We start from the raw sequence: 56,203 nt of genomic DNA, 5'->3' as shown, positions 1-56,203 counted from the left end.
TATGTAAGAGGAAGCTCTATTATTACTTTATTTCTTTTCTTTAGAATCCGTAGACTTCTCAGTTCCACTTGTTTCTTTATCCTTTTTGTCCTCTTGTTGTGTAGTTGTATCTTCTTCTTTCTTCTTATCCTCACCTTTACTACAACCTACCATTAATAAAGAACTTGCAAGTGCCATAGCAGTCAATGATTTAACCCATTTGTTCATTTGCGTTTCCTCCTTGTGATAGAATATGTACAATCCCATATTACTCTCTATTTTTAAAGGAGAGATTGAAAAACAGTAAATATACGGTAAATTATTGTAAATTTTCTGATAACAAAACTTGATTTTAATTTATATATTCCATTTCCAATCGATACACAATAAAACTAGTTATTTTCTCTCAATGGACGTAAAAAACTAAGGCGCATACCATTCCGCCTTAGTTTCTCATGCAAACTTTTCATTTTCATATAGATGTGTAATCTTATATTCCTTCTTCATAACATATTGCCACACACTATAAGCGTAACGGTTCATTTTCAGGAAACAATTTTCCAAAAATGAGCGAAACTCCGGATTAGCAACTTCCACTGCAACTTGAGCAAACTTTAGTGCTAATCGTTTTAAATGCGAAATATATGCAGTAGCAATATAGATATCTCCTGTATCTTTATATTCCGTTTCCTCTTCTATTTCATGCAAATGAAATGGAAGAGGTTCACAAGTAATATGCTGTACATTCTCTCCTTCTTGAAAGTTCACTTGCTCATTATATGCTTGTAACATATATGGTAAATGCTGCTGCAATAACTCCTTTAATTCTTCGTCTCTCACCTCTACTGTATACTCCCCAACCTGATATATGAGCATATAACTATATCTCATTAATTCTTTCATACAGTCCATGAAAGTGCCTCCCTTCTCTATTGTCTATATGTTATAAATATGATGCTATAACGTTTGCTATTCTTGCTAAAAACCAATCCCATTTACTAATTTTCTCAAAGTCTTCTTCTGAAAATCTTTTTGATTTATGAAAGTCTACCTGTAATCGACTCCATACTTCATCAACAGCTGTTTTATCATATATGATACAGTTAGACTCACAATTTAAATAAAAACTTCTATTATCAAAATTCGCTGTCCCAATATCAACAATTTCTCCATCAATGATTGTTACTTTCCCGTGAAAAAAACCATTCTGATATTGATAGATCTCAGCTCCAACATGGTTCATCTCTTTCAAATACGGATAAGCAGCTTGTTTTAACAATATGGCATCACTTTTAAACGGTACGAGAATTTTCACATTGACACCCCGGTTTAATGCATCTTTTAACTCTTTCATCATTTCTTTACTTGGTACAAAATATGGCGTAGCAATAATTAAAGATTTTTTAGTCTGCTTTAATAGTGCTCCATATTTTTCCCATAAACCTTTTCCATCTGAAAATAAATATTGATATTTCACATTCCCTAATGTAGGTATACTTTCATGTATAGGCATTTTTTCTCCTGTATCTTCTTTCCAATCAGCAGCAAATTTTCTTTCCATATCCGTGGCACCATTCCCCTTGACTCGTACATGATAATCACGCCACGGACCAAATTTCGGATTTTGTCCAAGATACTCCTTTCCAATGTTAAAGCCGCCGATATATGATACTTTTCCGTCAATCGTAACAATACGTCTATGATTCCGTTGATGCAAAGAATAGAACACATTTTTCAGTTTCAGTTTTTTACTAAATGTAAACTTCACACCGTTTTCTTTTAATCGGCTAATTACCTTTTTCTTCAGCTTATATCCGCCTACCCGATCGACTGACAATTTCACTTCTACTCCGCTAGATGCTTTTTTCTCTAATAACTGTAAAAACTCTTGGCTTATTTCGTCTTTTCCTACAATATAAAAATGGATATATATATACTTTTCTGCATCGTTTATATCGTCAAATAATTTCCTATATAACTCTTCACCGTTCGTATATAGTTGAAATTCACCTAATCGAACTTTTCCTAATTCATATTCACTAGCCATTTCCTTCCCCATTTCTACATCGATATTCATCCAAATGAATACACCTATTAAACAAAGGATTATAGCGAAAAAGTACTTCATGGATAAATTCCTTTCTCCACTTACTGTTATTTCTATATCTTCCCTTTTTTATTACATTATCATTCAAGAAAATATGTCATTACATGATATATGTCCATATCAAACAATAGCTCATTTGCATATTGTATGTTGTATCTTAAAATAAAAGGAGGAAATAACAATGGGCTTCGCACATGGTAATGGATTTGCGCTATTAGTCGTATTATTTATCCTCTTAATCATCGTCGGTGCTGCTTGCTTCTGCTAAGTAGCTACTGTCATATGATATGTGGATGAAAAAATTATAAAAGCGGACACCTATTTTTTAGGTGTCCGCTTTTCATTTTAAAATCATTTCCGCCTGCTATAGTAACTTAAATGGCTAAATATTCATCTCAAAAAGTTAACAATGTAGCTACTTTCTTACTTTCTGCCTTACGTATATGACGCTGTTCTGCACGTAATACAGCAATACGATGTAATTCTTTCTCTTCTTCTGTTTCAGGGATAACACGCGGTACAGGAACTGGATTATTTTCCTTACTAAGTGCAACAAAAGTAACAAATGACGTTGCCGCTATACGCTTCTCACCTGAGATTAAATCTTCAGCCACTACCTTCACAAACACTTCCATCGAAGTTCTCCCCGTCCAAATTACGAAAGATTCATAACTAACACAATCTGAAGAACGAACAGGATGTAAGAAATCAACCCAGTCCATAGATGCTGTGACACATTCCTTTCTCGAATGTCTGGATGCTGAAATAGAAGCAACCATATCCATCTCCGCTAATATCTTCCCACCAAATAGCGTGTTATGATCATTTAAATCTGTTGGAAATACTCGGCTCGTTTTGAACACTCTTGACTCATTGGCAGTTTTTCCTTTTACTTCCGTCATTGTTATCACCCCTTTAATGATTTATCCCTAACATTTTAATAGTCACTATACTAAATGAACTACACATTTAATATTAACAACATTCAGAACTTTTAGTCCACAAAAAAGAACCGATTTTATCAATCGGCTCCTCTAAATACATATTGTTCTTTCGGCTGTTCAACTTTATTCCATTTTGTTACTTCTAATACAGGAATATTTGCATGAAACGGCTGATAAAACTCAGTAGTTATCTCTCCTTCTACTTGAATCCAGTCATCATTATTCCACTCTACACCTTCTGGTTTTTTCACTAACATACCATACACACCAGAATCTGCTACGCAATGTATAATACCGAAACGGAATAAGAAGTATTGTTCTTTTTTAGATGAATCATCTCTGAAAACAAACCCTTTATAGGATAATTTTTTCCCAGTAAACTCACCAGGATAATTATAAATTGTCTCCATCCCTTTTAGAAAATCTTCGTCTTTTAAATTAATACTATCTTTCGTAACAAATTCTTTTTTACCTTTTTCCATTACACCTCGGTATCCTTCTTTCCCGTAATAAATGCTCGTATCAGGTCTTAGAAATTGCCTTGTCATAAATGGATCTTTACTTTCTGCTTGTGCTACTGGAAAATGAAATCCCTTCGCCTTAACAATGTCGGAATCTAATGTTGCAATCGGGAAAAACAATCCTGTGACTATCGGAAAACAAAACAATGTGTACGAAAATGCTTTTTTCCACCACGTATTCTCATCTTTTGAATGATCATGTCCGCAATGGCTATGATCGCAACCACAATTGTGCTGTTCCTTCTCTTTTTGATGTTCTTTTTGGAAAACGATAATAATTTGAACAATCGTTAAGAATCCTAAAATAATAGCTGCTGTTGTTGATAAATAGGCATACTTCATATTGATATACTTCGTAATATTGCCTGAAATATGAAGCTGCGCAATTAATATTGTAAAACCTAATAATATATACGCTCGAAACATAACCTACCACCCTATCGCATAAATGAGTAGTGAGCTTGCATAAACAACAAGTGTAACTGTAACTGTAACGACAATTACAAATTTTGTTTTAAATGTCGCAAGCATCATAAACATATTTTTAATATCCACCATTGGTCCGTAAACAAGGAACGCGACAAGTGATGCTGTTGAAAATGTACTTTGGAATGACGAAGCAATAAATGCATCTGCTTCTGAACAAAGTGATAAAATGTAAGCAAGTCCCATCATAACAGCTGGTGAAGAGAACGGCCCTTGTCCTATAGCAAGAAGTGTTGAAGTTTGTACAAACGTTTGAACTGCAGCCGCAATTAACGCACCTAATACTAAATATTTTCCCATCGAGAAAAATTCCTCAACAGCATGCGTACACACATCCCACATTTTTTTACGTAATGGACGCTTATGATTCACTTCTGGGAAGTGATCATCTCTTAATTGATGTTCTTTAAACATAAATGATAATATAATTCCAACGATAATGGCTACAATAATCGCTACAATAGAACGATACCATACCATGTGCATACTACTTCCAAAGGCAACGTATGTTGCAAATAAAACAACTGGATTAATAATTGGCCCAGTTAACATAAATGCAATTCCAGCATATGGCGGAACCCCTTTTCCGATTAATCGCCTTACAATCGGAACGATTCCACATTCACAGCCCGGAAACATCATCCCTAAAAAAGTAGCCATTAAAACAGACAGAAATCGGTTTTTCGGCATCCATTTTGCTACCATATCTTCTGTAACAAACATTTGAATGAATCCTGAAATAAATACACCAATGAGCACGAAAGGAAGTGCCTCGATTAATATGGAGATAAAAATTGTATTCATTTGCAGGAATGCTTTCGGTAATTGAAACAATTCCATGATGTATTTCCTCCAACTTTTCATTAACAATATGTAATTTTAACCCCATTTCATTAATTGGACAAGGTTTATATGGAATACATACCCTTTATATACATTACATTGTACAAGTTATATTCTATTCAAAATTTGAGATTTCATAGCAAAAAAGCTGCTCTAGCGCAGTTGTATAACTATGCTAGAGCAGCTTTCCTATCGTTAAAAGTAACGTTTCTTCCAAAATACAAATGCTAAAGCGCAAGATAATGTTGCACATATTATGAGTACAATTACAAAACCTTGAGCCTCACCTTCAAATGGAACCTTTACGTTCATTCCAAAGAAACTAGAAACCATCGTCGGTAAAGATAAAATGATTGTAATTGACGTTAACAGTTTCATAACACTATTTAAATTATTTGATATAACGGAGCTAAAAGTATTCATCATTCCACTTAAAATGTGACTATATATTTCCGCCATTTCAATAGCCTGTTTATTTTCAATTAATACATCTTCTAATAAATCTTGATCGTCTTCATACATTTTTAAAAATGTACTGTTACGCATTAACTTTTGAATTACAATTTTATTAGCCTTTAATGACGTCGTAAAGTATACTAAACTTTTCTCAAGGCCTAGCAATGTGAAAATCTCTTTATTTTTCATCGACTTATTTAATTGATGCTCTAAATCAATTGTTTTTCGATTTATTTGCTTTAAGTATCTTAAATAATAAGTAGAAATCGTATATAAGAGCTGAAGTGCAAAGCGCGTCTTCTTAAACGTATAAAATTCTTTAATACGTTGATTAATAAAACGTTCAAAAATTGGATTCTCTTCTAAGCAAATTGTAACAAAACAATCCGGCATCACAATCATACCTATTGGAATCGTGTCATAAATCGAATTTCCTTCTTCGTCATGTCTAACTGTCGGAATATCCACGATAATTAAAGTATTATTGTCTTCCTTTTCAATACGAGAGCGTTCTTCATCATCCAAAGGATCTTTAATGAAATCTAAGTCTACATTTAAAGTTTGTACTAGATATTGAATTTCTTCTTCTGTTGGATGAAGTACATTAATCCAGCATCCCTTTTGCATTTCCTCAATCTCTTGTAGTTTTCCGTTTCGGTCTGTTAAATATATATTTAACATACTATCACCCCGATTCTTTTTACATGTAGGAATCTACCTCTCTTAAATCACAGTTTTTAAACCGACATTCTCAGCATATGAAACATACGTTTAAATTTCAATAGAAAAATTATTTTGAAAACGTTTTTATAGGAAAAATATTATAAAGTGAAACTTTAATCAGTAGGTAGCTTTATCCCCCGCTGATTATTAGCCCTCACAAATCGGGATTTTACGGGCAGCCCGCCCCCAACCAAACTTCTTTTCTTTCGCTGCATTTTGAGGTGAGGGTCTCACTGCCCGTTAAAGCGGGATAAACATAGAAAAAGACAGAGTGCTCTCTGCCTTAAAAGCTTATGTTGCCTTTATAACATATTTAGAAAGCATCCACAAGTTAAACCCGACTGAAATCGTATAGCCCGCGTATGTTGAAATGATAAAACTTACATAATCGAAATACGGAAGCAATACAATATTTAGAACTATCTTCATAATAATTCCAATCACTAGTCCTAGCACCGTCTTCTGCTGTTGATTGATTCCTTGTAGCATAGCAGCCGTTACTGTAAAAAGAGAAAATAGTATGCAAGCAGGAGCATAATACTGTAAAATGATTCTCCCCACCTCTGGATCATTTCCAGCACCGAATAAAAGAGTATATACAGGTTTGGCTAACACCATCATTCCAATTGCCGCCGGTACCGTAATCGCTACTACTAATACATTTGTTCTCGTAAAATGTTTGTACAATAGCTTCGTATTTCCTGCTGTGTAAGCTTTCGTCATCTCTGGTACGAGAGACATACTAAAAGCTGTGGCAACGGATACCGGGATGAGCACAACCATTTGAACAAGACCAATTATCGCATTAATTTTTTCCGCTTCTCCTTGCATATACCCTATTTGTATAAGTAGTTTATTAATTGTAAATGTATCAATCGTCTGATACAACGGAATTGCTAAGCCCACCACAACAAAAGGAATAGAATATGTAAAGAGCTCCTTATAAAGCGAGAAAAAAGATTTCGTTGTTTGTGATATACTTGCCATTTCTTTTTTCTTTAAGTGCCTTCTCCTTCTCATATAATACGCACTTAAAACAGTTAATCCACCTACCGCTCCCATAAAGGCACCAAATGTTGAAATACCAACTGCTAGCGAGACAGATGCTTTTAAAATATATAAAACGACAAAGCTTCCTATTAAAATGGTTAAAACCCGAAAAAATTGCTCTACAACTACACTTAATGCAGAAGGCCCCATCGATTGGAATCCTTGAAAGAAGCCCCTTAATAAACTCATTACTGGCACAAGTATTAACGCAAAACTTACAATTCGAATATTAGTAGTAACCGCTCCTACACTATTCCCCGTTTGATCATTCCCATCGATGACAAGCTTAGCTAAATGCGGAGCTAGCATATATAACGTAAAACACGAAATGACTCCCATTATAAACATAAACACGATTCCACTTTTCAACACTCTCTTAACCGTATGATAATCATTCAGTTGATCATATTTTGATACCATTTTTGAAACTGCAAGTGGTAATCCCATTGTCGCAATGCTGAGCATAATTGTATAAGGGCGATATGCATACGTATATAAAACGTACCCACTCGTACCGACCATTGCTGTAAATGGTATAACATATATAAATCCTAACATTTTTGATATCATCGTTGCCATCGTTAAAAATATCGTTCCACGTATAAACGGTGACCCTTTCATCACATTCCTCCGCTACGCTTTATTATTATACATTATGGACAACTCTTTTTTTTTAGAACCGAACCGAAACAAATAAAAAAAGCCAATGAAAAATCATTGACTTTAACGCGCTGCTTTTTTCTTTTTGAAATACTTTAAACCAAAGTATAGAGCAATAAAAAGAACAGCTCCTATAATTATGTAATGTGTGTAATCAGATGCATACTCTTTAATTTGTCGCCAATTCCCACCAAGTTTTTCACCTAAGTATATAAATAGAATTGACCACGGAATGATCGCTACAACCGTATAAAGTGTAAATAGTTTTAATGGCATCTTAGCTAGTCCTGCTGGAATAGAGATCGCATGACGTACTACTGGGATAAAGCGCGCAGAAAATATTACGCCTGCTCCATAACGCTTAAACCAACCTTCCGCTATGTCTAAATGATGTTTATTAATAAGTAGATACTTCCCATATTTCTCTACAACCGGACGCCCTCCGTAGTATCCAAGCCAGTATAAAAAGATTTGTGCTAAAGTACCACCAATCGTTCCGGCGATAACTGCACCAACAAAACTAATTTTACCATTCGCTACTAAAAAGCCAGCATACGAAAGTACAATTTCACTTGGGATTACTTCAATCATTAAAGCAAGAGCTACCCCAAAGTAACCTAAGCTTGCGAAAAATTGCAATAACTGATCTATTATGTTTGCTAACATGTTCTTTTTTATCTCCTTTTTTCTTCACATACCATCCCATTATTACATAAAGGCTGCAATCTGCCAATATCTTCATTTTAACAATATGTACAATTCAAGCAGGATTAATCTATTAATTTCTCTTTCTGCGGGTCTTTCATGTAGGCAAACATCTCTTTAATTTGGTCTTCTGTATTTCTAGCAAATGATAAATTAGGCAATTCATTTTCACCAAAAAACTCCACCTCTTCTGTTTCAATGCTAGTTTTCTTTTCTCCACCAATAATCTCGCATCCAATGAAAATCTTATATACATGCGTTGCCGATGGAGATGGTTGATGTTTTTCTTTATCAAATATAGCTAGTAACTTAAAATGATCTACCTCATAACCAGTCTCTTCAAAAACCTCTTTTGCTGCAACTTCGGTTGGCGTATAACCGACATCAGCCCATCCACCTGGCAATGCCCATTTCCCATCGCTTTTTTCTTTCACAAATAATAACTTTTCATTTTGAAAAATAACTGCTCTTATATCAACTTTAGGTGTTTGATAGCCTGTCTCACTTGCAAATAATTTCTCTACGACTTCCCAATCTGTTTTCGTGTAATGTGACATCATTGAAATAGAAATATCTCGTAATTGCTGGAAACGCTCAATATCATATACATCCTTAGAATACGTTAAACCCGCTTGAGCTATAGATTGTATTTGTTTTACCCAATCAATCCATTTAATTTTCATATATCCGCATCCCCATTCTCTATGAAATATATTACTTCATTTTTATTGATACATCTTTATTATACAAAAAAAAGAGATTGATAACGTTTCAATCTCTTTCAAAATTAATCCAATTCATGTAAGTGGTCTTGTATATATTTTCTTCTTTTATTTATATATTCATAAATCATATCAGCCTCTTGATCAAATGTTTCTAATTTTTCTTTCATGTATGGATCTTGTAGTAAATATGGACGAATCAATTCACACAACCCTTCTACTTTCGGCCTCATAACCGAAACTGTAAATTGATTTTCTAATATTTCTTCTAAAATACTTCGATACTGCTTTCTAAATACAGGTATGTCTAGCAATCTTGCACTTAACGTATTATACCCTTGAATGCGAATATATTCATGATTAAGTGGTCTCCCTTGTACATCTCGCCCCCAAGTCGCATCATAATCCCACGGTATAACTTCAAATAAGTTTGTTTCATCGTTATGATATAGTGCATAGTTATGAACAAAACCATCAAAGTTTTGCGTAAAAATAACTCCTGCTAACCATCGTAAATATTTATCTACATGTAGAAACTTCCCAATTTCTTTTTCATAGGCTTCCCTCGTCAAAGTATTCGCTTGAAATACAAATTCACTCAATTGTTCTTCACTATTTTTATTCGAATATTTAAATTCATAACCCGCAAAAAGCTCCGTCTTAACATCTTTATCTCGTTCACTCATTAATGAAAAATTCGCATCATCATCTATCGCATAATAAATAGAACCACTCGGTAATCCTCTATTTTTCAAAAAATTTTCATCAACGGATTCTAACTGTAAATACACACCTTGAATTTGACCATTAATTTTTATAAATACATGTTGTGATTTTGGCGAAAGTACACCAATATCATGAAAAAAATCTAAAGATAATTTATTTCGTATGAGAGACGGATCCATAAACTCCGAATTCAAATGAAACTCTTTCGCACCTTGAAATTTTTTAGGCTTATAAAACATAACATGATAAGACTTTTTCTCAAATTCGCGAATATGAGCTCCTCGGTATACGATATCAATATCATACTTCTTTTTTCCATAAGTTAATTTTGCTGGCACTGGACTATCTGACCAAATGTCCTTTTTCAATTCCACTAAGTACATTGGATGAACAAAAAAATCATATGAAGGCAGCATGTTTTCTCATCCCTTCTCAGTTCTCTTCATTCAATGTATGCGCCTTGTCTTGTCCATACATCCGCTATCATCTATTTATAGAAAATTACACTCTTGTCCTGTTCAGAAAGATGCCTATATACATATCATGTTAAGGAAAAAGAATACCTTTTCAACTTAATACATGATAAGGAGGATTTCTATGAAACGTGATATTAGAAAAGCTGTTGAAGAAATCAAAAGTGCTGGGATGGAGGATTTCTTACACCAAGATCCAAGTACTTTTGAATGCGATGATGATTGCTCTTCAAAAGTTGAATGTAGCGATGATTGTAATTGCCCAAGAACAAGATGTACTCGTGTGAAACATTGTACTTTCGTTACAAAATGTACTCATGTAAAAAAATGGACATTTGTTACGAAATGTACTCGCGTACGCGTTCAAAAATGGACGTTCGTTACGAAAGTAACACGTAGAAAAGAATGCGTTTTAGTTACAAAACGTACGCGTAGAAAACATTGTACTTTCGTTACAAAATGTGTACGCTTTGAAAAGAAATTTTACTGGACTAAACGATGTTACTGTAAAAAATGCGAGTTCTTCCCTAACGGACACGGTGGCTCTTGCGATGATTCATGTGATCATGGTAAAGACTGTCACGATAGCGGACACAAATGGAATGATTGCAAAGGCGGACATAAATTCCCATCTTGCAAAAATAAGAAATTCGATCACTTCTGGTATAAAAAACGTAACTGCTAGTTTTTATACCACCAAAAAAAGGCCGTTTTGCGGCCTTTTTTATATTTATTGAAAGTGACTTATATCTGCAAATTGTTTCACTTTACCAATACCCTCTTCAAATTCTATTATGCTCAAACTGGCACTATGCATAAATGGATCATCCCACACATTTTCTATTTCAATTCGCGCGAAATACCCTACAAGTAATTTTGCTGCTGCCGCATGAGAAACAATCAATATGTTTTGTCCTTTATGCTTCTCTAAAAGAAGATGCACCCCTTCAATTACTCTTTCATAAACGGCCTCAAAATTTTCGCCTGATGTTGACTGAAAAAGATGTGGCTCATTCCAAAATAGATGTACTTCTTCTGGAAATTGCTTTTCTATATCCGCGATTGTTTCTCCTTCCCATATACCCATGTTGATTTCATAGAAATGCTCATCCGCTATAATGGGTATATCACGTTCCCCCTTTATTAACTCTGCCGTATGAAGTGTTCTTTCGCTCGGACTACTATAGATCGCATGGATTGGTAAATCTTTCATTCGATTTCCTAATTGTTTCGCCTGAACTATACCATTTTCAGTTAAAGCAGAATTTTTTCGTCCCTGCATTCGCTTCGCTACATTCCACTCTGTTTCACCATGCCTTGTTACATATATAGTTGTTTTCATTTCTTACTCCCCCTCACCATGTTGGTCGTAATTCCCACGGTTCAACTCTCCCTACAATCCACTCCGCTCGTTTACTTTCAATCCCTTTTATAACTCCATCAGCTATCTCTTCATGAGTAAGCCATTTTCCATATGTATCTTCTAAAATAAAACCTAAAATAATTCTATGATAAATACATCGCGTACTCCCCATTTTTTGTGCAGGCATACGTGATGCTTTACTACCTAAAATATGAAATAAACTATATGTTTTAGACGACAAATCTAGTTCTTTACAAATATTTGATAGTGCATGCTTTGCACTTGTGTGTACCCATGCAACAACTAATGTGATCGGGCCATTTTTCTTAATTGTACTTTTAATAGCTAGCTTTACATCTTCATCATTATGATAATCTAACGAAAGGCATGTAATATTTTCTGGTGCAGAACTCATTTGCTTAACATTTTCTAATTTCACTTCATCTCGCCCGATAATAGAGACATAAAATCCTTTCTCACAAAGCCACATAGAAACTTTCTTTAGCATTCCTGTTCCACCAATTACAAGTGCATGCAAATACTATCCCTCCCTAATAAAATGTCATATGAGGTTTCTCATCTCTATAATAATTTAAACGGTCTTGCAGTGTCCCTGAGTGAAATTCAAATTTATGACCGTCAGGATCAACAAAGTATATAGATTCGCAATCTCTTACATCACGTTCTCTTCCTTGTAAAATATGAACATCATTTTCTTCTAATCGCTTTATTAGACATTTAAAGTCTTCTTGTTCAACAGAAAATGCAATGTGCGTATAAGATTGATGAATCTCATTTCTCGGAATATGCGTCTCTTCATTAAGCGCTATCCACACTCCACATATGTTAAAATAAGCCAATTTCCTTCCTTTAACTAATAATTCTCCTTCTAATACTTTTTCATAAAACATAATAGAGTTTTCTAAATTAGATACCGAAAAACAAATATGATTGATTCCCCTTAACAACTATAATTCCTCCTTATACAAATAAAAGATGAGCGAAAATTCACTCATCTTTTATTATACTATTTTTTTGTAATATATGCCCATTTATAACTGAAGTCCCCACCAAACGTATGGTTAGCAATGCCTTTTACAAACGGCTTCTCTAAATAAGCTGTACTTTGTTGGTACGTAGGAGAAATTGCTGCGTCTTGACCAATTAAGATTTTTTCAGCTTCCGCAAGTGCATTCCAGCGTGCTTTATCATCTTTTAATAGCTCTCCTTTTGATTTCGCTACTAAATCATCATACTTCGGATTAGAATAATCCATTTCATTAAATGAGCTTCCAGTAACAAACATATCAATATAAGTCATTGGATCCGGATAATCAGGGCTCCATGCAGATAATGAGAATTCATATTGGAATTTCTTTTCTAAATCTAGCTTCTGCTTGTATGGTTGCTGTTTCAAATTCACTTTAATACCAGGCAAGTTTTTCTCTAGTTCTTCCTTAATAAAGTCGCCCACTTTTTTACGGCTACCGTTATCATCGTTTAGTAATTCAACCGTAATTGTATCTTGACCAAGCTCTTTCTTCGCTTCTTCCCATAATTTTTTTGCTTTCTCTGCATTATCTTTACTATCACGGAAGTTTTTATTTACAGAGCGGAAATCTTTTCCATCCGGACCTGTCGTGAATTTTTCAGGTACTAAGAAATATGCTGGCAATGAACCGTCATTTAAAATGACATCAGCAATTCCTTTTTTATCGTATGCTAAATCAATCGCTTCACGTACCTTTTGGTTTTTAAATGTTGCATTTTTTTGGTTAAAACGTAAGAAATATATGCGTGGATCTAACTTCGTTTTAAATTCATCTGGCTTATTCTTTTTATATTTATCAACAAATTCAGAAGTTAAAATAACTCGATCTGCTTGATCACTATCATATAAATTTACTCCCGTGCTTGTTTCCTTCACAATACTTACATTAATTTCGTCTAACTTTACAGTATCTTTATCCCAATAATTAGGATTTTTCTTCAACTGATAATTTTGTTCATGTTTCCATTGACTCATTGTAAATGGTCCATTATATACTAATTTATCTGCTTCTAATCCGTATTTATCTCCTTGCTCTTTCACATATTTTTCATTTAATGGGAAGAATGTAGGGAACGACGTAAGCTCAAGAAAATAAGGTGCTGGTTGCTCTAATTCTACTACCAACGTTTTATCATCCTTCGCTTTAACACCCAATTGATCTGCTGGTAATTCACCTTTATTTACTTTCTGTGCATTTTTCACATCAAATAAAATGAATGCATATTCTGCCGCTATTGCTTTATCTAATGTACGTTGCCATGCATATAGAAAATCTTGTGCTCGAACTGGATCACCATTTGACCATTTCGCATCACGTAATTCAAATGTATATGTCTTTTTATCTTCACTAATCTTCACATCTTTTGCCATACCTGGTGTTGGTTTATTATCTTTATCTAGACGATATAAACCTTCCATTGCATTTACAAATACACGGAAAGATACAGAATCCGTTGATTTAGATGTATCCATTGAAGGAATTTCAGCTGTTTCTAGCAAATTTAAAACTTGTTTATCGGCCATTCCCTTATTCGATTCTTTCTTCGTTGTCGAAGCCTTCTCACCATTCCCACATCCTGCAACCAATACACTCGTCGTTAACGCAAGTGCAGCAATTGTTGTTGTCTTTCTCTTCATTCTTCCTTCCCCCAATCTATATGTATAAGTTAAATCCTATATAATATATTTCATTATACAAAAGATTCTGATTATTTTAAATATTTATTTTAACAAACATAGAAAAAAGCGATTAGAAATTTCTTTCCAGCCGCTTTCTTGAATAGCATTTACTTGTAATCCATCCTCTATATCAAATGGATTTTGAACTTTAAATATTTCTTCCATCAGCTTCAAAAACTCTTCTTCAGTTTTAGATTCACCATTAACCATAAGTGAGTATGGTTCCACTTCACCTAATTTATAATCGACAACAAATTGAATCTTCACCTTTTGTCTTGGCGTTCCGGTGTTATATCCTTGGAATTCTACTAATTCTAACCCTTCCGTTCCACGATAATATATCCAACCTGAATCTTGAAAATAATTTTCGAAAGATTCACCTATTGAAAAGAAAGGATATTCATAAAGCGAGCTGGTACGAACCTTTTGAATAACGTCTCGATCAGTCGGAAAAAAGAAATGACTAAAAAATATGCTAGCAACTGCTAAAATAGTAACAATTGTCGCTCCCATTTTGCTCGTTCCGCCGCTATCATTGATTAGATAGTTTTCAACTGATTTATCTTTTATTTCTCTTGCTTTTATTCGGTATATACGTCTTTCCGCAAATTGATAGTATAATCCATTTGCAAAAATCCCCATTCCAAACAGAATAAAAATGAGTAATAAAAACGTAAGAGGCACCATATTAATGATTGGCAACGCTACATTAAACCCCATATAATACGAAAATGCATCACACGCTACTAATAACAACATAAATAAAGCAGCTGGTACATAATACTTACGATATCCTAGCCAGCCTATATTGAAAATAGCAGCCCAACCATTCCAGCTCCACCTAGCAATCCGCTTATTCTCAAGCTCCCATTTCCTTTTGTAATACGGATATTGTCTCCCTACATATACTTCTAGTTCTTTATCTATTAACGAGCTACCTTCCTCTTGTTTATTATCCAAGTTTCGCTGACAACTTGCACAATTTAACTGTTCCTCCTCGCAAGGTTGCCCACAATTTATACATTTCAAAACAATCCCTCTTCCCATCCATACGTCATTTCAAAATACCTTCGTGTTTTAATAACCACTCTTTCCTCCATAAACCACCAGCATATCCAACAAGCTTTCCACTCTTTCCTATTACACGGTGACATGGAACAATTATTGAAATTGGATTCCGACTATTTGCCCCTCCTATTGCCCGTACAGCTTTTGTATTTCCAACTTTCTCTGCAATATCTAAATATGAAGCACTTACGCCGTACGGAATAGTATAAAGTGCATCCCATACATTTTTTTGAAATGCTGTTCCCTCGGCAGACAGCGAGACTGTGAACTCTTTTCTATTCCCCTTAAAATATTCATCGAGCTCATTTATACATTGATCTATCATTTCATTTGTATGTTCTTCTTGTCTCTCATCAACAAATATAACAGACATAATTCCTTTATCGTTCGCTGTAATTTCTAGCAAGCCTAATTCACTTTCATAATAAGCCCGGTACATAAGTCACCCTCCAATTCAATTCATATTATTTATTGTAACACGAATAGACAAAATTTTTCGTATAAGCATTTTATTAGAGAACCAAAAAAGAGAATGATACAATGTAAGAAAATTCAATCTAGGAGGCTATTGGATGAATTCCGAACTTTTTTCACCTTATACAATTAAGGACGTTACATTAAAAAACCGGATTGTTATGTCACCTATGTGCATGTATTCGTCGGAAAACGAGGATGGCCAAGTAACGAATTTCCATCTCATTCATTATGGAACAAGAGCTGCCGGTCAAGTTGGTTTAGTTATGATTGAAGCAACAGCCGTGTTACCTGAAGGTCGAATTTCAAATAAAGACTTAGGCATTTGGGATAACAGTTTAATTGAAGGCTTACATAAAACGACAACTTTTATACACGATAATGGTGCAAAAGCTGCCATTCAACTCGCTCACGCTGGAAGAAAAGCAGAATTAGAAACTGATGCGTTAGCTCCTTCAGCCATTCCATTTAATGAAACAATGAAAATTCCAATAGAAATGAGCAAACACCAAATTAAAGATACTGTATTAGCTTTTCAGCAAGCTGCAGTACGATCAAAACAAGCTGGATTTGATGTTATTGAAATACACGGTGCTCACGGTTATCTTATTAATGAATTTCTTTCTCCGCTTTCCAATAAGCGGACTGATGAATATGGTGGTTCACCTGAAAACCGCTATCGTTTCTTACGCAAAATCATTGACTCGATAAATGAAGTTTGGAACGGACCGTTATTTGTCCGTATTTCAGCAAATGATTATCATCCTGACGGGCTAACGGTTCAAGATTACGTTCAGTATACAAAGTGGATGAAAGAACAGGGAATAGATTTAATCGATTGTAGTTCTGGCGCAGTTGTACCAGCACATATTGATGTGTATCCCGGTTATCAAGTACAATATGCCAAACATATTAAAGAGCATGCTAACATTGCAACTGGTGCAGTTGGATTGATTACGACCGGAGTACAAGCAGAGCAAATTTTAAACAATAACGAAGCAGATTTAATTTTTATCGGACGTGAGTTACTTCGCAATCCGTACTTCCCGAGAATAGCGGCAAATGAACTTGGCTTTGAATTGCAAGAACCTCACCAATATAAGCGAGCACCAGGAAAAATTCATACGAATAAATAAAACCGAGAAGTCATTCTTCTCGGTTTTATTTATTCTATCGTTGTAATTTCATTTGAATTATAAGTATGGATACCCGATTCTTCTCGCAGCGCGGTTATATACATCCCTTTCGCTACATCTTTAGCTGAAATTGGTTTATATTTTTTGAAAGCCCCTTTAAAGATAAACGGAATAATACGAGATAATTTTTCAGCCATTCGTTCGCCGAAACGAAATTCTTGTCGATTTCCTACTAATAATGATGGTCTAAAAATGTGAATACCACCGATCACTAACTTTTGCAATTCTTCTTCCATTTTTCCTTTCACTTGTGAATAAAAGAAGAATGATTTAGGATTCGCTCCCATAGAAGACACGACAAGGAAATTTTGTACCCCTTGTTTTTCAGCTAAACACGCAGCTCGTAACGTATATTCATAATCTACTTTTTTAAAATTTGCTTTTGTTTTTGCTTTTTTTATTGTTGTTCCTAAGCAACTAAAAACATCATCCACAGCAAAGAACTCTTTATATTCCTCTAATACCGAAAAATCAACTTGTTTCTGCTGTAACTTCTCATGTTGCAATTGCATTGGCTCTCTTACAAAAATAGTAACCGAATCGTAGTAATCTGATTCAAGTAATAGATGCGTTATCTCTTGTCCAACTAAACCACTTGCACCAAGTATTAACGCTGTTCGCTTATTCATATATGCATATACCTCTTATTTTACTTTTCTCTCCTTCAGTAAAATACAACCTTTAGGAGTTTCCTGCTCTTATTTTACCACAAGTAAAACACTATGCGTACGCATAGTGCTTTACTCACTCTTTTTTCTCATCTCTCTCTTGTAATTTCGTTATTGTTGTAGCGTCCCCTAAATTACTTATTAATCTTCTTAAAAAAATTAATACGAAAGATAATGGCAATACTACCGCTAATATTAATAAAATAGCTTCCATTAAGTAACCCAAGCGCTCATCCCCCTCTTTACCTCCTTTTCAATATATGAAAACAGCATTGTCACATATGCATGCATTTGCAAAAATAATACACCTATATTTGACAACTTTATAACAAAAACAAATCGTAATGATTATTATTTATTGCAACTTTATTAAAGATGTATTATACTAAGTTCGCAAACTAAAACGTAATTATTCCGTTTTGTATTAAAATGATATTTTTCTTCTATAATTGGGGAAAATATATCCGTAAAAAAGAAAAGAGGAGAACTTCATGCCTAAAAGATTGACTATATTTTCATTCTTACTTATTTTCACCTTAATTTTCGCTGGCTGCTCAAATAAAAAAGAAAGTAATGCCAAGAAAGATGGAAAGCTAACAGTTTATACAACGATTTTCCCACTTGCTGATTTCGCAAAGAAAATTGGTGGCGACTATGTAAATGTTGAAGCAATTTACCCACCTGGTGCAGATTCACATACATTTGAACCAAGTCAAAAACAAACAGTACAAGTTGCAAAAGCCGATTTATTTGTTTATAACGGCGCTGAATTAGAACCATTTGCTGAAAAAATGGAAAAAACATTACAAAGAGAAAATGTTAAAATTGTAAATGCATCTAAAGGTATTGAGCTTCGTGCTTCTACTGAAGAAGAGCATCATGATCATGGAGATGGCCATAAAGAAGATGAACATCATCATGATAAAGACCCGCATGTTTGGTTAGATCCTACTCTAGCAATGAAACAGGCAGAAAAAATTAAAAATGCACTTGTAGAATTACAACCTGAACATAAACAAGAATTCGAAAAAAACTTTGCAGCACTTCAAACTAAATTTACTGATTTAGACGATGGATTTAAGGCAGCTGTAGCGAACGCAAAAACGAAAGAAATTTTAGTTTCTCATGCTGCCTATGGTTACTGGGAACAACGATACGGCCTAAAACAAATTCCTATCGCTGGAATTTCAGCTTCTGATGAACCATCTCAAAAGCAGCTTGCTGACATTACAAAAACAGTAAAAGAACATAATCTAAAATATATTTTATTCGAAACATTCTCTACTCCAAAAGTAGCATCCGTAATTCAAAAAGAAACTGGTACAAAAGTTTTACGCTTAAATCACTTAGCTACTATTTCTGAAGATGATGCAAAAAATAATAAAGATTACTTCACTTTAATGGAAGAAAACGTAAATACATTGAAAGAAGCAACAAACTAATCCATTATATTTTCTAGGCAGCTGAATTTGCTATTCAGCTGCCTTTTTATGTATTTATCCTTGACTTGACCAAAATAACAAGTAAAATTATCCATATTAGCTTTAAAGCTATATTAATTTAGAAGGTGAGTTGGAATTATGAATCTTCACATTTGTGAAGTAACAGCAAAAAATTGGCGTTCAGTAGTTGCTTTAGACGTCGCAAAAGATCAGCAACAATTTATTGAAAGTAACGCGTTTTCTTTAGCAGAATCATTATATGAAGGAAACGGAACGTCAGTAGGTTTATATGATGGAGAAACACTTGTAGGATACGCAATGTATGGATGGTATTCAGTAAAACATAAAAGTGTATGGCTCGATCGCTTTATGATTGACCAACAATATCAAGGAAAAGGATACGCAAAACGTTTCCTTCGCTTACTCATTCAATTCTTACAAGAAAAATTTGAATGCAAAATAATTTACTTAAGTTTACATCCAGACAACAAACTTGCAATGGGACTGTATGAATCATTTGGTTTCCGCTTAAATGGGGATATTGATGATGAAGGTCCAGTTGTAGGTGTTGTAATGGAGTTACTAATAGACGAAAATACAAGCCTGTGAAAACAGGCTTTTTATTATACATTTATCAATTTTTAGTTTCTCTCCCTTATTTAATTCTGTTTTGCAATCTAATAGAATGCTCATAAAAAATAAGCCTGCAATTTACGCAGACTTATTTCACACACTCCTCGAAATGTTCTTGGAACCACTCTTTATTAATATCTCTTCCGATAAAAACTACTTCACTTACTCGCTCTTCGCCCTCTTGCCACTCTCTATCGTACGAAGCAGCAAATAACGTATGTACACCTTGGAAAACGATACGTTTATCTACTCCATCTATCGATAAAATTCCTTTGTAACGATATAAATATTCCCCTAGCTCTTGAACGACAGCTGACATCCACTCATTAAGCTTTTGTAAATCCAGCGGACGTTCTTCACGTAATACAAATGATTTCACACCTTCTAAGTGGTTATGTTCTTTATGAGGGTAAATTTGCAACGTATCTTTCGTTTTAAACGTTTGGATTTGTAATAAAGATGGTATATCTACCTCACAGTTAGTCGCCTCAATTAACTTTGCAGTCGGGTTAATTCCTTGAATTTCATGCAAGAGATTTTCTTTCTCATTCTCTTCAATTAAATCTAATTTATTTACTAAAACGACATCAGCAAACGCAATTTGCTCTTTTGCTTCTAATCCTTTTTCAAAATGTTTATGTATATGATAACTATCTACTACCGTTACAACACCGTTAATTTGGTAAGCAGATTGAATGACTGGATCTAAAAAGAATGTTTGAATAATTGGGCCTGGATTTGCAAGGCCAGTCGTTTCAATTACTAAACCATCAAAATCCATTTTCCCTTCTGCTTTTACGTCCAGTAACTGTTTTAAAGCAACGAGTAAATCTTCACGTACAGTACAGCATAAACAGCCATTTGTCATTTCCATAATTTCTTCTTCCACATTCATAATCAACTGATTATCAATGCCAATTTGCCCTATTTCATTTACAATCACCGCTAATTTCTTACCGTGATTTTCTGATAAAATACGATTTAATAATGTCGTTTTCCCAGATCCAAGAAAACCAGTTAATATTGTTACTGGAATCATTTCGTACATCTCCTTATAGCTATATGTTTCTACATTATAGCATATAGAGAAAATCGTTTTTGTAGCAAAACATATTTATTGTCTCTACACCTAATTAACTATATAATAACATGTAGTAAGAAAGCCTTTTCAAAACATTATTATTCATCAAGGGGGTACTTATAATGGATCGAGTTCAAATGGCTGAAACGCTAGAATTTTCTCGTATTATTCAAGGATTTTGGCGTTTAGCAGAATGGAATATGACGAAACAAGAATTACTTTCTTTCATTGAAGATTGTATGGATATGGGAATTACTACTTTTGATCACGCTGATATTTACGGCGCATATACGTGTGAAGGGTTATTTGGCGAAGCTTTACAATTAAAGCCTTCCTTACGAGAAAACATGCAAATTATTACAAAGTGTGGAATCGCTCCCCCATCACCGAAATTTCCAGAGCGATATGTTGCTCACTACAATACTAGTGCAGAGCATATTATGCAAAGTGTAGAAGCATCACTTAAAAATTTACATACAGATTATATTGACGTATTACTTATTCATCGTCCCGATCCTTTTATGGATCCAAATGAAGTGGCAAAAGCATTTTCACAATTAAAACAAGAAGGGAAAGTTCGTCACTTCGGTGTATCTAACTTCTTACCTTCACAATTTAATATGTTAAGTTCGTACTTAGATTTCCCGCTTATTACGAACCAGATTGAAGTTTCTGCATTGCAGCTTGAGCATTTTGAAAAAGGGACAATTGATTTATGCCAAGAAAAACGAATCAATCCAATGATTTGGTCACCTCTTGCTGGTGGGGAGATTTTTACTGGTCAATCAGAACGCGCCGTACGTGTACGTGAAACTGTGCAAAAAGTTGCTACTGAGCTAGGTGTTTCTAGTATAGATACGGTTATGTATGCTTGGTTACTTGCTCATCCAGCTAATATGATGCCAATCGTTGGCTCTGGTAAATTAGATCGCGTAAAAACTGCCGCTCTTGCTACAAAAGTTAACTTAGACCGTCAACAATGGTTTACAATTTTCGAAAGCTCTAATGGACATCCTGTACCATAATGCATAAAAAGAAGAGCTGTTTTCTTACAGCTCTTCTTTTTCATATGTATTTCTAGTCATAGCAAATACACACATATCCCTTAATCCGTTTCCATCTACCGCAACACTCGCACTTTCTAACGTACCTTCTAACTTAAAACCTAATTTCTCAGGTATCGCTCTACTCTTCTTATTTAAAGAATCACAACGAATTTCTACACGATTTGCTTTTAATTCAGAAAAAGCGTAATCCGTTATACCTTTCGTAGCCTCTACCATATAGCCTTTTCCGCTAAACCTTGTATCAATCCAATATCCAATTTCAAATTGAGGTATATCCCAATTAATACGATGTAATCCAGCTGAAGCAATAAATTCACCTGTTTCTTTCGAAAATACTAGTAATCTTAAATCCTCACGCTGCAAAAATTGAATATGCGATTTTCTAATGCTCACTTCTACTTCTTCCTCTGTTTGCTCTTTCTGTGCAAACACCATCCAAGGTTTTAGTTCTTGTATTGAAGCCTGAATTGCATCATATACAACTTTACCATCTCCTGGTTTCGGCATTCGAATAAAAAGCCTGTCAGTATAAAATTCAGAAGGAAAATCGAATAATAACGGATTCACTGTAAACACTCCCTATATTTCTTTTATATATAATAATATCCATCTGAAGTTATATAGTAAAGAATTTTCTGAATTAAAAACCGTTTACTCATTCACTTCCACCGCTACACGAATTCCAGATTCAATCGCACCTTGAATCCATCCGTGATATAGCGTTGTATGATCTCCAGCGAAGAATATTCTCCCCTCTGGTTTGACAATCGCTGGTTGCAGCTCAGTTTCTTGACCTGCTTGAAAAAGTGCAAATCCTCCAAGCGCATACGGATCCAATGTCCAGCTTTTTGAAATTCCAGATATGAACTCATCATAGACTTGACCACCTAATATCGTTGCTAAATTGTGTAAGGCGTAATAAATACGATCGCCTTTTGATAAACCATCCCATAACAATGCATCGTAAGACCATGTATAGCTACCTAACATCATAGCAGGTCCTTTTTCTCCAATCCCATGACTTGGATAATAGGCATAACGAATTGGCAAATCTGTTATAATTCTGCCACCTAATTGCCCTTGTTCTTCCCAAAATCTGCTTTTAAATTGAATTCCTATTTTCGTCGCAGGCATGTAATGTAATTCACGAATTGCTTTCCATTTTTCATGAGATATAGAATCAAACGGATCTACTTCTACAAAACGCATTGTCGAAAACGGGATAGTAACAATAACTAAATCTCCTGTAATACTACTATATTCAAAAGTTTCCTCGTTCCGATAGAAAGCTGTCACACCATTATCGTGTTGATGTAACTTCATTAATTTTTGATTATATATAATATTTTCTTCTAATTGCGGTAAAAACGACTTTGGTAATCTATCATTCCCGCCCATAATTTCACAAAATCCGCTCTCCTCTTGCATAATGTATAAAAATCGTAAAGTCTCTACAAACGACCGCTCTAAAAAACCTTCTAAATCTAATAGAACACCGATCATCTCAATTGTTACTGGCGAAAAGTAAGTATTATACTGATAAGGATGATACTTTAAAAATTGTCCAGTAGAGTATCTTCCAAAATCCTTTACTACAACGTCCCAATTTTTTTCTGGGTTCTTTTTTATAAAATTTATAATGGGCTGTACCGCTAACAATAATAATTCCTCTGACGTTTTTCCAACTTCATTCATTTCCACAGGATATCTTAGAATACTTGGATCTTTTTCATATTGTTTTAACGTCGTTTTCCGTCCATTTACGTATATAACATCCGTCTCATTCCTATTAATAAAAGGTCTCACCTGTAGCCCAAATTTTCTTATATATGCCATCGTTAATGTATGCGTATACGGAATTCTCATTGCTCCAACATCTAAATATAATCCGGTATCTTCCATTCTAACCGTTTCTATACGGCCACCTACCCGGTTATTTGCTTCAAAAATTTTCACATCATGTCCTGCAGCCTTTAATAAAGATGCTGAAACTAACCCAGCCATACCAGCTCCCACTACAATAATCTGTTTTGGGCTTATCGTCTTCTTCAATCCTTTATCTATAACTTTTAACGCTTCATCCATTTCAGTGTTATACATTATATCTTTCTGCACAATTCCACCCCTTACTTCATCAAATGGACGTTAGTGGTTTAGTGCATTTTATTCATAAATCCCCATAAACATAACACCATTGCAATTTGAATATTCACTAAAAGTACATAAGAGACAGATCTCACTTTTCTTTATACTTCGTATAATATAGCAACTACAAAGAAGGAGTGGTTAAAAATGAAACATACTTATGACTACGATGCTACAAAAAAACATTTAGAATTAAAGAAACAAAACTTATGTAAAAAACTTAGCAATCTGACACTATCTGAAAAAGAACGTGAACAACTAAAACGTGAAATTGACAACTATGAATATATTTTAAATCTAGTCGAAATGAATCATTATGAACGCGGATTTTCTCGTTAAAAGCGGAAATAAGATTATCCGCTTTTCATTTTGAGCATTTCACTACGCATTTTTCATAAGTAAATATATAATAGGATGTACATTAAGATTGAGAGGTATATTCTATGATCAAGTTAAGTGTATTAGACCAATCACCTATTTCAGATGGTAGCACAGCAGCCCAAGCTTTTTCACATACAGTTACGCTTGCACAAGAAGTTGAAAAACTCGGATTCACACGTTTTTGGGTATCCGAACATCATAATTCCGTAAGCTTAGCTGGTTCAAGTCCAGAAATACTTATTTCTCATATTGCCGCAAAAACGGACCGTATTAGAGTCGGTTCAGGTGGTGTTATGTTACCGCATTATAGCCCATATAAAGTTGCTGAGAATTTCCGTGTTCTAGAAGCACTGTATCCAAATCGTATCGATCTCGGTGTTGGTAGAGCCCCTGGTGGTATGCCAATAGCAACTCGCGCACTTCAAGAAGGGAAAATGGTCTCACTTGATCAATATCCAGAACAAATTGCAGACGTTGCAATGTACTTACATGATCAAGTACCAGAAAACCATCACTATGCAAACTTAAGAGCCACTCCAGTTATCCCAACATCTCCTGAAATGTGGATGCTCGGTTCTAGCGGAGAGAGCGCTAAAATTGCTGCAAACAACGGAGCTTCTTTCGCATTTGCACAATTTATTAACGGCTTCGGAGGCCCTGAAGTTATGAGGGCTTACCAAGAACAATATCAGCCTTCATTTTTAGGAGATAAGCCTAATTCAATCGTTGCCATCTTTGTTATATGCGGAGAAACAAATGAAGAAGCGGAAAAAATTGCTTCTAGTTTAGATTTATCAATCTTATTATTAGAGCAAGGAAAACGAACTACTGGTACACCTTCTATTGAAACTGCTCAAAATTATTCATACAGCGCTTATGATTTATTCCGTATAAAAGAAAATCGTCAACGTATGATTGTCGGTGATCCGTCTTCTGTAAAAGAAAAAATAATAAACTTAAGCAAAGCATACAATACTGACGAATTTATGATTGTCACGATTACTCATCAATTCGAACATAAATTAAAGTCTTATCGCTTACTAGCAAATGCTTTTAATTTATAATTCTAAAAAGAGATGCATCACATATGATGCATCTCTTTTTCTTACTACTTATTGTTTTCATTTCCTATATATTCAATAGCTTCTTTTAATAGCTCTTCAAAGTTAATAGGATAATTATGATCTAAGTCAGGCACAACTTTATACTTATGTTCTATATTCTTCTCTCTTAATAGTTGTACGAATTGCTGCGTGGATTCGAAACAGTCTTCATCTTGATCCCCGCATACTATATATCCTTTTATATGTTTATCCTTCAGCACTCTTAGCAACTCATCCCATTCTTCAATCTCAGGAAGCCAGGGTGCCATAAAAACAAAACCATCTACATCTATATCTTTTTGTAAAATCGTATATAAAGCTACTCTTGCCCCTGCAGAAAAACCACCAATTATTACATTTTCTACTGTATGATTTTCTATAAACTTATTGTAATGCTCTTTTAATTCCCCTTTCCCTCTCTCTAGATCACCCCAAACAAATCCATCTGAAAACTGAATTTGTGAAGACTGTGGTAAAGCTAACGTGTAATCTTGTGTCAAAACTGATTTCCAATATGACTCTACTATTTGAATATTTTCTTGGTCACCATGTAATGTAAGTAGTAGATTTCCCTCTTTCTTGCTGTATATATATTTCACGTCTGGTCTTTCCGTTTTATGTGCTAATGCTTCTCTTTCTTTACATAATTGAACCATTGTATGAAATTCTTCAAATTTATGTAGTGATTTTAAATCATCGTCCGAAATTAAATACTCATTTCCATACCAGAATCCCTTTTCTATAATGGCCTCTCTCATTAAATGTAATGCTTCTTTTTCAAGTCCCGATGCACTTGCGAGCGCATACTTAAAATTATATATTTGCGCCTCATTCCCTATTACACCTGTAGCATTTTCCATTATATAATTGTACGCTTCAAAACTTCCTTTATTTGCATAACAACGTAACGTTTCATTTAATAATTGAATGTAAGTCATACTATTTTTCATGTACCAATTCCCCCGAAACCTTTTATAATATTTTTTTGCGAATCTTTATACCACTTTGTATAACCTACGCTAACAATATCTTATTCTCAGAATGATGCTTAATAGTTACTCTTCCCTGTCCAATGCATTTAGTATAAATAAGAATAGACTGAAAAATCAATATTTTAACAGACAAAAAAAGACAACAATATATGTATTGTTGTTTTCATTACGTCTACCCGCTCTTTTGTTTTTTTCTATCTGGTTTACTTGAAACTAAATAATGTTTTTCTGAAATATATAAGTCTCTTTTTAAGCTACGATTTAAGTAAGGTCCTAGTTTCATTCCGCATATGAGGCGATCTTCGCTACCTTCAACAATTGGGAACATTTCTTTTTCTGTTACGTATTGATCTACTGCTTTTTGTACGACATCAATTTCTTTCACTAGGTTTAAATTTTCTTCTGTATGTTCAAATACCTCAAGCGTTTCCTTCGTTATAAGAAAAACATTTGTTGGAAATGCAGGTAAATACGGTTTTAACAGATCATAATTTACTGTATAATCATCATTTACTAATACTGTATAAACGATATTAGCATTCGTTTCTAAAAACTGAGCCATCGCTTGTTCTAACTCATCTTTCGTAATTTCCCGCTCTTCTTTTCCAGTTCTGAAAAAGCGAAACATCGCATCGCCTCCTTTTTACTATATTATAGCATAAAAGAAAACTGAAAAATCATAAAAAAACCCATTGAAATAATTTTTCAATGGGTTTCTATATATTTTTTATCGTTATTTTAAGAATGCACTTAGCATCCATACATGTTGTTCTAATGTTGTATGAATTGCTAACAGCATGTCAGCTGATGTTTCATCGCCAGCTTCACCCGCAACTTCCATACCTTCTTTTAATTCTTGAATAAGTGCAGAATAATCATTCACTAATGTTTGCACCATTTCTTCTGCAGATTCTTTGCTTGTCCCTTCACTGACACTAGATGTTGCGAGATATTCTTTCATTGTCGCTAATGGTTTACCTTCTAAAGCTAAAATACGTTCTGCTAACTCATCAATATACGTTCCAGCCTCATTATAAAACTCTTCAAATTTCTCATGTAATGTAAAGAAGTGTGGCCCTGTCACATACCAGTGATAATTATGTAATTTAACATATAACACATTCCAGTTTGCTACCTGCTTGTTTAATACTTCAACAACATTTGTTTTCGTACTCATACAATCCACTCCTCTTATCATTTTGTAATGTTTATCTTTTAATAACCTAATTACATTTTACCATACATTCCCTTTCCTTTCGAACAATCGGCTTATATGTAACAAAGTTTTAACACCTTTAATACTTCCCTAATATCATTTAATTCATGTATTTTTTCAAACACTTCATACGTCTAATTGTCCAAGCTCATACATATGCATAATAGTACATCAAGCTCATCATAGTAGAAAGAGGGATAACATGGACAATCAACAATGGCAAGTAGCAAAGAAAGTAGCTGCTACTTATATCGGAACTGTCGTTGGAGCTGGATTTGCTACTGGACGAGAAATTGTTGAATTTTTCACAGTGAATGGATTATACGGGACAATTGGCATATGTGTAAGTGGATTTTTTTTTATTTGGCTCGGCACAAAGATGATGTTACTTTCATCACAAATCGGGGCATTTTCAGCGCAAGAATTTAACAAATATTTATTTGGGGATGTATTTGGGAATGTTGTAAACACATTATTATTACTCGTTTTATTCGGCGTAACGAGCGTTATGTTATCAGGGGCTGGTGCAGTATTTGAAGAGCAACTTCGCTTACCAAGACAACTCGGTATTCTCATTACAGTTATCGCTTGTCTCATTATAAGTAGCCGCGGATTACAAGGTGTTTTTGAAGTAAATACACTTGTCGTACCTATTATGATGATTTTTATTATCGGACTTGCTATTACAACCTTTTTTCACGGTACACCTTCCATTAATAACACTATTCCTGCAGAGAGTTGGAATATGAAATGGATTACTAGCCCTATTACATATGTCGCCTTAAATCTTTCTCTCGCCCAAAGTGTTCTCGTCCCATTAGCCAGTGAAGTAAAGGATCGAAAAGCCATTTTTTGGGGTGGGATTTTAGGTGGTGCTGGACTTTCTTTAATTTTATTATGCAGCCATTTAGCAATCTTATCAGTCGATCAATTTTATCAATATAACATCCCAATGGCTGAAGTCATAAGAAGATTTAATGCAACTTTTCACTTCTTCTTCGTTCTCATTATTTTCGGTGAAGTTTTCACAACTTTAGTTGGTAATGTGTTCGGGATGACAAAACAGATGCAATCTATTACCGGGTGGAAAAATCACAATATTATTTTCTTCATTTTACTAATTAGTTATTGCTTTAGTTACATCGGTTACAGTGACTTACTTCACATTCTATATCCTATCATCGGATGGGTAAGTATTGTTATACTTCCAATCATTGCGTTTAAACAACTTCAAAAAACATAAAAAAGCATCCATGTTATTGGATGCTTTTTTATGTTCATTCACAATCATCACATACTTCCCAGTACGGTCCCATTTCTAATGCTAAATACGGCTTTAACTGCAACCGAATCATTCGACTAGGCATGCGTTCTAAAACAAATTGAATACCTTCTTCATCTTCGTCTAATTCAACTTTTGAAATCACAATTCTTTGTATAGTCGTAATCGGAATTCCATCTTTATATAAAGTGATTTTCACCTCATCGTATTCATTAAAATACAATTCGACACTCATTTGATTTTTCAGTATTTCATCACCAATTTTATATGTATCATTTTGTTCTTGGATTATATATTTCCATCCGCCTCTATCTTCTTTCGGAGCTGTTTGAAATAATGTCTCCAAATCCTCGTATAGCATAAGATAACCCCTCTCTTACTAAAAAACGATGAGTATTTTATATACCCTTTATCTCTATCACTATCCATAGCTATTGTACCATATATCACCGTTCTTACCGTATTCATTTGCTTCATAGATACTTATAAAATAACTAATTCTATCTTCATTATTATGTATATTACCTCATTACTCCATACACTCTTACAAGTTTAAATAACGTCAGACTTTAATCCATGCAAATATTGTCTACTCTCCGCTTTTATTAGCTCACAGCATTCATACTTTTACATATAGTAAGACTACCACAAATAAAAAAGGAGAGTGACTTATACCACTCCCCTTAAAAGAACTTCCCTATAGCTGCTAAAACTAATACGATTATTAAAATTGCAAATAATAATGAGACAATGAAACTAAAAATAGGTAACGCTTTCTTTTCATTCTTCTTAAATAGTAACTTTAAACTAAGAAAAATATTTACCGGTACAAGTATAAAATAAAAATATTTAACAATTTGTACCGAGCTATTCGAAAGTGTTTTTAATATAAACACTTCAATTAGAAAAACAATAAAAAATGAAATACTTAGCCAAAATGAGACGTAACTAAGCCAAGAATGTCTTTTTGTCCCCCAATACACTCCCATAATACTCTCCTTTTATTTGTATTCTATACGTTAATAATTATACACAAAGCTAACAAATACCTCTATTTTTCGACAAACATTATGCAAAATGCCATTTTAAACGTCATAAAGGAAGTCTACATCCCTATTTGATTTTACACAATAAAACAGACTACCCTCTAGTGGCATAATGCTACTAGGGGATAGTCTGTTCTCTATTAAACTTTAAATCTGTCAATTAGTCCTTGTAACTCTTCAGCCATTTGAGATAACGTGCCCGCTGCGGATCCAATTTCCTCCATTGAAGCTAGCTGTTCTTCAGCTGAAGCCGCAACATTTTGTGTGCTTGTTGCATTATTTTGTGCTGTCATTGCAATTTGTCCTACCGAAATAGATACTTCATTTGCCCCTTTTGACATTCCATTAGCCGTTTCAACCATCGTCTTAATTTGATTAGCTATTTCATTTGTAGATTGTAAAATTTCAGCAAAGTTTTGCTTCGTTTCATTTGCGATAACAAGTCCAGATTGAACTTCCTCATTTACATGATTCATAGATTTGACTGTCTTACCCATATCATCTTGTATTTCACATATTAATTTACTAATTTCACTAGAAGATACGCTAGACTGCTCTGCCAATTTACGCACTTCATCTGCAACAATTGCGAAACCTCTTCCATGCTCACCGGCTCTTGCGGCTTCAATCGCCGCATTTAGAGCTAGAAGGTTTGTTTGATCTGCAATATTTTGAATTACTTCTAAAATATCACCAATTTGTTTTGATTTATTATTTAGTAATTGTATAACTGCATCTGATTGTGACACAGATTCTGCAATAGACTGCATCTGGTTTACTGTTCTTCCTACTAGTTTCCCACCATCTTCTGCTTTTTCACGAGTATGTGCAGAAGCCGTATTAATAGATGATGAACTATTTGCTACATGCTGAATACCTTCCGTTACATCAAACAGTAACATAGCGCCATTTTCTACGCTTGTTGTTTGCGTCGTTGCCCCACTTGATATTTCATCCATTGCGATTGTGATTTGCTCAGTCGCTTCACTTGCTTGCCTTACACTTGCAGTTAGCTCTTCTGATGCCGCTGCAACATGCCCAGCTGAATCGTTAATTCTTCCGATTAACGTCCGTAACGAATTCGTCATCTCATTAAAGCCTTTAGCAAGTTGGCCGATTTCATCATTAGAATGAATTTCAATTGTTTGCGTTAAATCCCCTTCACTTATTTCTTTAGAGGTAACAACTAATCTCTTTAAAGGCTTCGTAATTGAAAGTGTTACAAAATAAATAAGTGCTCCACCTATTACTAATGAGATAAGCATAACAATTAACATATTATAAAATACAGGTTGAGCAGCTTCAATTACTTCACTTGAGTACATAGTTCCACCAATTTTCCAACCTGTTTTTACATTTGTAGCAAATACCATATTCTTTTCACTACCGCCATAAGAATATGAAAAAGCACCGTGATTATCTTCATAAATTTTCTTTGCCCAAGAATCAGCCGCTTTTTCTCCTGATTTTTCTTGTGGATGAGCAATTATTTTTTGCTTTCCATCTAAAATGAAGGCATATCCTTTTTTACCAATATTAATTAACTTTGATGTTTTTAATAAATTATCTAAACTTAAATCTAGCGCAACAACCCCATTTTTATCTTCTGTTTGTTTTGCGATTGTTACGACAATATGTCCATTTCCTTTTGCCTTATATGGCTCAGTAACAACAATACCACCTTGTTTTGCAACTGCATCTTTATACCAAGAACGCTCTGTTGGATCATAGTCTGCTGCCATTTGTATATTTGGTTCTTGTACAAATTTTTTATCATTTCCGGCAACATATACTTGTTCAACATCTTTATTTAAATTTATATATTGTGATAACATTTTTCTTAATTCATCCTGATTATCTCCTTGATACATATTCCCCTGAATCACCCGTGCAAAATTATTCACATCATTAAATTTTGCATCAATCATTTGATTGATTAAATTATCCAGTATTTTTATATTGTCGTTGGCACTACTCTTAATTTGCGATTCAAAATTCTTTTTGACTGTTTGATAAGACATGCCTCCAATAATAGACACAGCCGCAATTAAAATTACAAAGAATGAAATTAATAGCTTTTTTGCTACTTTCATATCACGAAACAAATTTAATAGTTTACCCATTATGAACCTCCTAATTTTCAAATTTAAAAGTTAATTTGAGTTAATTATGAATATTTCCCATTCCCTAATTATTATTTTCATAACCTATTATGGTGAATACTTTGTAAAGTTTAAACAATTAATTTCCCTTTGTCTATATATACGAATAATATTATTATAAAATTTACAAATAGAAAAAACCAAAGGGGCCCTTTGGTTTTTACATTTTTTTATGTTGTTTAGAAATTTTCTTCCATTTATCACGCTCTGCTCTGGCAAGGATTGCATCTTGTTTCCTCATAAAATACGCCAGTTCTCTTTGTAATTTTTTATAGCTTTTCAAACGATCTATCGTAATAAGTCCGTTTTCAATTGCACTATACACCGCGCATCCTGGTTCATTCTCATGCTTACAATCCCGGAAACGACATGTTGTCGCAAGTTCTTCAATATCAGAGAATGCTGTTTGAATCGCTTCGCTGCCTTCCCAAAGTTGCAATTCCCTCATGCCAGGCGTATCAATCACGAGAGCTCCACTAGGCAATTGGAATAATTCTCGATGCGTTGTCGTATGCCTCCCCCTACTATCCTCTTCACGTATATCTCCCGTTTTTGCTACATCAATTCCTATTAAAGCATTTAACAAAGTTGACTTTCCTACCCCTGATGATCCAACTAAAGCAATTGTTTTCCCTGAAGAAACGAATTGTTTCAACAAATCAATACCTGTATGCTCTAAACTATCAACAACGAAAATAGGAACACCAATTGCTATAGCTTCCGTTTCTACAATTTTCTCTTCCACATCATTACATATACTACTCTTTGTTAAAACAATAACTGGCATAGCGCCGCTTTCATACGCTAATAATAAATAACGTTCCATCCTTCTAACATTAAAATCATGATTAAGTGCATTCACTAAAAATAAATAATCTACATTTGCTGCTATAATCTGTTCTTCTGTTCTTGTTCCAGCCTCTTGTCTTGAGAAAGAGCTTCTTCGCTGGAAAATACGATGAATAATCGCTTTCTTTTCATCTTCTATTTTCTTTATATACACCCAATCACCAACTGCTGGATAATCGCTTTTCGTAATCACTTCATGCCGAAACTTCCCAGACAGTTCTGCCATATATTCACCATCATTACAAATAATGCGATATATATGCTTATGCTCAAGTAAAATACGACCTACTTCATAATTTTTCTCTGTAACTTGTTCTTCAAAAAATGAATCCCAGCCGAAAGATTCTAAAATATTTTGATTCAAATAAATATCCTCCCTAGTTTGTACTAAGTGGAAGGATTGCGAATTACCTTATATAATATCGCCCTTTCCATCCACCTTTGTATTTGGTTGATTATTCATATAAGTTATTTTCGCCATAATACATCACCCCGTTCTTATTTTAATTATTCTCATTATATGGAATTCTCCTATAAAAAGCTACATCACTTTACGTAATTTTCAAATAACTTGTTTTTGAGCATTCTAATTTGTCCTCGATGACTAATTTCATCTTCTAGCACATGAAACCATAGATAGTGCTGGTTATATGCTACACCGTTAGGCCACTTTCTTTCTGACATGAGCCACTCATCACCTTGTTCACTTAAATACTTCAGAGATTCTTCTCGAACACTTTGTAGAAGTTGTACATAATACTGTATTTCATGACCACGGATTGCTCTACCCGCTTCCCCTAAATACAGTGCATCTTCCCATATTTCTAATTCTTCTTTTGTAAAGTCACGATCTTGAAATGAAATAAGCTGATGAACTTTTTCAATAGCTGCTATATGCTTTAATAAGGCGCCAATTGAATTTCCGCTGCTTTGCATAATTAAATCTAATTTCTCAACTGATAAATTTTTTACTTCGCCTAATGTTACAGCTCTCGTATGCTCAAGCAGGCTTACTAATTCCCCTATTTTTTTTGTATAACCATCTACGCTTCTTATTCGATAATCTATATTCATATCACGCACCCCTTTCTGCATTCATATTATTGTAAAAATGATTCATATAATAGACTAAAATATATCTAAATTTTCTGTTACAATTAATTTGAATACAAAATATACCCAAACAAACTTTCTCAATATGCTTATATGAAATATTAAAAGGAATCAATATAAAATAATCGAATCTTATTCACTAAAAGGAGTGGATTCGATGGAAATGTATCAATGGCTAACCGCTGTTCTCGTTGGTGGCATTACCGGCTTCGTTTCCCATCTAATCAATAACCAAGGTAAGTTATTGCTTCCACGCCGTTTGAAAACATTTTTTCATTTTGGATTTTTAACTGATATTTTTACTGGTAGCCTAGCCGCACTTCTTGGGCTCGTTTTATTCGATGTCACCGCAATAAAAGAAATTATAAAAGTATCCATTGTAACTGCTATTTCCGGCCAAACTTTCTTACTACATCAAGCTCTTGGTGGCGAACAGGCTAAAAATACGCAAATTGGGAAAGCTGATGAGAAGATTCAAGAAATTGACAAATTATTGCGACGTTAGTGTATACTTTCTTTTAAAATTATTGTTATAATGAGAAATAAATATTTTCTATTGCGTCGTTTGTCAGGAGAAAGGGTGTTTCGTATGACAAAAAAGAAAATAGAAGATTTCTTAACAAACTCCGAAAAAGAGGAACTGCTAGAAAACTATAAATGTTTACGAGAAGCCCGCACAAAAAGCGAAGCTAACTATTTTGGCGAAGCAGTAAACCATCTATTAAATAAAGCAAAACAACGAATTATTAAAGATGCAGGTATACATGATGAAAATGCTGCAACTGTTCAATCAAAGAGAAAAGCACTGTTTTAGCTACATTAGCTAAAACAGTGCTTTTTATTTAGAATTTTTTTCTTTCCATGCTATATTCTCTCTGCCTTTATCTTTCCATTTTTACAGTTTCAAAAGTCATCTAGACCTAAAGATCAACCTAATAATATTAGCCCACGCAAACCATTTTAATAATAGATAAAATAATTGAACTAGTAATGCTACAAACTAAACAAGTTTATTAAATCGCTTCTTTTAAATCTGAATGCGGATTTGGTCCGTATTGATTGTCATTTTCTTCACTTTCAATGATAAAAAATACAAGTAAAACAACGCTACCAAACGGTACAAAATTTAATAGTTGCCACCATCCCGTTTTCCCAATATCATGTAATCGTCGTGCACCAACCGAAAAGCTTGGTATAATCATTACTAACATAAATAGCAACGCAATAATAGCAACTAACACCTCTGAAAATGATGATAAAAATAACAGTAGCCAAAAAATTACGATATTGGATAAACTAAAAATCCAGTACTCTTTTCGCGTAGCTCTACCACTAAAATTCCCATAATTCTTTAGAGCTTTCAAATACCATTGCATTTAAACCTCTCCCTTTTATCCCTAATAAAATTAAAATATGTAATTATTAACAGATAAGTAGAAATATAACACAACATTTATGTAAAATCCATATCCCCATCTAAATTGCCCTCTATTTAAATAGTTTTTTCCTTCGGCATTTTTCACATTACTTTCACATCTATTTCACAAATATAAGTAGTCCGATATGTTAAACTAAGTATATCCTTTTCCAAGGAACTATATGCCGATATATAAATCCCTATCTTTATAGGGATTTTTATTTTTTGATTCCTCATAACTTTGTTACAATACATTTCTTCTACTATTTCTATACTTTTAGTAACCACTTTAATTAAAAGCACATTCATGTATTCACACTCTTATTAATTCTGATTTGCGAAATATTTATACAAGCTTTATGATGCAATTCCTGTTTCACTATTTTCAGTAAGTTTTTCACTTTTTCTAAACAAAAATAAAGCTCCTATATATAGTAACGCAGTAAAACTACCTATAAGTATAAAATTGTGAGATACTGCAAATAACATTCCTGCTATTGCCGCACCAATCATTTGCCCAATATACATAGAAGCATTTGCAAGTGCGGCTCCTGTTCCTCTTGCTACACTAGACATGTTTTGTAAGTGCCTCATCATTAATACAAACAAAATTCCTGTCACAAAAAACAAAGCAAAGAACAATAACTCCACCAATACAATGTTCTTTACATGAGGAAGTAATACATATAGCACTGCTGTAAATATAATTCCACCATAGAAAGAAAGGTTATAACCAATTTTAATTACGATTCTAGGACCAAAAATATTACCAGTTAAATTTCCTAATCCTAATACGAGCATAGCTGTACCTACTTCATGAACTTGTAAGCCAAATTGAATGGAAAGCCATACACCAAAAAATGAAAATGCAGCAAAATTTCCGGTTTGAAAAACAAAGTATGCAAAATAAGAAAGTGAAACCTTTGAATCTGTAAGTAATTGTTTATAACGCTGTAAAATCGCTTTTTTATTTCCACCTATATGAACCGACTGGATTTCTGGTAATACAACATAAATAAGAATGACAAGTAGTGCTGATAATATACCAATGGAATAGAATGGCATTGTATAATATATCGTTGCTAAATAAGCTCCCAGTGGCAGCCCTAAAATTTGAGAGATTGATAACCCTGCTGTTGCAATCCCAATTGCTTTCACAATTTGCTTTTTCTCTATAAGGAGCGGAATGGATGCCCACACTTGTGGAGATACAAAAGCTGCACTTACACCTGCTAAAAATCTAAATGTTAGCATCCATAAAAAACTCGGTGCAATTCCACACAAAAACGTACTTATTGCAAAAAAACTCATACCTAGTACCATCACTTTTTTTCTGTTTAATCCATCTGATATAGGACCAGCGATAAGTGCAAATCCAGCATACCCTAAAGCATAGGAACTCACCATCCATCCTGACAACTCAATTGAAACATGATACACCTGTTGTAATGTCGGCAACAGTGGTGAAATTAAGAAAATATCTGTACCGATCATAAACATTATTGTGAAAAATACAGCTAGTGCTCTGTTCATTTAGACCTTCTCCTTATATAAACAGAGGGTACTCTCCCTCTGTTTCACTAATCTTCTAAAATAGATTGGATTTCTTTCATGACTCTTTCATTCAATACAACGTCTACCGCTTTCACACTTTCTCTTACCTGCTCTGCCCGCTTTCCACCAGGTATAACAGTATCAATTCCTTCTTTATTTAATAACCATGCTAACGCTAAATGAGACACTTCAATATCATTTTCTTTAGCTAGCCCTTTTAACTTTTCCACTTTCTTAAAATTACTCTTATATGTATTTTCTTCAAATAGATTTACATTTTGGCGCCAATCGACTTCGTTCAATTTAAAATCTTCTGTATATTTTCCGCCTAATATTCCAAAAGCAAGAGGCCCATATGGAATAAATGAAATACCCGCTTCTATACAATACGGCAACAGTTCTTCCTCAACTGTACGTTCTAACATATTGTATGGAGATTGTACAACATCTATATGACCATGTTGATTCGCCTCTTTTAATTGTTCTATGTTTACGTTCGATATTCCAATTGAACGAATTTTCCCTTCTTCTTTTAAATGAGTAAGCTCTCCGATTGAATCTATGTAACTTGTTTCAGAATTTGTAAAGTGTAAATAATATAAATCAATATAATCAGTCTGTAATCTTCTTAAGCTATTTTCCACAGCATTCCTTAAATAACTTGGTTCATTGTTAATATAAGTTTCTCCATTTAACAACGGTTGAATTCCACCTTTTGTAGCAAGTATAAACTCATGACGTTTTCCCTTTAATACTTCTCCTACTAATTCCTCTGATCTACCGAAACCATATGAATCTGCTGTATCAAAAAATGTAATCCCTTGCTGAATAGCTTCTTCTACTAATCGCTTTCCTTCTTCTTCATTCACATCAGCATATAAATTATGTCCCCCTACTGCATTTGTACCTAAACCCAACTTTGAAATATTTAATCCTGCCTTTTGCAATTTTGTATACTTCATTTTTTCTCCCCCTATATTTCTATTATTCGAATATATTCGAACAATAGAAATATACCATTTTATATGTTATAGTGCAAATATCTTAACTTATACAAGTAGGTGAAATATGCGTACACTCTATCATCCAAATCGAGAAGAAATTCAATTTTCTTCTGTCTTATATGCACTTAGCGATCAAATTCGTTTACAAATTGTAAATATGTTACTAGAGAAAAATGAACAATCTTGTGGTGCTTTAAACATCCCTGTTGCAAAATCAACTTTATCTCACCATTTCAAAGTTTTACGTGAGTCAGGTGTTATGTACACGCGCCTTGAAGGAACACAACGTTTCATTTCAATTCGTGAAGAAGATTTAAATGCTAGATTCCCAGGTTTATTACAAGTTGTATTACATGCGACAGAGCCATATTAAAAAAACATCTCATATTCATATGAGATGTTTTTTTAATATGGCTATTCTTTTAATAAATCTATTAATCCATTCCCTTCAGATGTACGTTCGTACCCTAAAGGTACAGTTCTTTTAATGAGTTGTGCATATATTTCCGGCTCCGATAACTTTCGACCGTATTCTTTCTCACACTGTTTAATGAGCAAGGCGAGCGCTCCAGCAACATGCGGCGTCGCCATGGAAGTTCCACTTAACACAGCATATTTTCCTTCTGGATACGTAGATAATATTTCATCACCTGGCGCTACTAGATCAATTTCTTGATTTGAATTACTAAAACATGCAATCTTCCGCTCTAAATTAACAGCACCAACTTCAATTACCTCGGAGTACGCACCCGGAAAGTCTAGTTCCTCTGTTTCATCATCGCAATCTCCATTATTTCCAGCAGCACATACAACGAGAACATCTTGCTTTACCGCATTTTGAATTGCTTCATGTAATTCTGGAACATCTTGCGGACCACCAAGTGACATTGAAATAATTCTCACTTTCTCTTGATTCGGCCCTCTCCAATTTACAGCATAATGAATTGCCTCAATAATTTGCTCATAACTTCCAGAACCATCTCCCGCTAAAACTTTTAATACTAACATTTTAGCAAGTGGTGCAACTCCTAATACACCGACACCATTTTCAGTCGCGGCAATCGTTCCCGCAACATGAGTACCATGTCCGTTATTATCAAGATACACATTTGGATCAGCTTCATAATCTTTTGTGAAATTTCTTCCGCCGATAATACGATCCTTTAAATCTATATGATTAGTATCACACCCTGTATCTAATACGGCAACGACTACATCTTGCCCCTTCACACTCTTTTCCCATACTTGCGGAGCGTGAATCAGTTGTACACCTGGTGGAATTTCATTTACTTGTTCTACCACCTTATTTACGGTAAACGGAATCAATTGTATACCTTTTTGTTTATTCACTGTACTACTCATCGTAATCCCTCCTGAAAATGTATTATTTTCATTTCAGACCACTTTTGAATACGTGTAAATGTAACATTCGTTTTATTCTTTTTGTTTTCCTTCTTTTCAAATATTTCTCAACATCATTTACTACCTCTATAATACTTTTTTATTTTCCCTATGATTTGTAGGAAGTAACAACCCGGGTCGTTCAACTAATAACCAAAATAAGAGGACCAATTAATGGTCCTCTTACAGTCTTTTAAAAGAATGATATGTATTTGAAAAATAATATAAATTAAGACTAAACCTCACTCTTGTTTAAAAACTTTTCTATTTCTTTTACTAAATATTCCGCTCCCTCTATCCCAACTGTAATATTTCCATTTGCTAATGTAATATTCTGCCCTGAAACATCACCTGTGATTTGGCAAGCATTGTAAGGTTGATATTTTTGTAAAATGATTTTATCTGCTTCTACAAAAATTTCAAGCGGTGATTTAATTTGTATTCCCAATACATCGCGTAATTCTTTAGGGATAACAATTCGTCCTAATTCGTCTACTTTTCGAATAACTCCTGTTGCTTTCATATTTCTCCCCCCTTACTCTCTATTAATTTTTTCGCCTCGCTTTTTCCATTTTATCACTTTTTGACAATACTTGCCTCTTTTTAGAAAATTTTGTACTCGAGTTAAAAAACACATTTAATGCATACGTAATCTCTCTTTCAATTGTTTTACATAACGGGATCTTATAAGTAAGAAGTATACAACTTGAATACCTATGAAAACACTTAATACAACTGTATTTTCTTTAAACAATGAGTACTCAAACATTTGCCCTAACGCCGTTAAGGCTACTGCTCCATGTAATGTTGCAACACCAATTGGAACGAAGAATAAAAGCGCCAATCGAATTGTAACTACCTTCGATAATTCCCTACTTGTCAATCCAACTTTACGAATCATTTCGAACAAACGAACATCATCCTCCAAATCGGAGAATAAACGGAAGTAAAGGAAACTTCCTGCGCAAACGAAAAATACTATACCAATAAAGAAACCTACAAATAAAATCGGTCCTGCAATTTGTAAACTTTGGTTTTGCTCGTACTCTTCCGCACTAAACGTTGAATATTCTTGATACGGTTTAATTTGATGCGTAAGCTCTTTACCAATTTCAATCTCATCTTTCGTTCTTTCAGTTTTATACATATAATCTTTTGTCTCTATAAACCCATCTTGTAATGAATCATATTGATTATTAGAGATTACATAAACATTTCCTCTTAATATTTTCCCCAATGAAGATGAAGTAACTTTTTTCACTTTTAAATTTTCATTCATATTAGGTAAAGTAATTTCTTTTCTTTCTTTCATCGTTGGCCCTGGTATATTAGCTGACAAAAATACAACTTCTTTATTTGCTACAGTATTAAATGGTTCTTCTGTTAACTTTGCATATTTCTTATAGTCTGATTCTTTTATAAAAATGGCGCTTCTTAACGACTGTTCCTCCGTTTTCTTTGTCGAAATATTAGTTTTTGAAGCTGCTATACTATGTTTCTTTAATCCTTTGTCAATCATTTGTATATGCTGTGATTCGTTACTATTCCCTTGCTTAGAATGGTAATGAAACGAAATCGGTCTCTCCATTATCCCTTTCGTCATGGATGCGAAGCCAACTAATGTCCCTATTGCGGAAAATGCTACAGTAGAAATAATGGTTACAATAAAGAACATTCTTGCGTTATCTCTCATGCGATACGCTAAATCTGATAACGTAATAATATTAGTCTGTGTCCAATAGAAACGTTTACTTTTTTTACATAATCGAATAATAAAGACACTCAGCTGCTTGTACAACAAATACGTCCCAATAATAACTACCGTTGTAACAGGAATCATCATAATAAATACCATTGCGCCATGCGATAGAAGAGCTCCTACATAGCCAGCACTAAGCAATACTACTGCTAATATGGAAGAAATGATTGATGCTTTCGGTTCCGGTTTTGCCTCTGCTGACCCTCTAAACAACTTCATAATTTTATTTTTACGAATCATTCCTGCACTAAACAATGATATGATCATAAATAATATGAAAAACATAATACTTGTTACAACAATTGCTTTCATCGGTATGTAATAAGATAAGGAGATATCTAGTTTTAATATCATCGGGGCGACAAATAGTAATACCCCTGAAAATAACATACCTGAAAGAATACCAAAAATAATTGCCCCTATTCCAATCATAATATTTTCAAAAAAGATCAGACGCTTTAATTGATATTTCGTCATACCTAGCATCATTAAAATTCCTAGTTCATGCTTTCTCGTTTTTAAAAACATTCCCATCGAATATAAAATAAAGAAGAATGTAAATAAGTAAATAATAGACTGTGCAAAAGACATACTTACGAATACGTACTGACCTAATTCTCCTGCACTTAATGCCGGATGAAACGCAAAAAATGAATACACAAAAAAGGCCATAATTGCAAATGCACTACTCAAAAAATAGGCTGAGTATGTCCGTCTATTTCGGGTTACATTCCGATATGCTAGTTCTCTAATGTTCATATTACTTCTCCGCCCTTCTACTATCTATGTTTTTATATTAGTAAAGTGCGGAAATACCTTCCATCGATTCAAATGACAAAAACCTTACATTTTTGAAAGGTTTAAAAAAATTGCTTATACGTAGTACTTTATTTATAATGACTACATTCATATTCATACACACATCCTATTGTATATTCGTTAATTTTGCGAAATAATAAAGGATAGAAGTATGTACCATTATACATATAAACTTAATTACCGCTTTAATATGAATAGGAGGAAACATAATGACATTACAAGAACAGATTATGAAAGCATTACATGTTCAGCCTGTAATTGATCCAAAAATTGAAATTCGTAAACGAGTTGATTTCTTAAAGGATTATGTAAAAAAAACAGGTGCAAAAGGATTTGTACTTGGTATTAGCGGCGGACAAGACTCTACATTAGCAGGACGCTTAGCACAACTTGCAGTTGAAGAAATTCGTAACGAAGGTGGTAATGCAACGTTTATCGCCGTGCGTCTTCCTTATAAAGTACAAAAAGATGAAGATGATGCACAATTAGCATTACAATTCATTCAAGCAGATCAATCTGTTGCATTTGATATTGCTTCAACTGTTGATGCTTTTTCAAATCAATATGAAAACTTATTGGGTGAATCATTAACAGATTTCAATAAGGGTAACGTGAAAGCACGTATCCGTATGGTTACTCAATATGCAATTGGTGGACAAAAAGGGCTACTTGTTATCGGAACAGATCACGCTGCAGAAGCTGTAACAGGGTTCTTTACAAAATTCGGAGATGGTGGTGCAGATTTATTACCATTAACGGGATTAACGAAGCGCCAAGGACGTGCATTATTACAAGAGTTAGGTGCAGACGAGCGACTGTACTTAAAAATGCCAACAGCTGATTTATTAGATGAAAAACCAGGTCAAGCTGATGAAACAGAGTTAGGTATTACTTATGATCAATTAGATGATTATTTAGAAGGTAAAGCAGTTCCAGCTGACGTTGCAGAGAAAATTGAAAAACGTTACACAGTGAGTGAGCATAAAAGACAAGTACCAGCGTCAATGTTTGATGATTGGTGGAAATAAATTAAACATCAAAAAGAAGCTAATCTTCATTTAGCTTCTTTTTTATATGTTAACGATATACCCCTACTCTTTTCTCCAATAAATCTTGCAGGCAATCTTCATGTTGTTTACAAAATAACGGTGGCATGTCGTCTAACGGGAAAAACTTCAAATCCAACGTTTCATCACCATCTACTTTTTTGTCACCTCCAACTATTGAGAATGAAAAGAACATCACAATTGACTGGGCCTTGTCTCCATTTGGATATGATTGAAAATATTTTGTATACACTCCAATAAGCTCATTTATTTCTACATCATACCCGGTTTCTTCTTTTATTTCTCGGATTGCAGTTTCCGCAGCTGATTCCCCTATCTCCATTGCGCCACCTGGAAATCCCCAAGCGTTAAAGTCTCCTCTTTTTTGCAGTAATACTTCTCCTTCTTTATTAAATACACAACCACCGGCAAAGTTTAAGAAAACATAATCATGTCCTACTTTTTCACGTAATTCTTTTATATAATTGGCCATTCTCTTTCCCCTTTTCATACTTCTTCTATCGCTATTTCTTATCTTTTTCAAGCAATTCAATAATTCGATCTAGCTTCTGGTTCATATTAATCACGTGGTGTTTCTTTGCAGCACTGCTTTGTAATACTCTTCTAATAAACAAAGTAAATGATATGAAAAACAAAACGATAAGTCCGATTACTAAACAAGTATATATCAATGTAAATATATTACTTTCAAACAAGTTCATTCCGCATTCACATCCTCTCCTTTTTATTTTATCACATAATTCTCAATATTTTAAAGTGATCAACAAATATAAAAAGAGCATCTTTTACAGATGCTCTTTCTCATTGCTTAATACGTAAATGTAATTGTCGCTAATGAATAACCCGCTAATGCACTATAAGGTGCTACTTGATAAGACACACGCTTTGCACCTTTTGGCCAATTTATTTCATTTAATACTTTCTTTATATCTTGCATCGTTCCATCCATGGACTGCTTATATCGTACTTCTACTTTTTCTGGTTTGGCTGCAAACTGTTGCTGTAACTTTTTCTTAAATTCATTATAATTTTCTGCTCCGTATTCTGCAGATAAGTATTGTAAATTTGTTTCTTTTAACATTTGCTCATATACGACAGTTTTTGAGCTACCAGCTTTTATTTTATTTGTTAATTCACCAAAATAACTTGTAGTTGCTACTGGATATTTACTACGATCCCAGTCGTGATCTTTACTTAACTGTTCGTCAGACATGTTAAAATATGAGTAAGTTACACGCCCTGCTTTATCTGGTACTGGATCATCAAATGTAGTATCTAGGTGATACCATTTGTTTTCAATGTTCACTAAATTCCACGCGTGAGCTTGTCCGTTTCCTGTGCCTGTTACAATATGATTTTGAATACCTGCCTCTTTTAACAACTCATACGTTAATAATGTATATCCTTGGCAAACGGCAGAACGATTCGCTAATGCTTCATATGCTGTATACGCTTGATAAGACGTATCATAAGACACATGCTTAACAACGTAATCGTGAATAGCTTTTACTTTCTCATGCTCATCCATCCCTGGTTTTACAATTGATCCAACAATTGATTTCGCCTGAGCTTTTACATATTGAGTTTGTTCTTTTGATTCACGGTATTTTACTTGCAGTGTAAACGTATAGTCCCCTGGCATTCCTTTAATAGAATATCTAGTAGACGCTACATTATATTTTACATACTCATCAGCATCTACAATTTTATTAAACTCACCATACAATTGATCCATAATATTTCTAGCATTTCTATCTTTTGTTTTATATGTGATTGTAATATTTTCTTCTCGATTATCAATCTGTTTTTTTAATTCTTTTCTGAAATCATCTAATAACTTTACATCTGATTGTGCTGTCACTGTAGTCGGATTTGTAGCTGCATAAGATACAGATGACGCTTGTAAGCCTCCCATTACTATAGTTGAACAAAGTGCGGCAGCTGTCACATACTTACTTGTCTTTCCCATCTTGTCACTCCTTACATTCTATAACTATACGAAAAAGTATCGTATAGTTTCAGAGTATACAATACTTTTTCGTATAGGTCATATGAGATTATGCATATTAATTAATTCACATAAAAAGCTTGTTCTTTTTAAAAGAACAACCTTTTTTCATTAGCAAGTTTGTAATACGCAGCATGTATTTTCAAAACGTTGATTTTTCAAATCTTCATTACTAATACAGAAATATAGCATCCCTAGTTCTCCCCAAACCATATTACAATTTTTATGATCTGAATCAATTTGGAATAAAAGAGTCATTTGCTGTGGGTCTACTCCCATATATTCTCCTGTCTCATATAACACTTCCTCTTGTACAGAGAATGGCTCACCAAACATTTGATGGTTATCGTAGTTATCCGGAATTAGCTCTTCAAGTAATTGTAAGAAACGATCTGAATCAGCCTCATCTTCAATGAAAAGCTCTGGTAATTTGTATGTCAGTTCAAAAGTAATTGCACACTGGTTATATTTCGCTTGTACTTCATTTTCTCTTCGTAATTGCTCTACAGGAACATCATAATAAAGTACACGCCCAGCCTCTGTTAGATTCACATTTTCTTCAAAATAATTTTCGATGCAAAAGAAATACAGCATCCCCGTCTTAGGAAGATTGTGATCCATACCAACGTTTTGTAAATCACTTAAGTTAAATTGCGCGATAAATTGTAGTGGATTTCCTTTATGCTTTGGATATTCAAATAAAGCTGGTAAATCAGGAACTCCTCCCATTTTCGAACTACCTATCGCAACAGTTTCCTGCTGCTTTGGCACAACTTTTATACAAGGAAATACAGTATTAATAAGTTCCTCTTTCAAGTGTGTTAGTTCATATTTATCAATTAATACTTCAATTTTTTTATTCATAAATTCTCCTTACATTTACATACTTATTTATATCATAGTACAAAGATTATACTTCATTCTTTACAAAATCAACAAGCCTCCAAAAAACGGGCTTATCCTTCGTACGCGAACAAGTTTAAAAAAGCATACTATACATTGTTCCTACAAACACGATAATTCTTTAATTCTTCCAGTACATTTTCCCCTCGTTCATTTTTAAATATAAGGAGGAATTCCATATGGGTTACGGATATAGTTGCTGTGGTTACGGATACGGTGGCGGCGGTTGTGGTTACGGAGGTTTCGCTTTATTAATCGTTTTATTTATCCTTCTAATCATCATCGGAGCTAGCTGTTGGGGCGGCTTTGTAGGCTGCTAGTAAACTTAAAAACCATTGTAAAAAAGCACGTACAATACGTGCTTTTTTGCCATTTCCAAATCTTTTATTTGAAAGGAAGTATGTTTAATGAAGATTGATGGTGTTTTTGAAGGAGGCGGTGTGCGCGGTATTGCGCATGTTGGGGCAATTTGCGCGTTAGCCGAAAAAGGTTATGAATGGGAACGTGTAGCTGGTACATCGGCTGGTTCGATTATTGCAGCACTTGTAGCGGCAGGATATTCTTGTTCAGAGTTAAAAACGATTATAACTGATATTGATTATAATAAATTTATGAAAAAAACTTTTATTGATAGAATTCCTTTTATCGGTAAGGGGCTAAGTGCATGGACTACTCTAGGTATATACTCTAATGCATTTATAGAAGAATGGATTGAAGAATTGCTTCGAAAAAAAGGTATTCATTTATTTACTGATTTACCGGATCTAAACAAACTCAAAATCATCGCCTCTGATATTAGTAATGGTAAAATGGTTGTCTTTCCTGACGACTTACCAAACTACGGATTTTTAAATTATCGCTTCTCTATCGCTAAAGCGGTAAGAATGAGTAGTACAATCCCCTTCTTCTTTGAACCCGTAAAATGGAGAACTCCAAAATGGAAGCAGCCTTGTTATATGGTTGATGGAGGAATTCTAAGTAATTATCCAATTTGGATCTTCGATTCACCTACCGCTCCTCGCTGGCCGACTTTCGGATTTCATTTTGTAAAAGATGAGATTCAAGCTGATCCTGCTCACTATAACGAGCCTATTTCCATGTTCAAAGGACTATTTAAAACAATGATGCAAGCTCATGATTTACGTCATTTAGACAAGGAATCAAAAGCAAGAACAATTACAATTCCAACAGGGGCTATTACTAGTACAAACTTCGACTTAACAAAGGAAGAAAAAGAGTGGCTATACAATTCTGGTTATAATGCCGCAAATAAGTTTTTACAATCGTGGAACTTCAGACAATATATTGATGACTATAGAAACGGAAAGCAGGATAGAAAATCAAATCGTTACTTCCGTCAACTTGACTCATAATACTATTGCTTTTCATACGAGAACACGTAACGCTTTCAAAAAAAAATAAGCCTAGTAATAATATATTACTAGGCTTATTTACTTTCTGCATCATTATTATACGTTGTTTAAGGATACGTTAACCCTTCTGCTTCCTCTGCAGTAATAACTGTGTATCGATTTCCCGTTCGTAATCCTAACAATTCTGCTTTTTCAATTGCTTCCTCCTTCGTCTCCGCATAAGCAGCTAAATATTTTTCTCCATTGATAATTTGGCAAATTACATATTGTTTCATTACTTTCTCCTCTTACTTTTTCATTAGTTGTGCAAGTTTTTTTATACCTATTTCAATTTCTTCTAACGTTGCGTATGAATACGATAGGCGCAAAAATTGATTTGCACTTCTATCATATAAAGTACCTGGGTTTAATAAAACCTTTTCTTGCAGAGCTTTATCAAATAAACTGCGATATGAAATGGGTACTTTTATATGTACCCATATATAAAACCCACCTGTTGGCTCATGCCAAGTTGCTATTTCACGAAGATATTTATCTAACATTAGTAACATAAAATCTCTTCGTTTTTTCAATTCACTTCTTACAAATCGCAAATGCTGATCATATAGACCATTTGTAAACCACTCTGCTGCAATTTGCTGGGATATAGTGCTTGAGCCATAATCTGTTTGCATTTTTATGTCTGACAATCTTTGAATTACTGGCTCAGGTCCAACAATCCATCCAATTCTTAAACCTGGACTAATCACTTTGGACATGCTTCCAATATGTAGTACGATTCCATTTTTATCATAGGCTTTTAAAGGTTTCGAACAAGGTGCATCAAACCATAAGTCTTGATACACTGCGTCCTCTATAATAGGTAATCCAATTTCATTACATACTTCCATTATTTCTTTTCGCTTCTTAGTATTCATACTAAAATTCGTCGGATTATGAAACGACGGGATTGTATATAAAATAGAGGCATTGAATTGCTTCTTATATTTCTCAATATATGATGTATATAAGCCGCTCTCATCCATTGGGATTCCAATTAAACGTACTCCTGCTGATTGAAAAACATTAAGTGAATATAAATAAGATGGTTTCTCTAATAAGATTGATGCCCCTTTCGAAAGAAGACCCATAGAAATAAGTTGCAGCGCTTGAATCGCTCCTGAAACAATTAATATAGAGGCAGGAGATACATATACACCATGCCCCTGTAAGTATTCGGAAATCTTTTCCCTTAAATACAGATTTCCTTTCGGCTCTTCATACCCAAGCGTCACATTTGACTTTAAAAGCTTATTCATAATTTCTTTCATCTTTTTCTCAGGTAAGAGACTTGGCGCGAGCTCACCTGTTCCTAATCGGATTACATGTGGATAAAATTCAGCTTGATTAATCTCCTGAATAGCTGGGAGATTCGGATAATGAAGTCCTGTTTCTACATAAGACTGCCAATTAGGCGGGGGTGCGTAAGGTGAAGCATTCTCATTATTATTTACAACAATTGTTCCTTTCCTGCCATTCCCTTCAATGTATCCCTTTGCAACTAGTTCATCGAAAGCCATTACAATTGTGCTTCGATTCACACCAAATGTATGTGCCAAATCTCTTTGTGAAGGTAATTTCGTTCCAACGGTCCATTCTCCATTAACGATCCTTTCTTTTATATACGTTTCTATTTGTTTATACAGAGGAGTCGCTAGAGACATATTCGGTTTCCAAACGAATCTTTCCATTATATCACCTTATATTCTTTTTGGTTGGTAACCTCCCCAACCATATGGATGGATACAAATTTTCATTTCTTCTATACAATATACACTATCATAATGAATTAAAATAGGAGGTAATATGATGAGTGAAGCAATTATTCATGGTATCATTCTTGCATTTGGACTTATCATTCCATTAGGTGTACAAAATGTTTTTGTCTTCAACCAAGGTGCGAGCCAACCAAACATTTGGAGGGCAGCACCCGTAGTATTAACTGCCTCTATATGTGATACGTTACTCATATTGATTGCAGTGCAAGGTGTCTCCCTTGTACTCCTTACTTTTTCTTGGCTAACTAACTCGTTATATATAATTGGATTTTTCTTTCTCCTATACATGGGCTTTGTTATTTGGAGAAGTAACCCTTCCAACGATGTAAAACAAGAAAAAAGTATGCCCTTAAAAAAGCAAATTCTTTTCGCAGCATCCGTTTCGTTATTAAATCCACATGCTATTTTAGACACAATCGGTGTAATTGGAACAAATTCTATTCAATACATAGGAAGTGAAAAATGGGCTTTCACACTTGCAACTATTATCGTTTCTTGGATTTGGTTTATAAGCTTAGCTTTAGCGGGGAAATTTCTAAAAAGAATAGACTCAACCGGAAAGACAATTTTATTATTAAATAAATTTTCTGGTCTCATCATATGGGGTGTCGCGCTTTATATGTTAAAACAAGTTATTTATTCTTAATGAACGAAAGAGAATTGCATGTTACTAAAAACATCATGCAATTCTCTTACAAATTATGAAGTAGGTTCCGGTTTCTGTTTTACCTTCTTTGCATCTTTTGCTGGTTTAATCCAAATGATTGCTATGACAGCACCAATGGCAGCGAAAATACTTGTCAAATAAAACACTTCATGGTCCGCCCCTTTCATGAAAAAAGAATATAAAGGTGGTCCAGCTGCTACACCGATAAATCGCATTGAACTATAAAATGACGTAACCGTTCCCCTTTGCTCCTTTTCAATTCCTTGTGTAATGAGGGCATCTAAACATGGGAGTGCCATACCAATTCCTATCCCCATAATAACGAGACAAAGAAGTAGTAAATAAATCCCTTTTATAAATAAAGGAATGATGACTGATGCAGCTGCCATTAAAAAACCAATATAAATACACTTCTTCATAACATTTTGATTATCTCCAATTTTTTTACCGGCCATATATGAACTAAGTGACAGTACAAGTAACGGGATAGCAAGCACACACCCTTTCCATATACCATGAATGTCATACTTTGATTCCAGTATAGTCGACAAATAAAAGAGAATTCCGAATAAAATAAGCATAATAATTGCACCTAATGCAAAAATGGCAATTAACCATCTTCCTTTTTCTCGAAACGTAGACAGAATAGATTTTATAAACTCTTTAAGTGGTGGTACTTCTCCTTCTTGTTTCTTTGCCTTTACTAGAACAAGTAACAAAACAATTGATATGACACATAAAACTGGAATCGCCCAAAATGGTAAGAACCATACAATGGCAGCAAGAGCAGATCCTAAAATAGGGCTCAGCACTTTTCCAAATGTATTGGATGTCTCAATGATTCCCAAGCCTGTACTAACTTGTTTTTCGTCTTTGTATAAATCACCAACACACGGTATAACAACCGGCATTGCACCAGCAGCACCAATACCTTGAATCGCTCTACCGATTAATATCCAAGTGTAGGGATTATCAACTTTCCAAGATACCCAACCAGTTATCGCTCCTCCTATAGCCGCAATCAGCAAACTCGGAACCATTACCATCTTTCGTCCCCATCTATCTGATAAATAACCAGCAATCGGTATAAGTAAAATGGCTACGATAGAGTAAATTGTAATAATCATGGATACTTGAAACGATGAAATATGTAATTTCTTTTCAATTGTCGGCAAGATTGGAATGAGCATTGAATTCCCTAATGTCATGACAAGTGGAACTGATGCAAGCGCAATTAAACAACAGTTTTCTTTTTTTAACATGTTGATTTCGGAACCTTTCATCATATATTTCTTACCATATAATAGCCCTGCTGGAACATAATTTTCATTCCACCAGGGCTATTACATCTTTAATACTTCCCATTCACAACAAAAGAAATTGGGTAAAATATAGTATTACTTCTATTCTTTGAATTCTGTTCGCAATATATTCATACCAATTAATTGAAAAAAAAAAAGAAAGGAAGAATCCTTCCTTTCTCCTATAACCTTCTACATTTAGCGAGTATATCCGCCACCAAGCTGTTGTTCTGCCATCGCTACTAGGCGTTTTGTGATTTCACCACCTACAGAACCGTTTGCACGTGAAGAAGTATCAGCTCCAAGTTGTACACCGAACTCTTGTGCAATTTCATACTTCATTTGATCTAAAGCTGCTTGTGCTCCATGTGATGCTAATTGATTAGAATTACGATTTCTAGCCATTACCAATCACCTCCTTATTTATATATAAATTGTGTTAAATTCAAATTAAAATACATGGAAATTTTTGGTTATTTCTTACCATAAAAAAAGAGCCTCTAAAACGAGACTCTAACATCATTTCACATTACGAAGTTACTACTTCTAATTTTCTATTTATTAATACTTTCATTTCTTCTTTTAATATCTCTTTTGAATTATGTCCAAACCATTCTAAGGAAGCAAAAAGATCCGTACCTCTCACTTCCTGAATAATCTCATCATAATTTACAATACCTTCAAATAACGGAACCATACCAATACGACTTCCTGCTGCAGCATATACATTATTAGGTTCAAACACATGCAAATAATCCGCTGAAGATATATTCTTAAAATGGTAATGTAGTGTCCACGGCTTTAATCGCTGGAAACTGTCTATTGGATCTGCGCCAGACTCCCATATATGAAGAAAATCAAGATTTATTTTTAAATTCGGATGATTTACTTCTTCTAATAGTTCTATAGTAGAAGGCAATGTGTCCGTTAGTGTATTGGGATGTGTTTCTAACAGCACATACATATTGTGCTGAGCAAACACATCACAAATCTTACGTATTCGCTTCACATACTCTTTTCTCTCTTGTTCCGAGAAGTCATTGCTCCCTTTTTGCCCAGCAAACGTGCGAATTTTATTCGTATTAAACCAATTAGCTAGTACTACAAGTTGTTCACTTTTCTCTATCGTTTTTTCAAAATCTGCTGATAATGATATATCTAAGTAATCACTTATCATCGTAATTTCTAAGTTTTTATCCTTTAGAAAATTCAATTCTCGTTCTGTCGTTTCACGTTCTTGCATGTACAAATTTTGTGCATGCGTCCCCCATAATTCAATTCCTTCAAAACCGTTTTCATATGCAAATTGAACAATATCAGTAAATGAAATTAATTGATGACGAAATGAAATGGTACATAGCGAATATTTCATAGTATTAAACTCCCCTATCTTAAATTCAGTTAGCTTATTAAAGAGTTGCGACAGATTGATTTGTTTTCATACCTTTCCATGATAGAAACTGTCTCTCTAATTCCTTCTTAATTTGCAGTTCAATTGCATTCATTTCATCCAGTTTTTCAATAATCGATACTAGCATACCTTTATTATTCGTCATTGCCATTTTAATTGCACGATACTGTACATTTGTAAATCCTTGTACAATATCCTCTACCCGATCACACCAATAATCAAATTCTTGCTCCGAATATTGCAACGTTTCACGGAAGTATGCAAAGGCATGCTCATAACTATATTTACGAATTGCAAGTACTGGTATTTGTTTTACTGCTGCTACAAGTCCAGAAAGCGCATATCCTTCTTCCTCATTTGCCATTTTTACAATTAAATTTTTCAGTTCCATAGTCAGTTCATTGTCGTTCTTTTTGAATGTTTCTGTGAAATAATTAGCTACTGTTTCTTGCGTTGGCTCCCCAATTCCTTCTATATCAATGAAATAACCTCCACCAAATGGGTTATCTTGAATAGAGTGAAGTACTTTTTCTCTTTCCATATTTCCTTCCCAACGAAAATCAGGATCTAGCATGAACCACTCTTCTTCTTTCTCTGTTTTTGATATCATTAAATAATGTGGAAACGGTTTTTGATGAAATTTATTTTCCCTCTCTGGTAATAGAGACATATCAACCATTACAATGACATAACGATTTTCCGGCTTGTTTTCTACTAATTCTAAAAACGTTTCTACATTGCTATCTTTATCTTTTGCATGATCATACCATTCGTTTACTTTAATACCGTACAATTTTTCAAACCAAAGTAAATAATGATCATGGTTAATGTTTTCAGAGTGATATGAAATAATTCCGCCTTCTGTTATATCAAAATCTCCATCCCATAGTCCAAAATAAAATGGACGAAAATCAATGTCGCTACGCCTTTTTATAATTTCACAAAAACAACTCACTAAACAGTGCACTTTAATTGAAGTCATACTCTCATCCACTTTCCTAAAGGTTAGTTATTCACATTTACTTCCTGTAACGGCTGTAACTCCTCCATAAAATCAAGCAAAGATCCTACAGTAAGAAATGCCTTTGGATCTACCTCATTCTCTGGAACGCATAACTTTACATCCATTTCTATGTATACAATAAGCTGTAACATCATTACCGAATCTATATATAAATCTTGATTTAAGCGCATCGTTTCTTCTAAATGCGTTACATTTTTCAGTTCCATTTTTTCTATCATAATTTTTAATACGGCATTCTTTAACGCTTCCCGTCTCATGTTGTAACCTCTCCCATCTCTAGTAACTTTCTACTTACTTTTCCAGTTTTATTTTTAGGAATTTCATTTACACTTTCAATTTCATGCGGAACTTTATAAGAAGGTAAGTGCCGAATACACCATTCTCTTATTTGTACTGGATCAACATGAGAGATCACTTTCGCTTTAACTATTTCGCCCATCACAGGATGTTTCCCACGATATACAATTGCCTCTTGAACACCTTCCAATCGAAGCATCGTTTCTTCTACCTCTATAGGAAAGACTTTTAATCCTGAAACATTAATTACATCGTCCATACGCCCCATAAAATGAATGCCACGCTCAGATTTATAACCTAAATCTTTCGTGAAAATTTCCTTATCATTCATTTTCACGACGATTTCTTCCGGTGCATTTTCATCTGAACCTATGCTTATACTCGCATGAGGTAGAGGGTTTCCTAAATCTAAATGGCTCTTCATATCATGACATATACTAATACAACCTGCTTCAGAACAACCGTATTGCTGCATCATATATGTTGTCATTTTTTTTAGTTTATAAAATAGTGCTTCTGGCAAAGGCGATCCTGATGTCATAATTTTATGAAACTGGAACGTTCCTAATGGAAAACTCCCCATAATGTGTAACATAAGTGGTACTGCATATATAATATGTTTTTCTGTATTGCGAACTATATTTAATGCGAATTTAGGATTTTTGTTCGTAATGATTACAGGCTTGCTCCCCCTCGTAATTGCTGATAACGTACCACATATTAGTCCGTATGAATGTGAAACAGGAGCCATAACGATTGGCACTTCATCTACTTCACAGTTTAAAGCTTCATTATAGGCAGTAATTTCTGTATCAACTTCCGTCCATGCTCTACGAATCAGTTTCGGTTCTCCCGTAGTTCCCGAACTATATTGCAATAAAGAAGGCTCTTCTAGTAAAAAGTTCTCTACTTCTAATTTTGTAAAATCGCCATATTCTCCATATAAAACTCCTACACAATTTGCACGCTTTGCCATTTCAATAGCCGTTTCGTTTGGCGTATCTTCATGTATAAGTAATACTGATGATTTCTTTTCTTTTAAGAAAAACACAAGCGTAATAATATCGAATGGATCTTTCAGACAAAGTGCAAATCTATTTCCTTCTGCTTCTTGAAATTGTTCCATTTCCTCATAAACTTGTAATCTCAATTCAAAATCACTTTTGCTATACTCTTGTTTATTAATGATTAGCATAATTTCCCCCTGTAACAGCTGATTTTTGTTTCATAAGTTGTCTTACTCTATACAATGGATTTGGAACTTCATGAACAAGCGATTCCACATCCATATATAATCGACGTTTCGTTAATTGTTCAGCATAGAATGTAGGTGCATATAATTGAATATTTTCAAATCTACCTTTCAAATGTGGATATATTCTTAAATGATTTTCAATTTCTTCAACAACCATCATCCAAAAATGTTCTTCTTTCAATCCATATTCATCCGCAAGTACGAATGCTAATTCTCCTAAATTAAACAGGAATAGTGCATCTAACACCATCTCTTGCAAACATTCAATGCCATCCATTTCAAAGAAATCATTCATTTTTCCATTCGCATATGTTTTATGCATTTTAGTAAAGTCGGGACATTTGTCAACTTCTTTCAAATATGGACGATAAAACTCAAGCCCTTCATGAAAATCCTTTAACGCAATACGAACAGGCACCCCTTCTTTATGAACTAGAATCATATTTTGTCCATGTGATTCCAGTGCGATGCCATGCTCTACAACAAGATGTATAACTGGTATTATCGCTTTTTGAATAAGTAATTGTAGCCAATCCTTCATTCCATATTTATTCAACCACGCATCAATAATTGGTGTACCATCTTTCTCTTTAGCGTATAAACCATTAAAAGGAATTGCATCCTCTTGTGCATCTAAATACTTATGAACGCTTTCGCGCCAAATACATCCTAATGAACCATATATAGCTTTCTTATTCGTGTCATACGTTACACTTGAA

General features: G+C 34.1%; 66 protein-coding genes (1 of these 66 cut by a window edge). 16 read left to right on the top strand and 50 right to left on the bottom strand.

Annotated elements, in window-relative coordinates:
• Positions 1–27 precede the first annotated feature (27 nt).
• The 3 genes from MR143_RS03175 to cls form a co-directional block, all read right to left on the bottom strand.
• Positions 28–207: a hypothetical protein gene (locus MR143_RS03175; protein ID WP_001045967.1), complete on the bottom strand. Its 180-nt coding sequence runs from the start codon at positions 205–207 to the stop codon at positions 28–30.
• 225 nt (positions 208–432) lie between these two features.
• Positions 433–891, bottom strand: a complete 459-nt coding sequence (locus MR143_RS03170; RefSeq protein ID WP_000340562.1) for a spore coat protein — start codon at positions 889–891, stop codon at positions 433–435.
• Between the two features lie 31 nt (positions 892–922).
• The gene (gene cls, locus MR143_RS03165; protein WP_002181640.1) at positions 923–2,107 is read right to left on the bottom strand and encodes a cardiolipin synthase; all 1,185 of its coding nucleotides are present in this window, start codon (positions 2,105–2,107) and stop codon (positions 923–925) included.
• Between the two features lie 160 nt (positions 2,108–2,267).
• Between cls and MR143_RS03160 the strand changes: the two genes are divergently transcribed.
• On the top strand, positions 2,268–2,354 hold the full coding sequence (locus MR143_RS03160; protein WP_000505094.1) for a YjcZ family sporulation protein: 87 nt from the start codon (positions 2,268–2,270) through the stop codon (positions 2,352–2,354).
• Between the two features lie 127 nt (positions 2,355–2,481).
• Here MR143_RS03160 and MR143_RS03155 read toward each other — a convergent pair whose 3' ends face one another.
• The 8 genes from MR143_RS03155 to cotH all read right to left on the bottom strand — a co-directional run bounded on the left by MR143_RS03155 (position 2,482) and on the right by cotH (position 10,338).
• Positions 2,482–2,988, bottom strand: coding sequence for an acyl-CoA thioesterase (locus tag MR143_RS03155; protein ID WP_000141164.1), 507 nt, complete (start codon positions 2,986–2,988; stop codon positions 2,482–2,484).
• 119 nt (positions 2,989–3,107) lie between these two features.
• Positions 3,108–3,977 carry a TIGR03943 family putative permease subunit gene (locus tag MR143_RS03150; RefSeq protein WP_000488052.1) on the bottom strand — a complete coding sequence of 290 codons (870 nt, stop codon included), beginning with the start codon at positions 3,975–3,977 and terminating at the stop codon, positions 3,108–3,110.
• Between the two features lie 3 nt (positions 3,978–3,980).
• Positions 3,981–4,877, bottom strand: coding sequence for a permease (locus MR143_RS03145; protein WP_000418723.1), 897 nt, complete (start codon positions 4,875–4,877; stop codon positions 3,981–3,983).
• Between the two features lie 198 nt (positions 4,878–5,075).
• A complete protein-coding gene (locus MR143_RS03140) occupies positions 5,076–6,017 on the bottom strand; it encodes a magnesium transporter CorA family protein (protein ID WP_000932387.1) in 942 nt (313 codons plus the stop codon).
• A gap of 333 nt (positions 6,018–6,350) precedes the next feature.
• Positions 6,351–7,730, bottom strand: coding sequence for a putative polysaccharide biosynthesis protein (locus MR143_RS03135; protein ID WP_000678843.1), 1,380 nt, complete (start codon positions 7,728–7,730; stop codon positions 6,351–6,353).
• Positions 7,731–7,832: 102 nt separating this feature from the next.
• On the bottom strand, positions 7,833–8,435 hold the full coding sequence (uptA, locus tag MR143_RS03130; protein WP_000880691.1) for an undecaprenyl phosphate transporter UptA: 603 nt from the start codon (positions 8,433–8,435) through the stop codon (positions 7,833–7,835).
• A 104-nt stretch (positions 8,436–8,539) separates the two neighbouring features.
• Positions 8,540–9,157, bottom strand: coding sequence for an NUDIX hydrolase N-terminal domain-containing protein (locus MR143_RS03125; RefSeq protein ID WP_000695954.1), 618 nt, complete (start codon positions 9,155–9,157; stop codon positions 8,540–8,542).
• A gap of 104 nt (positions 9,158–9,261) precedes the next feature.
• A complete protein-coding gene (cotH, locus tag MR143_RS03120; protein ID WP_000938002.1) occupies positions 9,262–10,338 on the bottom strand; it encodes a spore coat protein CotH in 1,077 nt (358 codons plus the stop codon).
• A 181-nt stretch (positions 10,339–10,519) separates the two neighbouring features.
• Between cotH and exsB the strand changes: the two genes are divergently transcribed.
• Positions 10,520–11,080 carry an exosporium protein ExsB gene (gene exsB / locus MR143_RS03115; RefSeq protein WP_000817483.1) on the top strand — a complete coding sequence of 187 codons (561 nt, stop codon included), beginning with the start codon at positions 10,520–10,522 and terminating at the stop codon, positions 11,078–11,080.
• A gap of 45 nt (positions 11,081–11,125) precedes the next feature.
• On the opposite strand, the gene MR143_RS03110 is transcribed toward exsB, so the two are convergent.
• The 6 genes from MR143_RS03110 to MR143_RS03085 all read right to left on the bottom strand — a co-directional run bounded on the left by MR143_RS03110 (position 11,126) and on the right by MR143_RS03085 (position 15,996).
• Positions 11,126–11,737, bottom strand: coding sequence for a phosphoserine phosphatase 1 (locus MR143_RS03110; protein WP_242280612.1), 612 nt, complete (start codon positions 11,735–11,737; stop codon positions 11,126–11,128).
• A 13-nt stretch (positions 11,738–11,750) separates the two neighbouring features.
• Positions 11,751–12,296, bottom strand: a complete 546-nt coding sequence (locus tag MR143_RS03105; protein ID WP_000543109.1) for a short-chain dehydrogenase — start codon at positions 12,294–12,296, stop codon at positions 11,751–11,753.
• A 13-nt stretch (positions 12,297–12,309) separates the two neighbouring features.
• Positions 12,310–12,726, bottom strand: coding sequence for a FosBx1 family fosfomycin resistance bacillithiol transferase (fosB, locus tag MR143_RS03100; protein ID WP_000943766.1), 417 nt, complete (start codon positions 12,724–12,726; stop codon positions 12,310–12,312).
• 59 nt (positions 12,727–12,785) lie between these two features.
• Positions 12,786–14,447: a peptide ABC transporter substrate-binding protein gene (locus MR143_RS03095; RefSeq protein ID WP_000824267.1), complete on the bottom strand. Its 1,662-nt coding sequence runs from the start codon at positions 14,445–14,447 to the stop codon at positions 12,786–12,788.
• Positions 14,448–14,531: 84 nt separating this feature from the next.
• On the bottom strand, positions 14,532–15,536 hold the full coding sequence (locus MR143_RS03090) for a DUF2628 domain-containing protein (protein ID WP_080029644.1): 1,005 nt from the start codon (positions 15,534–15,536) through the stop codon (positions 14,532–14,534).
• Between the two features lie 7 nt (positions 15,537–15,543).
• A complete protein-coding gene (locus MR143_RS03085; RefSeq protein ID WP_000285459.1) occupies positions 15,544–15,996 on the bottom strand; it encodes a methylated-DNA--[protein]-cysteine S-methyltransferase in 453 nt (150 codons plus the stop codon).
• A gap of 133 nt (positions 15,997–16,129) precedes the next feature.
• On the opposite strand from MR143_RS03085, the gene namA reads away from it, so the two are divergent.
• A complete protein-coding gene (gene namA / locus MR143_RS03080) occupies positions 16,130–17,167 on the top strand; it encodes an NADPH dehydrogenase NamA (protein ID WP_001083639.1) in 1,038 nt (345 codons plus the stop codon).
• A 29-nt stretch (positions 17,168–17,196) separates the two neighbouring features.
• On the opposite strand, the gene MR143_RS03075 is transcribed toward namA, so the two are convergent.
• The gene (locus MR143_RS03075) at positions 17,197–17,856 is read right to left on the bottom strand and encodes an oxidoreductase (RefSeq protein WP_001042728.1); all 660 of its coding nucleotides are present in this window, start codon (positions 17,854–17,856) and stop codon (positions 17,197–17,199) included.
• A 115-nt stretch (positions 17,857–17,971) separates the two neighbouring features.
• Positions 17,972–18,121, bottom strand: coding sequence for a hypothetical protein (locus tag MR143_RS03070; protein WP_000540932.1), 150 nt, complete (start codon positions 18,119–18,121; stop codon positions 17,972–17,974).
• A gap of 265 nt (positions 18,122–18,386) precedes the next feature.
• On the opposite strand from MR143_RS03070, the gene MR143_RS03065 reads away from it, so the two are divergent.
• Together MR143_RS03065 and MR143_RS03060 are read left to right on the top strand one after the other, a co-directional pair.
• On the top strand, positions 18,387–19,337 hold the full coding sequence (locus MR143_RS03065) for a metal ABC transporter substrate-binding protein (protein ID WP_001126152.1): 951 nt from the start codon (positions 18,387–18,389) through the stop codon (positions 19,335–19,337).
• 138 nt (positions 19,338–19,475) lie between these two features.
• A complete protein-coding gene (locus tag MR143_RS03060) occupies positions 19,476–19,946 on the top strand; it encodes a GNAT family N-acetyltransferase (protein ID WP_001048677.1) in 471 nt (156 codons plus the stop codon).
• A gap of 112 nt (positions 19,947–20,058) precedes the next feature.
• On the opposite strand, the gene MR143_RS03055 is transcribed toward MR143_RS03060, so the two are convergent.
• The gene (locus MR143_RS03055; protein ID WP_000613422.1) at positions 20,059–21,009 is read right to left on the bottom strand and encodes a CobW family GTP-binding protein; all 951 of its coding nucleotides are present in this window, start codon (positions 21,007–21,009) and stop codon (positions 20,059–20,061) included.
• A gap of 164 nt (positions 21,010–21,173) precedes the next feature.
• On the opposite strand from MR143_RS03055, the gene MR143_RS03050 reads away from it, so the two are divergent.
• A complete protein-coding gene (locus MR143_RS03050; protein ID WP_000376358.1) occupies positions 21,174–22,076 on the top strand; it encodes an aldo/keto reductase in 903 nt (300 codons plus the stop codon).
• 24 nt (positions 22,077–22,100) lie between these two features.
• Here MR143_RS03050 and MR143_RS03045 read toward each other — a convergent pair whose 3' ends face one another.
• Positions 22,101–22,685, bottom strand: a complete 585-nt coding sequence (locus MR143_RS03045) for a GNAT family N-acetyltransferase (protein WP_001068744.1) — start codon at positions 22,683–22,685, stop codon at positions 22,101–22,103.
• An 84-nt stretch (positions 22,686–22,769) separates the two neighbouring features.
• Positions 22,770–24,233 (bottom strand): flavin monoamine oxidase family protein, encoded by a 1,464-nt coding sequence (locus tag MR143_RS03040; RefSeq protein ID WP_001168123.1) that lies wholly within the window; start codon positions 24,231–24,233, stop codon positions 22,770–22,772.
• Between the two features lie 177 nt (positions 24,234–24,410).
• Here MR143_RS03040 and MR143_RS03035 point away from each other — a divergent pair, with 177 nt between their 5' ends.
• Together MR143_RS03035 and MR143_RS03030 are read left to right on the top strand one after the other, a co-directional pair.
• Positions 24,411–24,602 carry a DUF3896 family protein gene (locus MR143_RS03035; RefSeq protein WP_000683355.1) on the top strand — a complete coding sequence of 64 codons (192 nt, stop codon included), beginning with the start codon at positions 24,411–24,413 and terminating at the stop codon, positions 24,600–24,602.
• 104 nt (positions 24,603–24,706) lie between these two features.
• On the top strand, positions 24,707–25,708 hold the full coding sequence (locus MR143_RS03030; RefSeq protein WP_000594046.1) for an LLM class flavin-dependent oxidoreductase: 1,002 nt from the start codon (positions 24,707–24,709) through the stop codon (positions 25,706–25,708).
• Between the two features lie 44 nt (positions 25,709–25,752).
• On the opposite strand, the gene MR143_RS03025 is transcribed toward MR143_RS03030, so the two are convergent.
• The 3 genes from MR143_RS03025 to MR143_RS03015 all read right to left on the bottom strand — a co-directional run bounded on the left by MR143_RS03025 (position 25,753) and on the right by MR143_RS03015 (position 27,916).
• Positions 25,753–26,697 carry an alpha/beta hydrolase gene (locus MR143_RS03025; protein ID WP_000798310.1) on the bottom strand — a complete coding sequence of 315 codons (945 nt, stop codon included), beginning with the start codon at positions 26,695–26,697 and terminating at the stop codon, positions 25,753–25,755.
• 214 nt (positions 26,698–26,911) lie between these two features.
• On the bottom strand, positions 26,912–27,367 hold the full coding sequence (locus tag MR143_RS03020; RefSeq protein ID WP_000488208.1) for a DUF3939 domain-containing protein: 456 nt from the start codon (positions 27,365–27,367) through the stop codon (positions 26,912–26,914).
• 105 nt (positions 27,368–27,472) lie between these two features.
• Positions 27,473–27,916: a Dps family protein gene (locus tag MR143_RS03015; RefSeq protein WP_000105199.1), complete on the bottom strand. Its 444-nt coding sequence runs from the start codon at positions 27,914–27,916 to the stop codon at positions 27,473–27,475.
• A 241-nt stretch (positions 27,917–28,157) separates the two neighbouring features.
• Here MR143_RS03015 and MR143_RS03010 point away from each other — a divergent pair, with 241 nt between their 5' ends.
• Entirely contained in the window at positions 28,158–29,198 is a 1,041-nt protein-coding gene (locus tag MR143_RS03010) for a YkvI family membrane protein (RefSeq protein ID WP_000370207.1), read from the top strand.
• A 34-nt stretch (positions 29,199–29,232) separates the two neighbouring features.
• Here MR143_RS03010 and MR143_RS03005 read toward each other — a convergent pair whose 3' ends face one another.
• The 5 genes from MR143_RS03005 to MR143_RS02985 form a co-directional block, all read right to left on the bottom strand.
• Entirely contained in the window at positions 29,233–29,598 is a 366-nt protein-coding gene (locus MR143_RS03005; protein ID WP_000965062.1) for a DUF3979 family protein, read from the bottom strand.
• Between the two features lie 322 nt (positions 29,599–29,920).
• Positions 29,921–30,226 (bottom strand): hypothetical protein, encoded by a 306-nt coding sequence (locus MR143_RS03000; protein ID WP_000539571.1) that lies wholly within the window; start codon positions 30,224–30,226, stop codon positions 29,921–29,923.
• A 197-nt stretch (positions 30,227–30,423) separates the two neighbouring features.
• Positions 30,424–32,406: a HAMP domain-containing methyl-accepting chemotaxis protein gene (locus MR143_RS02995; RefSeq protein WP_000517296.1), complete on the bottom strand. Its 1,983-nt coding sequence runs from the start codon at positions 32,404–32,406 to the stop codon at positions 30,424–30,426.
• 199 nt (positions 32,407–32,605) lie between these two features.
• Positions 32,606–33,658 (bottom strand): ribosome small subunit-dependent GTPase A, encoded by a 1,053-nt coding sequence (gene rsgA / locus MR143_RS02990; protein ID WP_001073078.1) that lies wholly within the window; start codon positions 33,656–33,658, stop codon positions 32,606–32,608.
• A gap of 182 nt (positions 33,659–33,840) precedes the next feature.
• Positions 33,841–34,368: a DinB family protein gene (locus MR143_RS02985; RefSeq protein WP_001018099.1), complete on the bottom strand. Its 528-nt coding sequence runs from the start codon at positions 34,366–34,368 to the stop codon at positions 33,841–33,843.
• A gap of 196 nt (positions 34,369–34,564) precedes the next feature.
• On the opposite strand from MR143_RS02985, the gene MR143_RS02980 reads away from it, so the two are divergent.
• The gene (locus MR143_RS02980; RefSeq protein ID WP_000426317.1) at positions 34,565–34,912 is read left to right on the top strand and encodes a DUF4257 domain-containing protein; all 348 of its coding nucleotides are present in this window, start codon (positions 34,565–34,567) and stop codon (positions 34,910–34,912) included.
• Positions 34,913–34,996: 84 nt separating this feature from the next.
• Positions 34,997–35,221, top strand: coding sequence for a hypothetical protein (locus MR143_RS02975; protein ID WP_000162602.1), 225 nt, complete (start codon positions 34,997–34,999; stop codon positions 35,219–35,221).
• Between the two features lie 199 nt (positions 35,222–35,420).
• On the opposite strand, the gene MR143_RS02970 is transcribed toward MR143_RS02975, so the two are convergent.
• From MR143_RS02970 to MR143_RS02955, 4 genes are all read right to left on the bottom strand, one after another.
• The gene (locus tag MR143_RS02970) at positions 35,421–35,783 is read right to left on the bottom strand and encodes a DUF805 domain-containing protein (protein ID WP_001198796.1); all 363 of its coding nucleotides are present in this window, start codon (positions 35,781–35,783) and stop codon (positions 35,421–35,423) included.
• 143 nt (positions 35,784–35,926) lie between these two features.
• Positions 35,927–36,133, bottom strand: coding sequence for a hypothetical protein (locus MR143_RS02965; protein WP_001101743.1), 207 nt, complete (start codon positions 36,131–36,133; stop codon positions 35,927–35,929).
• Positions 36,134–36,181: 48 nt separating this feature from the next.
• A complete protein-coding gene (locus MR143_RS02960; protein WP_001077917.1) occupies positions 36,182–37,357 on the bottom strand; it encodes an MFS transporter in 1,176 nt (391 codons plus the stop codon).
• 47 nt (positions 37,358–37,404) lie between these two features.
• A complete protein-coding gene (locus tag MR143_RS02955; protein WP_000877962.1) occupies positions 37,405–38,340 on the bottom strand; it encodes an aldo/keto reductase in 936 nt (311 codons plus the stop codon).
• A 106-nt stretch (positions 38,341–38,446) separates the two neighbouring features.
• Between MR143_RS02955 and MR143_RS02950 the strand changes: the two genes are divergently transcribed.
• Entirely contained in the window at positions 38,447–38,755 is a 309-nt protein-coding gene (locus MR143_RS02950; RefSeq protein ID WP_001259906.1) for an ArsR/SmtB family transcription factor, read from the top strand.
• 41 nt (positions 38,756–38,796) lie between these two features.
• Here MR143_RS02950 and MR143_RS02945 read toward each other — a convergent pair whose 3' ends face one another.
• The 3 genes from MR143_RS02945 to MR143_RS02935 form a co-directional block, all read right to left on the bottom strand.
• Positions 38,797–39,744, bottom strand: coding sequence for a serine protease (locus MR143_RS02945; protein WP_000099756.1), 948 nt, complete (start codon positions 39,742–39,744; stop codon positions 38,797–38,799).
• A 274-nt stretch (positions 39,745–40,018) separates the two neighbouring features.
• Entirely contained in the window at positions 40,019–40,306 is a 288-nt protein-coding gene (locus MR143_RS02940; RefSeq protein WP_000648325.1) for an AbrB/MazE/SpoVT family DNA-binding domain-containing protein, read from the bottom strand.
• A 114-nt stretch (positions 40,307–40,420) separates the two neighbouring features.
• A complete protein-coding gene (locus MR143_RS02935; RefSeq protein ID WP_001025970.1) occupies positions 40,421–42,301 on the bottom strand; it encodes an FtsX-like permease family protein in 1,881 nt (626 codons plus the stop codon).
• 269 nt (positions 42,302–42,570) lie between these two features.
• Between MR143_RS02935 and nadE the strand changes: the two genes are divergently transcribed.
• Complete coding sequence (gene nadE / locus MR143_RS02930; protein WP_000174891.1) at positions 42,571–43,389, top strand: ammonia-dependent NAD(+) synthetase; 819 nt, start codon at positions 42,571–42,573, stop codon at positions 43,387–43,389.
• Between the two features lie 49 nt (positions 43,390–43,438).
• Here nadE and MR143_RS02925 read toward each other — a convergent pair whose 3' ends face one another.
• From MR143_RS02925 to MR143_RS02910, 4 genes are all read right to left on the bottom strand, one after another.
• The gene (locus MR143_RS02925) at positions 43,439–43,900 is read right to left on the bottom strand and encodes an NUDIX hydrolase (RefSeq protein WP_000024999.1); all 462 of its coding nucleotides are present in this window, start codon (positions 43,898–43,900) and stop codon (positions 43,439–43,441) included.
• 31 nt (positions 43,901–43,931) lie between these two features.
• Entirely contained in the window at positions 43,932–44,129 is a 198-nt protein-coding gene (locus tag MR143_RS02920) for a DUF4083 domain-containing protein (protein ID WP_001048102.1), read from the bottom strand.
• Positions 44,130–44,236: 107 nt separating this feature from the next.
• Positions 44,237–45,397 (bottom strand): transglutaminase domain-containing protein, encoded by a 1,161-nt coding sequence (locus MR143_RS02915; protein WP_000520863.1) that lies wholly within the window; start codon positions 45,395–45,397, stop codon positions 44,237–44,239.
• Positions 45,398–45,547: 150 nt separating this feature from the next.
• Positions 45,548–46,300, bottom strand: coding sequence for a YwqG family protein (locus tag MR143_RS02910; RefSeq protein WP_001034839.1), 753 nt, complete (start codon positions 46,298–46,300; stop codon positions 45,548–45,550).
• Positions 46,301–46,518: 218 nt separating this feature from the next.
• Between MR143_RS02910 and MR143_RS02905 the strand changes: the two genes are divergently transcribed.
• Together MR143_RS02905 and MR143_RS02900 are read left to right on the top strand one after the other, a co-directional pair.
• On the top strand, positions 46,519–46,659 hold the full coding sequence (locus MR143_RS02905) for a YjcZ family sporulation protein (RefSeq protein ID WP_000540419.1): 141 nt from the start codon (positions 46,519–46,521) through the stop codon (positions 46,657–46,659).
• A gap of 87 nt (positions 46,660–46,746) precedes the next feature.
• Positions 46,747–47,712, top strand: coding sequence for a patatin-like phospholipase family protein (locus MR143_RS02900; RefSeq protein WP_000686821.1), 966 nt, complete (start codon positions 46,747–46,749; stop codon positions 47,710–47,712).
• Between the two features lie 107 nt (positions 47,713–47,819).
• Here the strand turns inward: MR143_RS02900 and MR143_RS02895 are convergent, their stop codons facing one another.
• A complete protein-coding gene (locus tag MR143_RS02895; RefSeq protein WP_000816377.1) occupies positions 47,820–47,987 on the bottom strand; it encodes a DUF3933 family protein in 168 nt (55 codons plus the stop codon).
• Positions 47,988–47,999: 12 nt separating this feature from the next.
• A complete protein-coding gene (locus MR143_RS02890) occupies positions 48,000–49,442 on the bottom strand; it encodes an aminotransferase-like domain-containing protein (RefSeq protein WP_000439408.1) in 1,443 nt (480 codons plus the stop codon).
• Positions 49,443–49,560: 118 nt separating this feature from the next.
• Here MR143_RS02890 and MR143_RS02885 point away from each other — a divergent pair, with 118 nt between their 5' ends.
• Positions 49,561–50,175 carry a LysE/ArgO family amino acid transporter gene (locus MR143_RS02885; protein ID WP_001287300.1) on the top strand — a complete coding sequence of 205 codons (615 nt, stop codon included), beginning with the start codon at positions 49,561–49,563 and terminating at the stop codon, positions 50,173–50,175.
• A gap of 53 nt (positions 50,176–50,228) precedes the next feature.
• On the opposite strand, the gene MR143_RS02880 is transcribed toward MR143_RS02885, so the two are convergent.
• From MR143_RS02880 to MR143_RS02850, 7 genes are all read right to left on the bottom strand, one after another.
• Complete coding sequence (locus tag MR143_RS02880; RefSeq protein ID WP_002181649.1) at positions 50,229–51,458, bottom strand: bacillibactin exporter BcbE; 1,230 nt, start codon at positions 51,456–51,458, stop codon at positions 50,229–50,231.
• A 237-nt stretch (positions 51,459–51,695) separates the two neighbouring features.
• Complete coding sequence (locus MR143_RS02875; RefSeq protein ID WP_000113545.1) at positions 51,696–51,902, bottom strand: alpha/beta-type small acid-soluble spore protein; 207 nt, start codon at positions 51,900–51,902, stop codon at positions 51,696–51,698.
• 124 nt (positions 51,903–52,026) lie between these two features.
• Positions 52,027–52,869 (bottom strand): sugar phosphate isomerase/epimerase family protein, encoded by an 843-nt coding sequence (locus MR143_RS02870; protein ID WP_000877688.1) that lies wholly within the window; start codon positions 52,867–52,869, stop codon positions 52,027–52,029.
• A gap of 37 nt (positions 52,870–52,906) precedes the next feature.
• Positions 52,907–53,890 carry a DUF6005 family protein gene (locus MR143_RS02865; RefSeq protein WP_000200703.1) on the bottom strand — a complete coding sequence of 328 codons (984 nt, stop codon included), beginning with the start codon at positions 53,888–53,890 and terminating at the stop codon, positions 52,907–52,909.
• Positions 53,891–53,913: 23 nt separating this feature from the next.
• Positions 53,914–54,189 carry a petrobactin biosynthesis protein AsbD gene (gene asbD, locus MR143_RS02860; protein WP_242280611.1) on the bottom strand — a complete coding sequence of 92 codons (276 nt, stop codon included), beginning with the start codon at positions 54,187–54,189 and terminating at the stop codon, positions 53,914–53,916.
• Positions 54,186–55,424, bottom strand: a complete 1,239-nt coding sequence (locus MR143_RS02855; RefSeq protein WP_000905504.1) for an AMP-binding protein — start codon at positions 55,422–55,424, stop codon at positions 54,186–54,188. Before MR143_RS02855 ends, asbD begins: the two co-directional genes overlap by 4 nt.
• Positions 55,411–56,203: the final stretch of an IucA/IucC family protein gene (locus MR143_RS02850; protein ID WP_001261815.1), read on the bottom strand. It continues 1,046 nt past the right edge of the window; the window shows 793 of its 1,839 coding nt (coding positions 1,047–1,839); the start codon falls outside the window, past its right edge — the gene reads right to left on this strand; the stop codon is at positions 55,411–55,413. The genes MR143_RS02855 and MR143_RS02850 overlap by 14 nt, the downstream gene beginning before the upstream one ends.

The organism is Bacillus cereus group sp. BfR-BA-01347, assembly GCF_022663835.1.
In the GTDB taxonomy this organism is placed as follows: Bacteria; Bacillota; Bacilli; order Bacillales; family Bacillaceae_G; genus Bacillus_A; species Bacillus_A thuringiensis_K.
Note: the sequence above shows the minus strand (reverse complement) of the source record. Positions and strands in the feature narration are given on the sequence as shown.

What these genes read in the sequence shown, in the direction of transcription:
- MR143_RS02985 (WP_001018099.1), bottom strand. Translation starts at nt 34,368, where the DNA reads ATGAATATAGATTATCGAATAAGAAGCGTAGATGGTTATACAAAAAAA.
- MR143_RS03125 (WP_000695954.1), bottom strand. Translation starts at nt 9,157, where the DNA reads ATGAAAATTAAATGGATTGATTGGGTAAAACAAATACAATCTATAGCT.
- MR143_RS03085 (WP_000285459.1), bottom strand. Translation starts at nt 15,996, where the DNA reads ATGTACCGGGCTTATTATGAAAGTGAATTAGGCTTGCTAGAAATTACA.
- asbD (WP_242280611.1), bottom strand. Translation starts at nt 54,189, where the DNA reads ATGAGACGGGAAGCGTTAAAGAATGCCGTATTAAAAATTATGATAGAA.
- MR143_RS03155 (WP_000141164.1), bottom strand. Translation starts at nt 2,988, where the DNA reads ATGACGGAAGTAAAAGGAAAAACTGCCAATGAGTCAAGAGTGTTCAAA.
- MR143_RS03175 (WP_001045967.1), bottom strand. Translation starts at nt 207, where the DNA reads ATGAACAAATGGGTTAAATCATTGACTGCTATGGCACTTGCAAGTTCT.
- MR143_RS02910 (WP_001034839.1), bottom strand. Translation starts at nt 46,300, where the DNA reads ATGAATAAAAAAATTGAAGTATTAATTGATAAATATGAACTAACACAC.
- MR143_RS03095 (WP_000824267.1), bottom strand. Translation starts at nt 14,447, where the DNA reads ATGAAGAGAAAGACAACAACAATTGCTGCACTTGCGTTAACGACGAGT.
- MR143_RS03025 (WP_000798310.1), bottom strand. Translation starts at nt 26,697, where the DNA reads ATGAAAAATAGTATGACTTACATTCAATTATTAAATGAAACGTTACGT.
- MR143_RS03150 (WP_000488052.1), bottom strand. Translation starts at nt 3,977, where the DNA reads ATGTTTCGAGCGTATATATTATTAGGTTTTACAATATTAATTGCGCAG.
- MR143_RS02995 (WP_000517296.1), bottom strand. Translation starts at nt 32,406, where the DNA reads ATGGGTAAACTATTAAATTTGTTTCGTGATATGAAAGTAGCAAAAAAG.
- MR143_RS03170 (WP_000340562.1), bottom strand. Translation starts at nt 891, where the DNA reads ATGGACTGTATGAAAGAATTAATGAGATATAGTTATATGCTCATATAT.
- uptA (WP_000880691.1), bottom strand. Translation starts at nt 8,435, where the DNA reads ATGTTAGCAAACATAATAGATCAGTTATTGCAATTTTTCGCAAGCTTA.
- nadE (WP_000174891.1), top strand. Translation starts at nt 42,571, where the DNA reads ATGACATTACAAGAACAGATTATGAAAGCATTACATGTTCAGCCTGTA.
- MR143_RS03035 (WP_000683355.1), top strand. Translation starts at nt 24,411, where the DNA reads ATGAAACATACTTATGACTACGATGCTACAAAAAAACATTTAGAATTA.
- MR143_RS03000 (WP_000539571.1), bottom strand. Translation starts at nt 30,226, where the DNA reads ATGGGAGTGTATTGGGGGACAAAAAGACATTCTTGGCTTAGTTACGTC.
- MR143_RS02940 (WP_000648325.1), bottom strand. Translation starts at nt 40,306, where the DNA reads ATGAAAGCAACAGGAGTTATTCGAAAAGTAGACGAATTAGGACGAATT.
- MR143_RS03160 (WP_000505094.1), top strand. Translation starts at nt 2,268, where the DNA reads ATGGGCTTCGCACATGGTAATGGATTTGCGCTATTAGTCGTATTATTT.
- cotH (WP_000938002.1), bottom strand. Translation starts at nt 10,338, where the DNA reads ATGCTGCCTTCATATGATTTTTTTGTTCATCCAATGTACTTAGTGGAA.
- MR143_RS02865 (WP_000200703.1), bottom strand. Translation starts at nt 53,890, where the DNA reads ATGACTTCAATTAAAGTGCACTGTTTAGTGAGTTGTTTTTGTGAAATT.
- MR143_RS02980 (WP_000426317.1), top strand. Translation starts at nt 34,565, where the DNA reads ATGGAAATGTATCAATGGCTAACCGCTGTTCTCGTTGGTGGCATTACC.
- cls (WP_002181640.1), bottom strand. Translation starts at nt 2,107, where the DNA reads ATGAAGTACTTTTTCGCTATAATCCTTTGTTTAATAGGTGTATTCATT.
- MR143_RS02890 (WP_000439408.1), bottom strand. Translation starts at nt 49,442, where the DNA reads ATGGAAAGATTCGTTTGGAAACCGAATATGTCTCTAGCGACTCCTCTG.
- MR143_RS02965 (WP_001101743.1), bottom strand. Translation starts at nt 36,133, where the DNA reads ATGAATGTGCTTTTAATTAAAGTGGTTACTAAAAGTATAGAAATAGTA.
- MR143_RS03030 (WP_000594046.1), top strand. Translation starts at nt 24,707, where the DNA reads ATGATCAAGTTAAGTGTATTAGACCAATCACCTATTTCAGATGGTAGC.
- MR143_RS03075 (WP_001042728.1), bottom strand. Translation starts at nt 17,856, where the DNA reads ATGAATAAGCGAACAGCGTTAATACTTGGTGCAAGTGGTTTAGTTGGA.
- MR143_RS03005 (WP_000965062.1), bottom strand. Translation starts at nt 29,598, where the DNA reads ATGCTATACGAGGATTTGGAGACATTATTTCAAACAGCTCCGAAAGAA.
- MR143_RS03055 (WP_000613422.1), bottom strand. Translation starts at nt 21,009, where the DNA reads ATGATTCCAGTAACAATATTAACTGGTTTTCTTGGATCTGGGAAAACG.
- MR143_RS02915 (WP_000520863.1), bottom strand. Translation starts at nt 45,397, where the DNA reads ATGGGAAAGACAAGTAAGTATGTGACAGCTGCCGCACTTTGTTCAACT.
- MR143_RS03060 (WP_001048677.1), top strand. Translation starts at nt 19,476, where the DNA reads ATGAATCTTCACATTTGTGAAGTAACAGCAAAAAATTGGCGTTCAGTA.
- MR143_RS03015 (WP_000105199.1), bottom strand. Translation starts at nt 27,916, where the DNA reads ATGAGTACGAAAACAAATGTTGTTGAAGTATTAAACAAGCAGGTAGCA.
- MR143_RS02920 (WP_001048102.1), bottom strand. Translation starts at nt 44,129, where the DNA reads ATGAACTTGTTTGAAAGTAATATATTTACATTGATATATACTTGTTTA.
- MR143_RS02900 (WP_000686821.1), top strand. Translation starts at nt 46,747, where the DNA reads ATGAAGATTGATGGTGTTTTTGAAGGAGGCGGTGTGCGCGGTATTGCG.
- MR143_RS02945 (WP_000099756.1), bottom strand. Translation starts at nt 39,744, where the DNA reads ATGAGTAGTACAGTGAATAAACAAAAAGGTATACAATTGATTCCGTTT.
- exsB (WP_000817483.1), top strand. Translation starts at nt 10,520, where the DNA reads ATGAAACGTGATATTAGAAAAGCTGTTGAAGAAATCAAAAGTGCTGGG.
- namA (WP_001083639.1), top strand. Translation starts at nt 16,130, where the DNA reads ATGAATTCCGAACTTTTTTCACCTTATACAATTAAGGACGTTACATTA.
- MR143_RS03050 (WP_000376358.1), top strand. Translation starts at nt 21,174, where the DNA reads ATGGATCGAGTTCAAATGGCTGAAACGCTAGAATTTTCTCGTATTATT.
- MR143_RS02960 (WP_001077917.1), bottom strand. Translation starts at nt 37,357, where the DNA reads ATGAACAGAGCACTAGCTGTATTTTTCACAATAATGTTTATGATCGGT.
- MR143_RS02855 (WP_000905504.1), bottom strand. Translation starts at nt 55,424, where the DNA reads ATGCTAATCATTAATAAACAAGAGTATAGCAAAAGTGATTTTGAATTG.
- MR143_RS03145 (WP_000418723.1), bottom strand. Translation starts at nt 4,877, where the DNA reads ATGGAATTGTTTCAATTACCGAAAGCATTCCTGCAAATGAATACAATT.
- MR143_RS02885 (WP_001287300.1), top strand. Translation starts at nt 49,561, where the DNA reads ATGAGTGAAGCAATTATTCATGGTATCATTCTTGCATTTGGACTTATC.
- MR143_RS03110 (WP_242280612.1), bottom strand. Translation starts at nt 11,737, where the DNA reads ATGAAAACAACTATATATGTAACAAGGCATGGTGAAACAGAGTGGAAT.
- MR143_RS02905 (WP_000540419.1), top strand. Translation starts at nt 46,519, where the DNA reads ATGGGTTACGGATATAGTTGCTGTGGTTACGGATACGGTGGCGGCGGT.
- MR143_RS02875 (WP_000113545.1), bottom strand. Translation starts at nt 51,902, where the DNA reads ATGGCTAGAAATCGTAATTCTAATCAATTAGCATCACATGGAGCACAA.
- MR143_RS03135 (WP_000678843.1), bottom strand. Translation starts at nt 7,730, where the DNA reads ATGAAAGGGTCACCGTTTATACGTGGAACGATATTTTTAACGATGGCA.
- MR143_RS03065 (WP_001126152.1), top strand. Translation starts at nt 18,387, where the DNA reads ATGCCTAAAAGATTGACTATATTTTCATTCTTACTTATTTTCACCTTA.
- MR143_RS02950 (WP_001259906.1), top strand. Translation starts at nt 38,447, where the DNA reads ATGCGTACACTCTATCATCCAAATCGAGAAGAAATTCAATTTTCTTCT.
- MR143_RS02975 (WP_000162602.1), top strand. Translation starts at nt 34,997, where the DNA reads ATGACAAAAAAGAAAATAGAAGATTTCTTAACAAACTCCGAAAAAGAG.
- MR143_RS03020 (WP_000488208.1), bottom strand. Translation starts at nt 27,367, where the DNA reads ATGTTTCGCTTTTTCAGAACTGGAAAAGAAGAGCGGGAAATTACGAAA.
- MR143_RS02955 (WP_000877962.1), bottom strand. Translation starts at nt 38,340, where the DNA reads ATGAAGTATACAAAATTGCAAAAGGCAGGATTAAATATTTCAAAGTTG.
- MR143_RS02970 (WP_001198796.1), bottom strand. Translation starts at nt 35,783, where the DNA reads ATGCAATGGTATTTGAAAGCTCTAAAGAATTATGGGAATTTTAGTGGT.
- MR143_RS03090 (WP_080029644.1), bottom strand. Translation starts at nt 15,536, where the DNA reads ATGGGAAGAGGGATTGTTTTGAAATGTATAAATTGTGGGCAACCTTGC.
- MR143_RS02935 (WP_001025970.1), bottom strand. Translation starts at nt 42,301, where the DNA reads ATGAACATTAGAGAACTAGCATATCGGAATGTAACCCGAAATAGACGG.
- MR143_RS02870 (WP_000877688.1), bottom strand. Translation starts at nt 52,869, where the DNA reads ATGAAATATTCGCTATGTACCATTTCATTTCGTCATCAATTAATTTCA.
- MR143_RS02880 (WP_002181649.1), bottom strand. Translation starts at nt 51,458, where the DNA reads ATGTTAAAAAAAGAAAACTGTTGTTTAATTGCGCTTGCATCAGTTCCA.
- MR143_RS03010 (WP_000370207.1), top strand. Translation starts at nt 28,158, where the DNA reads ATGGACAATCAACAATGGCAAGTAGCAAAGAAAGTAGCTGCTACTTAT.
- MR143_RS03140 (WP_000932387.1), bottom strand. Translation starts at nt 6,017, where the DNA reads ATGTTAAATATATATTTAACAGACCGAAACGGAAAACTACAAGAGATT.
- MR143_RS02925 (WP_000024999.1), bottom strand. Translation starts at nt 43,900, where the DNA reads ATGGCCAATTATATAAAAGAATTACGTGAAAAAGTAGGACATGATTAT.
- MR143_RS02895 (WP_000816377.1), bottom strand. Translation starts at nt 47,987, where the DNA reads ATGAAACAATATGTAATTTGCCAAATTATCAATGGAGAAAAATATTTA.